We start from the raw sequence: 57,191 nt of genomic DNA, 5'->3' as shown, positions 1-57,191 counted from the left end.
ACCTGCATCCGTAGCTTCCAGGGCTATGTCCCCTGCATCTACTCCTGGCAGTTTTATCTGAATCTTGTATTGCTCCCGCTCTTGAACTGTGTCTACCTCATATTCGTTCATCATAGCAGTTACGTTGTCTAACTATCGATATATCGCTTTCCCGCTACATTTGATATTTATGCCATGGATGCATTGCGTCTATTGATGCTTAAAGCACTAGATGAGATCGCACATAGAGTCTGGAGAGCGGTTAATAATCTCCCAGAAGAGTTCGATCGTGGAAAAACTCTTTACATGGGTGCGGACGGGTCTCCAACATCCGCAATAGATAAAACTGCAGAAGATGCAATACTTAATGCTGTAGACGACCTAGATCTGAAAGTCAATATTTTGAGTGAAGAAGCTGGCTATATCGACAGAGGATACTCAGAAACTCTGGTTGTAGATCCTGTCGATGGAACCCATAATGCTACACTCGGTCTTCCTTTTTACACAGTATCCCTGGCAGTAGGAAAAAACTCACTGCAGGGCATCACTCAGGCTGTTGTTAAAAATCTGGTAACAGGCGATGTGTACACCGCAGAAAAAGGAGAAGGATCTAGACTAAACAACAAACCAATTCACGTCAAAGAATTCAACACTACGTTTCCTTCACTGTTATGCTATGTAGGACACCATGTACCGCAGGACACTTTTGACAAAGTCGTTAAATGTGCACCGATAAGATCACTTGGATGTGCATCTGTGGAAATGTGCATGGTAGCAAACGGATATTTCGATGCTCATTACTACAACACAAATCAGTACTCGAAGAATATCCGCGTAGTAGACATTGCGGCGAGCGCTCTCATATTGAGGGAAGCTGGCGGAGAAATCGTAGATTTAAATGATAAAATACTGGACATGCCGTTTGATCTTGATATGAGGAGCGGTTTTATAGCATACAATGATGAAAAAGTAAAGGAGATATTACTTTGAAATTAGGACTTACTGCTAATTCTGAGATACCCGATGCGATCAGAGTGGGACGCCGGGTTTACAATTTGCTGAAAGATGAGGATGTCGTTCTGGAGTCAGGTATTGCAAAACTGTTTGGAAAAGAAGGCAAGCCGATAGAAGACATGGACATCGATGTTTTGATCACAGTTGGTGGAGACGGCACTATTCTCCGTTCTCTACAGAGAACTGAGTCCCCTATTTTCGGAATAAACGCCGGAGTGCTGGGATTTCTTACTGAAATACCAGAAAATGAGATTGAATACGGCCTGAAACGTCTTCTTGAAGGCAACTACATGATTGACGAGCGTGCTAAACTCAAGGCCGAAGTAAACGGGGAAAGAATGTATGATGCCATGAATGAAGCTGTGGTCCATACTGCAAATGTTGCCAAGATACGGCATTTCAATGTGTATGTCGATGATGTGCTGGCAATGGATGTCAGAGCTGACGGAATCATTGTTGCAACTCCCACCGGATCCACCTGCTATGCGATGGCTGTCGGGTGTCCAATCGTTGACCCGCGGGTGAATGCAATAACAATTGCCCCGATGGCACCGTTCAAATTTGCTGCCAGACCGATAATCGTGCCTCTTGACAGTCATGTAAGAGTTGAAGTGTACAAACCAAAACCATGTGTGTGCGTAATTGACGGCCAGCAGGAAAAAGATATGGAAGGCGATGAACTCACGATGTTTTCCAGAGCCGAGTCGACAGCTAAGTTCGTATCGTTTGGAAGTACATTCTACGGCCGCATGCACGAAAAGATTATGTGTTTTCCATGAACAGGAAACGAATCTGGGCGATAGATGTTGGACTAATTGAATCATTTAACGAGTCCGCTAAAGCATCTTCGCCCAACGAATTCGCATCAGCCATGAGAGAGGAAAACGGAGTTCTGACGGAGCTGGTATTTCTGCCAGGCAGCATAGGAAGCTTTACTTCAGCTACAGTACCTCTGCATATGCTGCCCATTGATTTCAGCCTGGCCGGCACGGTGCACTCGCATCCGGGATATTCAAACAGACCATCTGACGAAGATCTTCATCTTTTTGGCAGCTTCGGAAAGGTCCATATCATAACCTGCATGCCTTACGACATTACAAGCTGGAGATCGTACGATAAAGACGGAAATGAAATAAAACTGGAGATCGTTGATATATAAATCACAAAATACGGCTCCCGGGAGCAATCCTGCCGGAGACAAATGCTCCTGGCCCGATAATCGTATTTTCAAATATGATTGATCCAGCATTTATCATTGAATTTATGCCAGTGCTTACCGAATCTCCAATCACTGCACCCATTTTACGGCGTTGCGAGTCTACACATGAGTCTTCAAAATGAAGCTTGACGTTTTTCCCGTCAAATCTAAGATTGGCGATTTTTGTTCCAGATCCCAGGTTGCAGTTTTCACCGATTATGCTGTCTCCGACATAGTTATGATGAGGAATGTGTGTGCCAGCCATTATTATCGAGTTTTTCACCTCTACTGCAGCACCTATTCGGACATCCTGCGCTAAACAGGTATACGGCCTCAGATAGCAGTTTGGCCCGATATCGCAGCCAGATGAAATATAAATTGGACCTTCGAGGTATGAACCTGAACGCACCAGCGCTCCTTTTTCAATTACAACATCTCCTTTGATGACTGCCCCTGGTTCGACTATGCCCTCGATGCATGGTGCCATCGAAGACATCAGCAGACTGTTGGCATCCAGAAGATCCTGCGGTGTTCCTATGTCTACCCACACATCAGACAGATGTACAACATGGACCTGCTTTTCTTCACCAGCCCTCATGATTGTGTCTGTAATTTCAAACTCCCCTCTGCAGGACAGCGGGGTCTGATGAAGAAACTCAAAGATATCGGGGGTAAAAACAAACAGTCCAGAATTAATGAAATTTGAAAGGGGTTCATCTGATTTTTCTTTAATGTCTAACAAAATACCGTCTTTTTCTGAAACTGAACCGAATGATGACGCGTCTGGAACTTCTATGATGCCCATGACATCGTGTTTGGTATCATTATACCGGCTGATCAATCTCGACAGATTTTCTTTCGATGCCAATACGTCCCCGTTGATACAGACAAACGGCTCGCTCATATAATCTTCAGAGCAGAGAACCGCACTTGCTGTTCCCTTCAGATCCTTCTGTTCGATGTAGGTAAGATTAACCCCCAGATCAGAGCCGTTGCCGTAGAAGTCTCTTATTTTCATGGACTTCCAGCCGGTTAAAATGCAGACATCTGTGATTTCATTTTCTTTGAGGGCGCTGATCGTATGAGATAAGAAAGGTTTTCCGCCAACGAAAAGAAGAGGTTTGGGAGTGTTTGATGTTAACGGCTTTAGTCTGTTTCCAAGCCCTGCGGCCAGTATTAGCGCTTTCAAGATGTGCACCTCGCTACAATCTTGTCTGCAGCTTTTTTAAGACGCTTCATTTCATCTTCATCCCTTGACTCCGCCACAACCCTGAGTTTCGGCTCAGTTCCCGACAGTCTGATAATGAACCATCCGTCAGAAAATTCAGCTCTGTAGCCGTCAATGGTTATCAGCCTCTCGCAATCCAGCGATTCCATTTCTTCCTTAAGTCTGCTGGAGACACTGTTTCTGAGTGATGTTTTAAAATACGAAGAACTTCGGGATACTGGATAAACTGGCAGCTCTGCAAGATATTCGGAAAGGTTTCTTTCGGAAGCTATCTGAGAGAGAAGAGCACCGGCGAATATGCCGTCTGGACAATAGAATTCTTTAGGAAATATATACGTTCCTGAAGGCTCTCCTCCAAATTCGATGCCGTCCTTCTTAAGAATCTCTGAGATATAGACATCTCCCACCCTGCACCGGGTAACATTTCTCACAAGATCATCGATCACCATGGATGCGTCTACCGGCACCGCAATGGAATTTACTCCAAGCCAAGATGCAAATAAGATTACCAACCGGTCTCCGCTGATGAAGCTGCCATGCTCATCCAAAGCAACCATCCGGTCCCCGTCACCGTCATGTGCTATTCCCAGATCGGCATTATTTCTAATAACTAAATTTCTAAGATCCTGCAGCTGATCCTCGGTTGGCTCAGAAGATCTGCCTGGAAAATAACCATCTGGCTGTGAATTTATGGAAACTACGCTGCATCCCAGAGTTCTTAAAGCCAGAGGACTGACTACTGAAGTAGCACCGCATCCGCAGTCTACCACAACATCAGCCGAAGAACCGCCCAGCGACCTGCAGATGCATTCAATATGCTTATCCACCGCTCCTTCCCAGGTATGAAATTTTCCCACTTTGTTCCAGGGTTTTGTTTTCCATTCGGATGAGATTTTCTGTTCTATGTCATCCATCTGATCTGTGTCGAAAGCCGAACCGTCGGCATTCCACAGCTTGATCCCATTGTACTCAGGGGGGTTGTGGGATGCTGTGATCATCACTCCACACTGAAATTCTTCGGATGCTTTGGCCAAAGTCGGAGTGGGTATCATTCCGGCATCGTACGAATCTGCACCGGCTGAAGTCTCTCCAGCAACGAGTGAATGCAGAAACATAATCCCACTGGTTCTGGGATCCCGCCCGTGAATGATCTCCCCATAAGAACTTCCCACTGAATTTCCAATCTTAACCGCTAAATCAGGAGTAAAGCTGGTTCCCACTACTCCCCTGATCCCCGATGATCCAAACAGCGACATGACTTGGAAAATAGTGGAATCAAGGGGGATTAATAATTTATGAGTGATCTGCCACAAAGATTTGGCAAGAAATAATTAATTTCAATACACAGATTATATATAGAGATATAGATAAACAATACTGAAGTTCAGCATCTGGCTATTTAATATTTAAAAAAATTCTCAAAAGGTTAAGCAAATTTTTATACAAGTCAAAGCTGAAAATATGATGAAGATATTAATAATTGAAATCCCATGATACCCAAAATAGTAGGTGTTAAGACCTGCTGGCCTAGTCAGATTTATCAGCAAATATTATATACTTTGCAACTATATTACCAACTGGCATACAGCCAGGAATGGAGGGATAAATTTGGTGATGGAGCAGATCAGTGTTTCAAAAGCTAAAGAAATTGCAAAAAAGAAAGGTCTCAAACCGGGCAGGGTTAAGGGGACTGATGGCATTCAATTTACAAAGGGATCCAACGACCGCTTAGACATCATCCAGTGGGATGATTTTGAAAAGACCCTCAACGCAAGAGGATTGGCTATTTTCGAGAGCGGCGGATGGATGAAAATAATGAAGAAGGCCTAAAAAGGCCACATCTTCATCCGTTAATTTTTTAGACTTTTTAATGAAAATATTTTTGAATAGTGCACATATCATCAACCATGGATATTTCTCCGGACCACCCGCGGTATAAGTCTCTGGTAATCAGAGAAAAGATGTCTAAACTTTCCGATCAGGGAATCGTAGCAAGAACCGGTCTGATTGCTCATGGCAGAGGAGAAGCTTTTGATTATTTGATCGGTGAAAAAACCACACCGGCAGCTAAACATGCTGAAGAAGCAATTGCTGCATACCTTTTGGAAGCGCAAAATCCAGTGATCACAATCAATGGAAATGCAGCGGCATTGTGTGCTGAAGAACTCTTGAAACTGGCATCTGAAGTTGGTGCCAAGGTGGAAGTTAATATATTTCACTGGAGCTCAGAGAGGTTGGAAAAATTGGTTTCATATCTGGAAACATTCGGAAATTTTGAGATTTTAGGAAGAAATCAGAATGCGGTCCTGGAGAACATAGCCTCAGACAGAGCTAGATGCTGCAGAGAAGGAATATATTCGGCAGATGTCGTCCTCATTCCCCTGGAAGACGGCGACCGTGCAAAGGCTCTGAAGATTGCAGGAAAAACAGTCCTTGCAATAGACCTTAATCCGCTTTCCCGCACATCAGTAGAGTCGGATGCAACAGCAGTTGATGAAATAACCCGCGCAGTGCCTAATATAAGACAGGCGGTTAAAGACCTGAAAGATGATCAAAAAAGAAGAAGAGAGATCATCTCTGCATTCGATAACAGATCTAATCTGAATGAGTCTGTAAACTGCATAAAAGATAATTTGACTCAACAGCAGATTTTCTAACCATCAGAATCTATTTAAACCATCTTACCCAATTCAAACTAGGATTCAATGAATGAACTGTTAGAAAAGGGAGTCAGAAGACTAGAGTGGGCAAAGGATCACATGCCCGTTCTGGCTGATATCAGAAAGCGCATGGTGGATGAACAGGCGTTGAAGGGGCTGAAAATCGGCATGGCTCTGCATGTCGAGGCTAAAACAGGAATGCTGGCCCTGACACTTGCAGAAGCAGGAGCTGAAATTAGACTTGCCAGCTGCAATCCTTTGTCCACAGACGATTCGGTATCAGTTGCTCTCAGAGATCATTTCAACTTAGAAACTTACGCTAAAAAAGGAGAGGACAACGAAGAATATTACAAGAATCTTAATGCTGTTCTTGACTTGAAGCCAGACTTCGTCATAGATGACGGAGCAGATCTGATAACAATGCTTCACACATCCAGAAGGGATGTCCTGAAAAATGTCAAAGGCGGAAATGAAGAAACTACAACGGGAGTTGTCCGTCTCAGATCAATGGCCAATGCAGGGAAGTTGGAATTCCCTGTGATTTCTGTTAATGATGCTCATATGAAGTTCATGTTCGACAACCGTTACGGAACTGGACAATCTACATTTGACGGTTTTATGAATGCTACCAATCTGCTGGTTGCCGGAAAGAGACTTGTGGTGGCTGGTTATGGGTGGTGCGGCAGAGGCATTGCTATGCGTGCCAAAGGTCTTGGCGCCAATGTTACAGTTACCGAAATTGATCCCATACGGGCAATAGAAGCAAGAATGGATGGATTTGAAGTAAAGCCGATGATTGAAGCTGTTAAGACTGCAGATATAATTATCACAGCCACAGGCAACAAAGACATCATCCGCGAGGAACACTTCAAAGTCATGAAGGATGGCTGCGTAATGGGAAATTCAGGCCACTTTGACAATGAAATAAGAAAAGACGTGTTGTCAAAGATTAGTGGTCAACCTGTCAAAGTCAGGGAATTTGTCGATCAGTATAACTTCTCAGATGGAAAGAAAGTTTATCTGATTGCTGACGGTCGTTTGATGAATTTGTCTGCCGGACAAGGTCACCCGGTTGAGATTATGGATATGAGTTTCTCAATTCAGGCATTATCAATAGAGCATCTTGTCAAAAATTATGCATCCATGGAAGCTGGAGTGCATAACGTACCAACAGATATAGACCGGTCAGTAGCAGAAATTAAACTTAAGACGCTGGGAATTCAGATAGACAGCCTCACCAATGAACAGAAAACATATCTTGAAGGCTGGCAGGAGGGCACATGAGCCCTTTCCTGTGTGTTTACGGACACATTTGTCTCGATCAGATCGTTTCGCTTGAAAAACTTCCAGAGCCGAATACCTCCATAAACATAACAGAGATCAAAAGATATTTCGGAGGCACCGGATCCAATCTGGCAGCGATATCATCCTCATTGGGAGTGCCGACTGCACTCTGTGCATATGTCGGATCTGATTTTCCAAGAGAATTCAGATCGTTTTTGGAATCAAAGAAAATAGATATGAGCGATGTTGAAGTGATGGACGACTACGAAAGTCCTACTGTCATGGTAGTCTCTGACAAAAAACAGAACCAGATCGCTTATGTCTACCAAGGTCCGATGAAGGATATGGAAAGGTTTCCGGTGAAGTTAAACTCTGCAAAAAATTCAGAAATGATACATTTTGGAACTGGAAGCCCTGTGTATTATCTTAAAGCAATGCACGCTTTAGACGGCAGCAAAAGAATCGCCTTAGATCCAGCTCAGGAAATTCATAATGTCTGGAATGCAGAGAAATTCAACGAAGCACTGCCGTATGCCGGCACTTTTTTCTGCAATGAGAATGAACTGAAGACTGCTCTCAGATATACGGAACTTAAAACAGCAGAAGATCTGCTGGACATTGTGGATATGATCGTAAACACCAGAGGTTCTGAAGGCACTGTCATCTATACGAAGAAAGAAACTATCCGCATACCTGCTGTAAAAACCAAGGTGATTGATCCCACTGGAGCCGGAGATGCATTCAGAGGAGGCTTCTACGCCGGAATTTACAGAAAGAAGAGCCTGGAAGAATCGGCCGCGTGCGGAAATGCAGCTGCTTCATTTATTCTTCAGTCCAATGGCGCAGTATCAAATATACCTTCATGGGACGCAGTGGAGAAAAAATCTGCTGAGATACTAGATTTGATGAAAAGATAATCGAATATTGAGAAGATTAGATATATCCAAATGTATAGAGCATTAAAAACTTTAAGTATAGTACATACTGTATAGGGAAACGAAGGGTGAAAAATTGGCAGTGGGATTTGTACTGATCAGCACGGCTCCATCTAAGGAACATGAAGTGTATGATGAACTCCTGAAAGTAGAGGAAGCTACAGAGCTTTATCCTCTCTTTGGGGAATATGACCTACTGACAAAGATTGAAGCTCCGGATTTCAACCTCCTAGGACAGGTTGTGGTTGATAGAATAAGGCCTATTCCGGGAGTGATCGACACTAAGACTCTTACATGTATCAACTTCTGAAATTGTGGTGATCATAATGGATGCGATTGGATTTCTCACTGTAATGCTTTTGACGTTAGGACTCTTCCTTATTCTAGCAGGCATATTCACAGCCTACTTTGGAAGCGGCAAAAGCAGGATTATTGGAATAGTATTGTTAGTTGTTGGTATCCTCATTGGTTTAATCTGGGGAGGAATGGATTATCTCTATCCAGACATATTGAACATCAACATGGTGGATATCATATGGGTGGCATTCATTAACATCATTGCTGCTGTGATTGGTGCCCTGATTGCTATAGGAGTGTTCCTTTTAGCAATAATGAAATCCTAAGAGATTTCAAACCACTTCCCACAATCTTTTTAATTTGCAAGGGGTTGTGCCAATCATGCCCCGCGTTCTTATTATATTAGGAAGCAAGAGCGACTTGCCGGTTGCAGAAAAGGCAACTAAAATTTTGAAATCGTTTGATATTGAATATGATGTTGCAGTAGCATCAGCGCACCGTACACCAGAACGTGTTGCAGATCTGGCAAAAAACAGCGGTGCTGAAGTGTTTATCGCGGTTGCAGGGCTGTCAGCTGCACTGCCAGGAGTAGTTGCTGCGGCAACTTTGAAACCGGTCATAGGCGTACCGGTCAGCGGAAAATTAAATTTAGATTCAATTTTATCTATCGTTCAGATGCCTGGAGGAATACCTGTAGCCTGCGTGGGACTTGACAGGGGAGATAATGCCGCCCTTCTGGCTGCTGAAATCTTAGCTGTAAAGGATGATGAGATTCAGGCAAAACTTGCAGAACACCGCAGCAAAATGGCAGAAGATGTGGCAAAAGATTCTGAAGAGGTATCAAGAAATGTTCAATGCTGATGCATTTATAAATGAAACAATTGAAAGTCTGAAACAGGAAATTCAAGGAAATGCGATCATTGCATGCTCCGGCGGTGTGGATAGTACTGTAGCCGCAGTTCTTGTATCCCGCGCAATAGGAGATCGTCTCCTTACAATCTATGTGAACAATGGATTCATGCGTAAAGGAGAAGATGAAGAAGTCCAAAAAATGCTCACAGATCTTAATGTCAATTTTCAGATTATCGATGCAAGCGAAGAGTTCTATAAGGCACTCCAAGGAGTATTAGATCCAGAGAAGAAGAGAAAGATAATCGGTGAAAAATTCATAAGAATTTTTGAACGAAGTGCTAAAGAGTTCAATGCAGAATATTTAGTCCAAGGTACAATCGCGCCAGACTGGATAGAAAGCGGGGACGGCGTGAGAGATACCATAAAAAGTCATCACAATGTGGGCGGACTACCACAAGATATGAAGTTGAAAATTGTAGAACCAATGTATGACTTATACAAAGATGAAGTTCGTGAAGTTGCCAGAGCATTAAATATAAAAGTGTCTGAAAGACAGCCGTTTCCTGGACCGGCGCTTGCAATCAGAGTGATAGGCGAAGCAAATCGTGAAAATGCTGCAATCGTCAGAGATGCCTGCGCCATAGTAGAAGAAGAGTTGGAAAAAGCATCTCTTGAAGGAAAAATGGTCAGACCCTGGCAGTACTTTGCTGTTCTCCTCCCATGCCAATCAGTGGGAGTTCAGGGCGATAATAGAGCATATGGAAAAACAATTGCTATCCGTGCGGTTGAATCCATAGATGGAATGAGCGCTGCATACTCCCGAATACCGTATGAGGTTCTAGACAAGATCTCAATGCGCATTACGAGAGAAATGAAGCAGAATATCAATCGCGTAGTTTATGATATTACCAATAAGCCTCCAGCAACTATTGAATGGGAATGAAAAGAGGGTAAACATGAAGCAAGACATGATTCTGATCTTAGATCTAGGCAGTGAAAATAATACAACAATCGCAAGAGAAATTCGCTCACTCGGAGTGTATAGTGAAATTCATCCACATGATATTACTGAACAACAGCTTGCCGCATTATCAAATGTTAAAGGCATCATTTTGAACGGGGGACCGAATAGAGTTGTTGACGGCATAGAAATTAAAGCTTCAGAAGCAGTCTTCAAAAGCAATCTTCCCATACTCAGCATAGACTATGAAGGAAGCCCCCAGTGGCCTGCTGAGGCATCTGAATACAGAAAGATGCTTTCAGATTTTATATTTGAACAATGCAAAGCTTCAGCAAACTGGAACATGGAAAATTTCATTTCCGATCAGGTTGAGCTTATCAAACGACAGGTTGGGAACAAGAAGGTGCTGCTGGCACTGTCGGGCGGGGTGGATTCTTCGGTTGTAGCTGCCCTGCTGATTAAAGCAGTTGGAAATCAGCTGACTTGCATTCATGTCAATCATGGATTGTTACGCAAGGGAGAACCGGAACAGGTTGTAGAAGTCTTCCAAAAACAGATGAAAGCTAATCTTGTATACATAGACGCATCTGAAAGATTTCTGAGCAAATTAGAAGGAGTGTCTGATCCAGAAAAGAAACGCAAAATCATTGGTGCAGAATTCATCAGAGTTTTTGAAGAAGAAGCCAGAAAGCTTAATGGAATTGAGTTTTTAGCACAGGGAACGATTTATCCAGATATAATTGAAAGCGGCACCAAAACCTCAAAAGCCGTAAAAGCACATCATAATGTCGGCGGCTTACCAGATGATCTCAAGTTTGAACTGGTAGAACCGCTGAAAATGTTATTCAAAGACGAAGTTCGTGCATGCGGTGTAGAGCTTGGCCTCCCAGACAGTATGGTGTATCGCCAGCCGTTTCCAGGTCCGGGTCTTGGAGTGCGCTGCCTTGGTGCAATAACTAAAGACCGTCTTGAAGCAGTAAGAGAGTCTGATGCGATTCTGCGTGAAGAATTTTCAAAGGCAGGCTTAGAAGGAAAAGTATGGCAGTATTTCACAGTCGTACCGAACTTTAAGTCAGTAGGTGTACGCAATAATTCCCGCAGTTTTGAATACCCGGTAATAATCCGTGCTGTCAATACTATAGATGCCATGACAGCAACTGTAGAACCATTAGAATTTGCACTGTTACAGAAAATTACTGCAAGAATTGTAAATGAAGTTTCGGGTGTCAACAGAGTGTTGTATGACCTAACTCCTAAACCAGTTGCAACGATTGAGTGGGAATGATTAAACTAATGCGTCATACATATATGGCGCATTTTACAATTTTATTTTTGATGCTGTAAAACGAGCGACTAAAACAACAGCTCATCATGCACTTGGATTTGCCAAGCAGAAATGAGCCTTGTGCCCACAGACCAATACAGTTTGTAAGTCAATTGACCAAATCACCGTTTTATTTCAGTTTTGGTTTTATCTAGATGATGCATACAACGAACATTGTAGAACGTTACTCGGATTAATTAAATACACAAAAATGATTATGATTTTTATGCGTGTCTACGTAGTGGACAATGGTGGTCAGTGGACTCACCGCGAATGGCGTGTATTAAAGTATCTTGGTATAGAGACAAAAATAATTCCAAACAACACTCCACCCAAAGATTTAGACGTAGACGCTTTAGTGTTGTCTGGTGGATCTCCTCATGTTTCTGTGGAATCAGATAAGATGGGATTAAATTCAGAGTATATTGATTCTTTGAATATCCCCATACTGGGAATATGTGCAGGATTTCAATTTATGTGCAATCACTTAGGAGCCGATCTGCGCCCAGCAGAAATTCCAGAATTCGGACAAGCTACATTAGTAATTGATAAAGATAACGAGTTGTTTTTTAATCTCCCGAGATCGTTTACAGTGTGGGAAAGTCACAATGATGAAGTAACTAATATCCCAAAAGAAATAGACATACTTGCACACACCGAAAACTGTGCCGTAGAGGCGATTAAGGTAAAAGACAAACCTTTGTATGGAGTTCAATTTCACCCAGAAGTTGAAAATACAGAGCACGGATCGGATATTTTCAAAAATTTCATTTCGATTGTTGAAGCATGGCATAGTTAAGTGCGGATTAGCACTTACATATCTTTCTAAATAATTTTTATTTTACATTCAATTTAGATTATATAAGAATTGTTTCATCCATCTCACAGATGGGAGGTATAATCCATCAGATAAACATCAAGGAAATGGTTTTATATTTAAGCCGTGAGTAAACTCTCGGATTATGCATCCAACAAGGTGAAAACAATGAAAGCCGCACTATTAAAATCCCCAAATGAACTTTGCATAAGCGAGGTCACAAAACCACAATGTCCAGACGGTGGTATATTAGTCAAAATGGATGCATGTGCGATATGTCCGACAGACGTTAAAATGCTCAGAAAAGGTCAGAGAGATCTTGTGTATCCAAGAATTCTTGGCCATGAAGTAGCAGGTACAATTACAGAAGATAAAAGCGGAAAATATTCTGTTGGAGACCGAGTACAAGTATGGCCCGGCATAGCTTGCGGAGAGTGTGTTGCCTGCTCAAAAGGCATGGACAATATGTGCAAAAATCAAGGAATAATCGGATTTAATTTCGATGGAGGTTTTGCAGAATATCTTGCAGTGCCTGAAGGAAATGTAATCAGAAATGGAGTTAATGTCATCCCGGACAATGTTTCATCAGAAGAAGCAGCTCTGACAGAACCTTTGGCATGCTGCATTCATGCACAAGAACGCTGCTCATTGAAAGCCGGAGAGAGCGTACTGATATTCGGAGCGGGCACCATGGGACAGCTGTGTTCAGAGTCTTCAATAGGAAAAGGATGCCAGTCCATAGTTGTAGAACCATCTCCAGAAAGAAAAAACATCAATGCAACTGCAGTTTTTGATCCAGATGCTGATCTGTATAACAATGTCATGGAGGTCACATCAGGAAGAGGAGCAGACGTGATCATGCTGACTACTCCCAAGGCAGCTATCGATTCAAATCTTCTCAGCATGGCGGCTCAAGGTGGCAGAATTTGTATTTTTTCTGGATTAAATTCTAAAGAACCGGAAAGAACATTGGATATGAATCTGATACATTATCATGAACTTTCAATAGTAGGAGCATATGGGTGCACAAGCAGCAGCGACACACATGCTCTTGAAATGATATCTTCTGAGTTAATTGACGTAAAGAAATTTATTCAAAAAAGAGTAAGTCTGGATGATTTAAACAAAGGAATAGATGCTGTTGAAAATAGCAGAGTTTTGAAATGTGTGGTCAATGAGTTTTGAGGTGCTTATATGGATGACAAGTTGAGAGCCTTTGGCAAAAATATAGATTTACTAATCAATAAAAATAATTTAAGCAGAGAAGAATCCAGAGAAATGTTCAGACAGATCCTTATGAATGAACAACCGGATCTTCAGCAGGGAGCTTTCTTAGCAGCCATAACAGCCAAAGGTGCTACACCACAGGAAATTGCAGGGGGCTGGGAAGTCATCTTTGATCTGGATACAGTAAAAGTTTCTCCAAAAATAAGTGTTCCTGTTGTAGAAAACTGCGGGACTGGAATGGACAGTTTTAAAACTTTTAATATCTCAACAGCCGCATCAATAATTGCAGCTGCTGACGGCGTCCCGATGGCAAAACATGGGGCACGGGCAATCACCTCGAAATGTGGAACAATAGATCTGCTTGAATCAATAGGCATTGATGTTGAATGCGATGCCAGCATTGTAAAAAAATCAATAGAAGATGCAAATATCGGGATGTTTAACGGAATGTCGTCCAAAGTCCATCCATGCGCCCTCGGAAGAATATTAAGTCAAATTCGTTTTGGAACTATTTTGAACATCGCAGCGTCACTAGCTAATCCAGCATCTCCAACGATTGGAGTCAGAGGAGTTTACAATGAAAAGATGATAATGCCAACATTAGAAACAATGAAAGAGATTGGATTCAAAAAGGCAATGGTGTTTCATGGGAAGAACAGTAATGGCAAATGCGGAATGGATGAGATATCAACATCTGGTCTTACATTTGTTGCAGAGATGAAATCAGACGGCACCATCACAGAATATACAATTGATCCGAGTTCCCTGGATATTAGATGCGATAATGAAAATGATATCCTTGCAAGTGAAAGATCTAATGAATCGATAAGATTCTTACGATTGTTGGAAGGAAAGGAAAGCAGAGACAGAGAAGACATTGTGTGTTTAAACGCGGCTGCAATACTATATGTCAGCGATCGTGTGAAAGATATAGAATCTGGTTTTGAACGCGCAAAATCTATAGTTGCCTCGGGGAGGGCAGCATCAAAAATTAAAGAATGGGTCTCCATTCAGAATTCTGAACCAGACCTGGGACTGGAAAAATTAGATGCTTTGCTGTGTCATTGTTAAAAAGACAAAATGTGCGTAAGTATCAGAAAGCATACTTACGTACTTCATCTTCTCCCAATTCCCACCAATTGTTTCTTCCAACGTGATCATCCTGCTCTTCATCAGAAGAAATAATAGTCGTGTGAGTCTGAGATTCACCTTCATACTCAACAACAGGAATTTTTGAGCTTTTCTCTAATTTAACAATAAAGTCTCTGAAAAATTCCAAGTCAGACATTTCTACATCCGATGGAAATCTGACATAAAAAACATGAACTTCTCTGATGGTGTCAAAATAATAACGAATGTTTGCTTTAGATAGCAATTCCCTGAATTTAGGAGCGTCTTTTTTTCTAGAAGAGAGTTCAGACATTCTAGATATCCAAACATCTCCTGCAGCGATAATAGGAGTTTCAACACCCAAGACTTTCCACATATTCAGTAGAAGCAGATAGACGTAAATAAAACCCTCTGATCAATCCAGACAGATTCCAATTAGTTTAGCATAATCAAAATCATCGTCCAGAAGCAGATCTTTTACTCCAGAAACATCAGTGCGGTTAAGTATCAAACCATTGAATACTCCGGCACATTCAACATTTCCAATACACACGGCTCCAACAACTACATTGTCCTGCAGAACGACTTTGCGGTAAGTTCCTTTTTCTTCATCCTTGCAGACTAAGACTTCAAGACCATCTTCATCTCTGCTGCGGCATAGACCCATGCTGATCGCGGCAACACCGAAGAATTCTGCAGAGTTCATTCCTATGCCGCCCTGGTATGCTACGTGTGCACCAGCCATATTCATTCCCGCGATCCTGCCCTGCTCCAGAGCATTGGGCCAGATTGCGTGAACTACTTTTCCTCCGCGTATCAAATCCAAAGCCTCAGCAGCATCTCCGGCAGCGTAGACATCGTCATCAGAAGTTTTCATAAATTCATCGACTAGGATACCGTAGTCTACATCGATTCCGCAGGTCTTTGCCAGAATTGTATTTGGACGGACCCCCTTTGCCAGAATTACCAGGTCAGCAGGGATTATTTCTCCCCCTTCAAACTCAACACCGGTAACGTGGCCGTCCCCAAGGATTTCTTTAACAGGGCTGTCAGTCAAAACGTGTATGCCGTTGGATTCCACTGCATTGCGGATAAGTTCTGCACCATAGCGATCCATAGTTTGAGACAGCAGCTGGGAAGAAGCTATGGCTATTGTAACATCCATGCCCCTTTCGTTCAGAGCATCGGCAGCTTTCATACCAACGAGTCCGCCGCCTAGAATTACAGCTTTTCCTCCTTCGGCTACATCATTAAGAATAGCTTCGGAATCAGCGATCGTACGAAGGAAATAGACACCATCTAGTGAATTTCCGGCAACATCATAAGGTGCCGGAGCTGCTCCAGTTGCCAGCAGAAGTTTTTCATAGTGAAGCTCCTCGCCGTTGTCCAGTTTGACAGTTTTTGAAGATCTTACTATTTTCTTAGCTCTGCGGCCCAGGTAAGGAGTTGCATTCCACTCATCATAGAAATTCTCCTTTCTGAAGTACATCTTCTTTTCATCAATGTGTCCAGAGATGTAATGAGTGACCATACATCTAGAATAAGCATGGATGTCTTCGTAAGAGATTACTGCAATGGAACCGGTTGCATCTACTTTCCTGATACCTTCAACGCAACCTATTCCTGCTGCACTGTTTCCAATTATGATATAGTCATAAGAGTTTATCATTTGGATTCCTCTATTTTCATAGCATCAAATTTACATACAGCTACACAGGCAGGAATTTCGTCATCAAGGCAGGTATCGCATTTTACAACCACTTTTCTCTCCACATCCCGGAATACAGCTCCGTATGGGCAGGTCATAACACACATCCAGCAGCCGACACATCTGTCATCTTCATGAATTACAATTCCATCTTTAGTTTTGATAAGTGCGCCTGACATGCAGGCTTCAGCACATTTTGGAAACTCACACTGATGACAGCGCATAGGATAGGGACTTCCTTTCTTTCCATTTTCAGACTTGGTGAATAAGACTTTTACACGTGAGACCGGTTTGGAATCTCCTGTTGTCGTTGCACTATGTGCATTAGAGCAGGCCTTTTCACACTGCCTGCATCCTTTACATTTCGCTAGGTCAACAAGTATTTGTCTCATCCGAAGTCCCTCGTATTAGGGTGTTCACAAAGTACCGCATATATAAATTTGATTTAGATTTGAGTGTGTATCTTAATGTTCACTAGAGTATATGTGTCTCATGTTACGAATTTCGTATAATTTAAGGCCTGTGTGCATCATAAAATGAAGGATACGATGCGACATATGCGTACATCGTCAATTGTTTAAGTTATTGTAAACTACGACTGAGTTATGATAATACTTTAAGTACATGCCACGGCGTTAGCGGGAAACATGGCGACTGCAAGCCTTGTACCGCACTCACATTGTAAATTGTGTGAAGAACCAATTACAGAAGGTGAGGAGTACTGCTCTGAAAAATGCAAGACTGAATATGAGTCTAAGGAAAAAAAATCAAATCTCAAGGAAAACCTGTTCATCGTGGTGGCTGCAATAGTTGTAATTGCAATCGGTGTAATATTCTACTTCTAAAATTCACGTGAAAACGCAAGATTAAACTTTAAAAAATAAAAAGAAGAGGAGATTACTCCTCTGGTTTTCTTTGCCATGAAGAAAGATAGTCCTGAGAAGCTTGGACGTTTTTCAGCCTTCTGGCATTCCTCTTTTTGTACATTTTTGCTATTGGCGCCGGTGCCCACCAGTTCCATTTGCCAAGCAGAGACATTATAGCTGGAACAAGATAGATACGAACAAACATAGCATCCAGGAGAATTGCGAACATCAGAGCGAATCCAAATTCTTTGAGAAGGTATCCGCTTGACAGCATCATGCTTCCGAAGGCTGCTGCCATGATGAATCCGCACGCTGTGATGATTCCTCCAGTCTTCTCAACCGAGTAAACAATCGCATCATCATTGGATTTTCCTTTTGCAATTTCCTCACGTATCCTTGTGGTAAGCAGAATATCATAGTCCATTCCCAGTCCAAGACAGACTACAAGAAGAACCATCGGAACAATCCATAAGATGTCCTGTCCTAATCCATATTGGAACAGCAGCACCATTACTGCCAGAGTCCATGAGATGCTTAGAAGAATTGTAATGATGGATCTAAGCGGACTGACTACCGCGCCCAGAACGAACAGAAGTACGAGATAGATAGCAATTACAACTACAATCTCAACTGTGTTCATATCGTTTTGAACAAGCTGTGAAATATCATACATCAGAGCTGTTGAGCCGCCGACATATATTGCATTTACAGCAGACCATCCTTCTTCCTCTGGATCTATGTTCCTCATATTATTGAGTGAATCCATAGATACTGCATCGTATGGATCATTCTGGAAGACGACTGTGAGCAGAAGAGATTTGCCGTCATCGCTTAAAATTGAGTTTATTGTTCCATTCTCTAACTGCTGCTGAAGATCCGTAACCGAAGCTACACCATCCATTTCCCCGATCATGCTCGCTAGCTCTGACGCTTGATTGAATTCGTCAAGGTTCGGAGTATTATCTGGCAGAAGGAACTCGTCATTAAATGAAATGGCTATCTGCGTAGGCTGGATTACACCAGAACCAAAGCCTTCTCCTAATACAGCAAGACCCTCGGTACTTTCAGTATCAGCCATGGCACCAACGAAGTCATAGCTCTGCTCCATTTCTACAACTAAATAGATAGCTGGTACAGAAATCAGGATCATAGCAACGACTAACACTTTTGCATGTTTGATGGCAAACTTGGCACTCCTTGTGAAATAGCCAACTTTGTCTTTAGTTTTCATAGACTTCTTTTTGAAAGTCTCGGGATCTGTCGGTTTACCGAACTTAGCCGGCCAGAAGAGTTTGTCTCCCAACAGCATGAGTAATGAAGGAATTAGAGTTAAAGCGACAAGTAATGCGATCAGTACTCCCAGAGCTAAAGCAATACCCATTGATTGAAGCATCGAGAAGTTTGCAATCGCCAGGGCACCGAAACCAATGACCACTGTTGCACCAGAGGTGGCAATTGATTCGCCGGCCCACATGACGGATTCTCTTACGCTGCTCTCCTTATCCCTTCCGGCTTTACGCTCTTCCCTGTAACGTGATAGAATAAAGATACAGTAATCACACCCGGCTCCCATCATACCTGTGAGCATGAGAGTCTCAACAGAGTAGTGAATCTGCATCACGAAGCTCAGCAGGTATACCAACGAGAATGAAATTCCTAAGGCGATACCGACTGAGAGCGGCGGCATTACGGCACCCAGCAGGGAACGGAAGAAGAGACCAATCAGAACTAAAACAAGAACGATCGTAACTGGCTCGATAATTTTCAGATCACTCATTGTGCTTTCTTCAAGGTCTGATCCAAGAGGATCTGATCCAGTAATCCAGTGCTGCACGGATGTTCCCTCTGCTGCACCATTTACAATAGTTCTGAGTTCTGAAAGCTGCTCGTCCGTTGCAGACCCGCTCTCGCCGTATGCAAGAGTCATCATGGTGATTTTTCCATTCTCAGAGATCAATAATGATAAAGAATCTCCAAGCGCAGGGAACAAAGCTTCAATGTTGCTCAGCCCGCCCATTTCTTCTATAACGGCCTTGTTGAGTTCAAGTACTGCAGACTGACTTGGAGAAACTCCCAGTTGTCCAGCCTGTTTAATTACTCCAACCATCTGCATATGCTGCGGCTGAGTTAGGTCAGGGGGGAGAACTCCGGTTTGGATTAAATTACCCAGTACAGACTCTGCAATTTGATCTTCGGTCAAAACTGGATATTGAGCCTGAACACTCTGGTATGCCGCATTCATCATGATTAAAAATTCTTGAAGAGGCGTGTATACAGAAGTTACAGTCACATCAGAGCCGTATTTTTCATACAGCTGACTTTGTATCGAATAAATCAAATTCAAAGATTCTTCATCAGTAATGCTTTCGGGTGACTCCAGAACAATGATGGTTCCGGGAACCGCATCAGCACTTCCAAAATTCTCACTTATATAATCCTGAGCAGACATTGATTCAACATCTGGAGGAGCCATTTGAGTCTCGTCATATACCAAGACCTGACTCAATTTAGGAACAAATGGCACTGCAATGAGTAATGCAATGATCCATATTGCAATGATCCACTTATAATGTTTAGTTATGCAACTAGCCAGCTTTTCTATCATTTAATTTCCTCCGAACACGGGCTACGCGTGTTATTCATATGCGGTGAATTAAGTTGCACCGACATCAGCGTAAGTTAAGCATCTCCTCAAAATCTTCCAATGAGAGTTATATCACAATACTCCTGTCCAAAGGAAGTATGATGATGGAGAGATTGAATAATTCCCACAAGCAATGTATAGTATTTATACCCAATTTTTTAGAATAATGAGATTTAATAATCTTGAATAGCATCCAGAACCTTAACCAGATCTACAGTTTCAGTGACATCGTGAACTCTCACAATGTCTGCACAGCCATAGACTGCAGCTACAACGGCTAAACTTCCGCCGAGCCGTTCAGAAGGCGGTTTTTTAGTCAGCTCCCCGATGAAGTTTTTACGTGAAGCTCCGATCAGGAGCGGCAAACCGATAGATTTCAGCTCACTGCATCTTCTAATGATTTCAAGATTATGGCTCGAGAGTTTTCCAAACCCGATGCCAGGATCAAAAATTAACTGGCTTTTCTTAACTCCAAATTCTTCTGCAGCGAAAATTCTCTGTTCTGCCCAGACGAGCATGTCTGAAATGACATCAGAGTATGTATCTGAGCAGACATTTTTCTGCATGACGTCTGGATCCCACAGAGAATGCATCAGTACTGCTTTCGCACCAGATGAAGCGATCAGTTCCATCATATCATTGCTGAATCCGCTGACATCGTTGATTATTGAGGCGCCTGCTTCCAAAGCTGCCTCTGCCACCTCTGCTTTTCTCGTATCAACAGATATTGGGACATCATAAGAATCAGCTATCTGCTTTAGAATCGGGATTACCCTTTTCAGCTCTTCATCCACGGAAACTGGCAGTGAACCCGGACGGGTAGATTCTCCGCCGATGTCGATAATGTCTGCACCCTCATCCAGCATCCTTTCGGCGTGAACCTGGGCACGCTTAAAATCCAGATGCCTGCCTCCATCCGAGAATGAGTCTGGAGTTACATTTAAAATTCCCATTACAAGAGGCTTTTTCGAAGAAGAACTCAAAAAAATATTGCTTTTCAAATGTGCATCTCCGGATGATAAGTAAGGTTTAGTCAGTGCATTTGGTGAATGCACTGATTGTTGCATAGAGATTATAGAAGTGAGTCTATAAGCTCTACGAGATCGATGATTTCAACGTCTGCTTTGATCTGTTCCTTTCCCACATTCAGATTATTCACGCAGAACGGACAGGATGTGATTAAAACGTCAGCAAAGCTGGCCTCCTTAACACGGCCTGCAGAAATCTGAGATGAGAGCTCTGGATATGCTGATCTTACACCGCCTCCGCCTCCGCAGCAGCGGGAAGTTGCAGAGTTTCTCGACATTTCTTTGAAATCTACGCCGGGAATCTTTGAAATCACATTTCTTGGTGATTTGTAAACGCCTGCGTGACGTCCCAGGTGGCATGGATCGTGGTAGGTAACTTTCTTATCAAATGAAGAAAGCTTGAGATCCTTGGAGTCTAAGTATTCTGAAATGTGAAGAACCTTGAATGGAACTTCTACATATTTTGGATACTCTTCTTTGAACATACGGTAGCATCCAGCACATGAGAATACAACGGTCTCGACTCCCTGGGCGGTAATGGCATCGATGTTCTTTTTCATCTGCGCTATAACATCATCTTCATGCCACCCTACGCGCTGCATCACACTTCCACAGCACACTTCATTTACCAGAGTGAAATCCTCACCCAGCTTTGAAAGGATAGATATTGTGGCTTTTGCGGTAGAAGTGTTTCTGTAAGCTGATGTACATCCCACAAAATATCCCAGTTTAGCATGTTTAGGAACCTGTCCGAGAATCTCTGGTACAGACTTTTGACTGCCAAACGGATTTCCAAACATCCTGATGTTGTCAATTGCTTTCTTGTGCTGGGGGAGCACATTTCCTGCTGCAACGAGATCCCTGCGGGCGCTTTCCACTACATCTACCACTCTTACCTTGGAGGGACAGCGTCTTTCGCAGTCCTTGCAGGTTGTGCACTGATAGAGTGCTTCGATGACTGATTTATCAGCTGGAATTTCATTCTGCATCAAACCATAAGAGAGGACCATTCTTCCCCTTGCTACTCCTCTGTCCCAGCCAGTGTTTTCAAATGCCGGGCATACGCTTTTGCAGAATCCGCACATTGTGCAGGTCATCATTTCAGTTTTCAGGTTTTTTAGATTAGTACATTCTATGTAATCTGCCATAATTATTCCACCCTTGGAACAGTGATGCTTCCGTCCATGCTGATAAGAATCTTAGCATCATTCTTCAAACTTAAAGCAGTGTCAATTGCATCCTGAATCTTGTAGAATGGCCTAATATTTGCTTTCTTCAAAAGCTCGTGGTCAAGTTCAGTAACCGCCCACATATTAGCCCACACAGCAATTTCTGCCATCTTTGCTGCTTTATGGTATCCTAATTTATACTCTTTCGCCAGATTTTCAAGCACTTCTTTGGGATCGCTTGAAAGCGAAAGCTGCTGCAGGAATGTCGGGTGTCCCACGCCTTCCCTGCATTTTGAAACCATTATAATAATTCCTTCATCTTTTAGAGCCCACTTGCCATTGTCCAAAGCTTTCTGGGACTGATATAAATCTACATCCATTGGATAAGGTGCGACTGAGACGACAATATCGGCTTTCTCTTTTATTTTGACTGAAAATACCTCATTTGCATGTGCTACGGCTGCTGCAAATGATTTATGGAGATCTCCTGCCTCCACTTTATAGATATTCTGATGCCTGTCCAATACAATCTGGATTGCAAATATCTGCTTTCCTTTGACAACCTCAAGAGCATCCATCATATCCTCATGGACCGGATTTCCATCAAGCACCAGCGCCTGAGCCTCGCGCTTCATTGCCAGTTTGTGATTCTGCTCGATTGTTTTGTATGAAGCTACGCCGGGAAGGAAGCTTTTTCTGCCTCCCGTATATCCTGCAAAATAATGCGGTTCGACAGAGGTGATGATCACAAGTCTGTCAGCATTGACTGCCATTTCATTGACTTCCATCTCTGTGCCGTTTTTTGACTTTCCCAGATTGATGCAGTTGTCATTTTTAGAATCGTGAGAATAAATCTTGTCCTTCAGCGGCTGATAATGTTTTCCAAATATGAAGTCATATTCTTCATCTGTAGGGGCGCGGTGGGAGCCAGTTGCTATCAGGTATCTAGCCGATGAAAGATCCATGCGCTCATCCAAAGCATCCAATACTTTTCTGGTCGGTGTTGGACGGGTTCCGTCATTAACAATGAATACTACGTCTTTACCGCCTTTGAGGAACTCTTCAAGAGTCGGACCTCCAGCAGGATTGTCCAACGCTCGGCGGATCTCATCGGATTCGTTTCCGACTGTTACATCATTAGGATATATTACACCTGCAAAGTTTTCATCTGGGATTACTAAGTCCTGTGCTTCGTCCTTCCCATAAGGAATAGTCAATTTCATCAAGATCGAGGGACAATTAAGCTCTCAATATTTAACGGTTAGATACTAATCATCCAAATTAGCATTTTTTCGTACAAAAGTACTGCCTAAAAATCGATTATCGTATTTATCTAAAAATGAAATTACGAAAAATTAGGTAATAGACAAAATAGCAAGCAGACTGCAGACTTGTTCCAAAGGTAACTATTAAACTAATAATGTGTAGTGTGTAACTCATGGCTACCCTGGGCACTGTCGGAGAAAAAGCACTTGTAAATGAGATTGTTAAAAACTCACACAGCAGAGTGGCTCTGGGTCCTGGGGATGATGCAGCTGCCATCAAAATCGGAGACAAATGCATAGTAGTTTCGTCTGACATCATGTCTAAAAAAACTCATGCGTCTGAAGGAATGAGCTATTATGATATCGGCTGGTTCGCAGCGGCAGTTAATTACAGCGATGTGGCTGCCATGGGTGCTGCTCCAATCGGCATACTCGTATCACTGTTCATGGAAAGGGATCTGGAAGTTTCATGTTTCAGAGAAATGATGAGAGGAGTACGGGAATGCTCAGACGCAATAGGCGCAGAGATTCTGGGCGGAGACACCAAAGAAGGTGCAGGCATTGTGATTTCCGGAACAGCTCTGGGAATAGTTGATGAAAAAAAGATGCTGAAAAGAGGCGGGGCAAAGCCAGGAGATCTCATAGGAGTTACCGGGCCGATCGGAACTGCAGCCGCTGGTTTCTTTGCTGTCCAGTCAAATATTGACGCTCCCGGAATTAAAAAAAGTCTGTTCACACCGTTTCCAAGAACCAAAGAAGGATGTGTTCTTTCAGATTCCGGCTATGTGACTGCCTGCATGGATGTGACCGACGGACTGGCATACTCAATCAATGAGATATCCAGACACAGCGGAAATGTATATTTTGAAATTGACTGGGAAAAAATCCCCATCACAGAAGAAACCAAAGATGTCATCCGAAGAACCAATTCAGACGAGCTGGAAACTGTGCTATACTTCGGAGGAGAGTACGAACTTGTATTCACATTTGATCCTCTGGGAGAAGAGTATCTGCGCAAAGCCCTTGGAGGTAATTTTTACATCATAGGTGAAGCAAAGGGGAATGATAATGTCATGATGAAAAGTGGAAAACCAGTTAAATTAGAATACAGGGGTTGGGAACATTTTAAAAGCTGATTACCAGGTAGGAAAATACTGGGAAAAGATCGGAGGAAAGATACACTGCGAACTCTGCCCTCATAGCTGCATGATACCCAGAGGCAAATCTGGACGATGTAAAGTGAGATCCAATAAACATAGTGTTCTGGAAACACCCTATGGAAACCTTTCCTCAGCCCATGTAGATCCTGTTGAAAAGAAGCCTTTGTTTCATTTTCATCCCTCCACATACGTGTATTCCATCGGCGGCTGGGGCTGCAATCTGAGCTGCAAAAACTGCCAGAATTATCAGATTTCGCAGGTATGGGTCGTAAATTCAGCAGTTACCTCGCCAGAGGAGATCTGTAAAAGGGCGTTATCTAAGAAATGCGGCGGAATTGCCTTCACATACAATGAGCCGACGACCTGGTATGAGTTTATGGAAGATACTGCTGCAGAAGCCAGAAAGAACGGATTATACACCGTATGCGTGACCAACGGTTACATTCAGAAAGAACCGATGAGCGAACTTCTTGAGTATATCGATGCTTTCAATATTGATGTAAAATCATTTTCAGATCAGTTTTATCAAAAATACTGCGGCGGAACACTGAAGCCGGTCCTGGAAAGTGTGGAACTGGCAGCAGAGCATAAAAATCATATCGAACTGACATACCTTGTTATACCCGGGATAAATGACAGCCATGAGGAATTGGAAGCTTTTTCAAACTGGGTAAGAAGCATAAACGAACGGATACCAGTGCATTTCAATGCATTCCATCCATGCTTTGAATTGCGTCATCTTGACAGTACGCCGATAAGTACTCTTCTAAATGCCAGGCAGATAGGGTATGATCAGGGTCTCAAATATGTGTATTTAGGAAACGTCAACTACCCCAGTGCTGGAGATACTGTTTGTCCAAGGTGCGGACGGGTTGCTGTGAGAAGAGTGTCAACCCGCGCACAGAAAACAGACGGCATCTGCAGATTCTGCAACGAAGAACTTAACATGGTGGTAAATCCTAAAGATAACACATCAGTACGGTTTTGGGAATATGAGTAAAGGTGGATAAATATGGAAGTGAGTACAGCTATTGCAAACAGAAGAAGCGTCAGAAAATACAAGCCGGAACAGATTTCCAAAGCGGATATGTCTAAGATTCTGGAAGCTGCCCGTCTGTCGCCGTCTGCAAGAAACGATCAGGCAAGAAAGTTGATTGTGATAACAGATAAAAAGATAAAATTAGAAATGGTCGCCGCCTGCAAAAACCAAAGCTTCGTAAAAGAATGCGGAGCAGTTTTGATTGCAGTTCATAATCCCGAGAAAAGATGGAGTGCGGAAGACTGCGTGATTATGCTTGATCACATAACGCTGCAGGCAGAAGAGCTGGGAATGGGCACCTGCTGGATAGGCGCTTTTGAAGAAGATAAGGTCAAGGAAGTCGCCAAAATACCTGCAGATATGCGCGTTGCACTGTGTATGACGATTGGCTATCCGGATGAATCGCCTGCTGCAAGACCAAGAAAAGATCTGGATGAAATTGTGTGCTGGGAAAAGTATCAGTAGGTGCGCTGATGCTCGAATCTCCCGATGTTGTTTCATTGGTGTATGAAGCAACATCCCAAATCCCAAAAGGAATGGTTTCAACATATGGGGATATTGCCAAAGCGCTTGGGGATGTTCGGGCTTCAAGAGCTGTCGGAGAAATTTTGTCTAAAAACCCGACTCCAATAGTTGTACCATGCCACAGGGTTGTATATTCAGACGGAAAGGTCGGATGGTACAGCGGAAAAGGCAAAAATTCAGACAAGAAAATCACCCTTCTTGAATCAGAAGGAGTTGAGATCAAAAACGGAAGCATAGAGAACTTTTCTTCCGTGAGATTTGCAGAATTTAATATTCCAAATGTGCTGAAGCAGCTTCGGGATGAGCAGGAAGAGATACGTGAACACGTTGTAGAAGAAGACGATTTTGGAGTTCTCCGGCATGTTGTCGGTTTAGATGTATCATACATTGGTGAAAGATCGTTTGGCGTAGCTGCAGTCTACAGCTTGGAAAACAATGAGCTGGTAGAGATTAAGAAGGTTGAGTGCTCCGTAAGATTTCCATATATTCCTACATACCTATCTTACCGGGAAGCTCCAGTACTTTCAAAGCTGATTGATGTAAAAGATGCAATATATCTGGTAGATGGACATGGTCTGCTGCATCCCCGGGCGGGAATAGCTTCGCATCTGGGAGTGCTTTGCAATGTCCCAACAATCGGTGCCGCTAAATCATTATTATACGGCCATGTGGAATCACCAGAATCAAACAGATCAGAGATCACGATTGACGGAAAGATATCCGGAATTGCATTAAAGGAAGGGCGCTCAGCAACATATGTTTCAGTCGGCCACCGTGTATCTCTAAATACAGCAACTGAATTGTGCATTCGCTTCTTATGTCACGGGATTCCACTCCCTCTTAGAACAGCGCATAATGAAGCAACACTCGCAAGGAAAAGAGCTACATGAACATATTAGTGTATGGGGCAGGGGCGATAGGGAGCGCCATAGGTGAGAAGTTAAGCGGGCAGCATGATGTTACATTAGTATCCAGGAAACCCCATGCAGATGCCATCTCTTCAAACGGCCTGCTTGTATGCAGCAGTAAAGGAAAAGAGAGAGTGTTCCTAAAATGTGTAACTTCCATAGACGGCATGGAACCTCCAGATGTTATAATCGTTACAACAAAAGCTTACGACTCCAAACATGCCGGCGATGATATCTCCAGAATAATTGATGATAATACAATCATAGCTTCCATTCAAAACGGTCTGGGAAACTACGAACATATTTCCCGCAGATTCGGCAGGAAAGGAGTTGTGGGAACAACAACCATGGGAGTTACAATGACCAGACCGGGCGAGATTGTTCTGGCGGGTGAGGGGGTCACTTCATTCGGACCATATGACGATGCCGCAGAAAAAATCACAGACATTTTCATAAAAAGCGGATTTGAAGCAAGAACTTCAAGCCGCATATTCTCAGACATATGGATGAAAGCCATAGCCAATGCGTCAATCAACCCCATTACAGTGATATCTGGAAAAACAAACGGCTGCATTCTGTATGAACCATATATGTCACTGGCAAAAGAGGCATGTTACGAAGCTGCTGCAGTTGCAGAAGCAGAAGGTGTCATGCTTGATGATCCTTGGAAAGCCGTGAGGGATATTGCAGAAAAGACATCATCTAACAAGTCAAGTATGCTTCAGGATATTGAAAAAGGCAGAAAGACTGAAATAAATCAGATAACCGGCGAAATTGTAAGAAGAGCAGGCGGCATAGGCATACCGGTTCCTATAAACAGCGCATTGTTAGAGCTTATCAGATCTATGGAAAAAAAGGACAAGCGCTTATAAGGCTTTTACAACTTTTAATTACGAATTATCTTAATGGCAATCCATCATCAGTAATAGTTATATAATCATTTTCGGTTATCATCAAAAGTTGCAATGGAAATCGTAGAGGGTTGCGCGAGGGATAAAATGATAGACTATCTAGATGAGAGGATTATAGAGATACTGAAAAAAGATTCCAGAAGACCATTTGTGGATATCGCCAACCAGCTTAAGGTTTCTGAAGGTACGATTCGCAGCAGAGTAAGACGACTTGTAGATGAAGACATCATTCAGTCATTTACAATAAAAACAAGCAGTAAAAATGTGAAAGCGATTATAGAGATTAACATTAATGTAAATGTTAACACCTCCGATGTAGCAACTAAAATTGCAAAATTCGATGGAGTTTCTGAAGTTTATGAGGTTACTGGTGAAGAAGATATAGTAGCCATCATCGATGTTACATCCTCTCCTCAGCTCAATGAGATAATTGAGAGAATTAGAAGATTTGACAATGTTCAATCAACAAGAACCAGACTGATTCTCAATGAGCATTTCGGAGGCATCTGAAATGTTTTCTGGATGTTCAACGGCCATAATTACACCGATGAAATCAAACGGAGATATCGATGAAGAAGGTTTGAAAGAGCTGATAAGATTTCAGGAAGAAAACGGGGTAGACACGATAGTCCCCTGCGGATCAACCGGAGAATCTGCAACATTAAGTTATAAAGAACATTTAAAAGTAATAGACATAACAGTTAATTCGGTAACAAAAGCTAAAGTGATGGCCGGAGCAGGATCAAATTCGACCTCTGAAGCTCTGGAGCTGAGCAAAGCTGCACAGGACATTGGGGCAGATTCTGTTCTTTCCATATGTCCATATTATAATAAACCGACTTCTAAAGGAATCCGTCTTCATTTTGAAGCCATCGCTTCATCAGTAGATATTCCTATTATCATATACAACATACCATCAAGAACCGGAACAAATATCACTGCAGATTTAATGCTGGAACTGGCAAAAATTCCAGGAATTGCAGGTGTAAAAGAAGCTTCCGGCAATCTAAATCAGATTGGAAAAATAGCTGCATTTGCACCAAAAGATTTCTCAGTGTTGTCTGGAGACGATGCTCTGACTCTGCCTGCAATGGCTGTAGGTGCAAAAGGTGCCGTATCAGTTTCGTCCAACATAGTTCCAGACAAAGTGTCTGCCATGATCAAATCTATGCTGAGTGGAGATTCTGAAAAAGCCAATCAGATAAACAGAGAACTGATGCCGCTGTACGATGTTTTATTTTTAGAAACAAATCCTATCCCGATTAAAACCGCCATGAGGCTGGCCGGATACCCATCTGGACCTCTCAGATTACCGCTGTGCGACATGGAGAGAAAAAATGAAGACCGGCTTAGATCCGTGCTGTCTATGCAAGGCTTATTGTGAGGTTTTTTTATGATTTCTGTGGTGGTAGGCGGCGCTACTGGAAAGCTTGGAAGTTTAGTCTGCAGACTAGTCTCTGAACAGGAAGACATGAAACTTTCCGGAGCAATTGTTTCAGAAGGAAGCGCAAATATCGGTAGAGAAATTTTACCTGGAGTAAGATGCATCGGGGCTGACAGACTAAGTGAAGCTGTAAAAGATGCTGATGTGTATGTAGATCTTACATCTCCATCAGCAATAGTCAAGACTCTTCCGGCTGCCCGCAGGAAAGGTCTGAATTATGTGATAGGCACAACTGGCATACCTAAAGAAGTTATGGAAACGTTTGAAAAGAATATTGCTGCAGACGGCAGCGGAGCCGTTGTTACCCCTAATTTTTCAGTTGGTGTAAATGTATTCTTCAAAACATGCGAATCATTAGCTGCTGCTTTGAAAGACTACGATATCGAAATAATTGAAACTCATCACAATCAGAAAAAAGATGCTCCGTCTGGAACGGCTAAAAAGGCTGCTGAACTTATCGCAGCCAACAGCTGCAAAACTGAGTATTTATACGGCAGAGAAGGCGAAGTCGGGGCGCGAGGCAACGAAATCTGTATACACTCTGTCAGAGCCGGGGATGTCGTTGGAGAACATACCGTAATCTTTGCAGGCAACAAAGAACGTATAGAACTCACGCATCGTGCACACTCAAGAGAAGCTTTTGCAGAAGGCGCTGTTGCCGCCATAAGATGGATAGCTAACAAAAACAGTGGTAAAATTCATACAATGTACGAGGTCTTGGGACTATGATAAAGTCAATGAAATTCGGCGGTACCAGCGTTGGCAGTATCGATGCGCTGGAAAGAATGATATCTATTATATTAAAAGAAGAAGCAAACAAAGCCGTCGTTGTATCTGCAATGTCAGGTGTAACCAATTCATTGCTTGACTGCCTTGCAGGCAAGAGTGAGATAGATGAAATTGCAAACATCCTGCTTGAACGATATTCCACAACAGCTAAAGCTGCAATAACGGATCCAATTTACAAAACGTATTACAGCAAACTTGAAGACGCAATAGGCAGGCTGTCTGAGCATCTTGAAACATACAAAGACAGTCCCTGTGAACCGCTTCATGACACTATTGTATCCTGGGGAGAACGCTTGTCTTCCTTAACAGTAGCTCACATTTTACAAAGCAGAGGCAGAGACGGTGTCTCCATAACATCTGAAGAAGCCGGCATAGTAGCTTATGGCACATACGGAAATGGATCTGCAGATCTTGAATTAACTCATAAAAATTTAAAAAAGAATGTACTGCCGCTTCTAAACGATGGTGCAATTCCAGTATTAACCGGATTTTACGGGATTGGCCCTGAAGGAAAACCAATGACGTTCGGCAGAGGCGGATCGGATTATTCCAGTTCAGTAGTGGCATGCGCACTTGAAGCAGACTGCTGTGAGATCTGGACGGATGTCAATGGTTTTATGACCGCAGATCCGAGAGTTGTTAAAGATGCATTCACCATTCACGAAATGGATTACAGTGAAGCGGCTGAACTTGCATATTTCGGCGCCAAAGTGCTGCATCCACGAACAGTGGAACCAGTCAGGAAAAGAGGAATACCGCTGGCTGTTAAAAATACATTCAACCCTGAATCGAAAGGAACTATAATAAGAAAAATTAAAAATGGAAGCAGCGGAATTCTCAGATCCGTAGCATCAAAAGCTGATTTATCCATTGTAAAGATTTACTCTTCTGAATTAGTGTACCAGCCAGACTTAGTCTCAAGACTGGTGGCGAGTGTGTCGGGAGCTGCAGGCAACACATATGCAGTGTCTACTTCCCTGTCAACAATCGCATTTTTGATACCATCAAATACAATTGATGAGGTAATAAACAGAATCTCTACAATGCACGAAAGCCAGGTTGAAAAATACACTGTCAAAAGCAACGTAGCTTTGATCTGCTGCGTAGGTGATAATATGATCAATATGCCAGGTGTCGCAGCAAAAGTATTTGCGAATATGGCTACGATCGGTGCAAATATAGAAATGATATCTGAAGGCGCTTCTGATGTAGCGCTCAACTTTGTAATACCTGACGATAAAGCACTGGATGCCGTCAGGAACATTCATAAAGAATTCATAGGTGGACCAAATGAGAAATTTTGAATGCGTTGATAACGAGTTAGTAATCGGCGGCGTAAAAGCCACAGAGATTGTGAAGAGATACGGCTCACCTGTTTATGTTACAGACGAAAATGCTGTAAGAAACAATTATCACAGGATTTATCAGGCATTTTCAAAAAGGATGCCTACCAGAATAAATTACGCTTGTAAATCAAATACAAACCTGGCAGTACTGAGAATTCTTGAACAGGAAGGTAGCTGCATTGATGCAGTGTCGATAGGCGAGATAGAAGCCTGTCTCAGAAGCGGATTCAGCCCTGACAGAATATTGTACACCGGCGTTAACGTATCAAATGCAGAGCTTAAAGCAGTGGTTTCAAAAGGCGTTCCAATAAACATTGATTCATTTTCTGAGCTGGAGAGGCTTTCAAAGATAACTACCAACCATACCATTTCATTCAGAGTAAATCCGGAAGTCGGATCTGGACATCATGACAAGGTAATAACAGGAAAAAGATCGACTAAATTTGGAATTCCAAAGCATCAGATAATAGATGCATACAAAAGAGCGGTAGAATTAGGATTCAAACCATCAGGAATTCATGCACATATTGGATCCGGCGGACAGAAAGTCGAACCATTCATCGAGCTTATAGATGAATTAATCAAAATAGTTCAGGAGCTGGAAACTATCGGCATTGATCTTAGATTCATAGACATCGGCGGAGGAATCGGAATCCCATACCGTCTGGATGAAGTGGAGATGGATTTAGACAAAATGGCTGAAGAGATTACATCCAGAATTAAATCCAAAACAAAAGTAAAAGAAATAATCATTGAACCTGGAAGATACATCATTGCCGACAGTACAATACTCCTCGCTACAGTAGTAGATATAAAAGAAACTCCCGACAAGATGTATGCGGGAATAGATGCCGGCTTTAATACTCTGATCAGGCCTGCAATGTATGATTCATATCACCATGTGGCAGTAGCAAATAAATTTGGAGATAAAGCCGAAGAAACATACAGTCTCGGAGGACCGATCTGCGAGACCGGAGATGTCATGGCAAAGGACAGGGAACTTCCAAAGGTCGAAGAAGGAGATATTATCGCTGTGTATGATGCTGGAGCTTACGGATTCACAATGGCATCTAATTACAATATGCGGCCTCTTCCGAGAGAAGTCCTTGTCAAAGACGGCGAAGTCACACTGATTAGAGAAAGCGAAACGATTGAAGAACTGTTTAGACATCAACGCATACCTTCGAGGTTGATGCTTTGAAATTCTGGAAATATCATGGACTGGGCAATGATTTCGTTCTGTTTGAGGATTTTAAATCTGAAATACCAGCTGATCCCGAATTTGTCAGATACATATGCGACCGCCATTTTGGAATCGGCGGTGACGGCATACTATACATCAGGAAAGATGTTGAAGCCGATGCATACATGAAAATTATGAACTCTGATGGAAGCGAAGCAGAAATGTGCGGCAACGGCATCAGATGTTTTGCAAAACATCTGTATGACTTTGGAATCGTAAAATCAGAGAAAATGAGAATTAATACATTAGGCGGAATTAAATATATTGATGTCAAAGCAGAGAATGGGATAGTAAAAGAAGTATCGGTGAATATGGGCGCACCATATCTGGAAGTTAAAGACATACCAATGAATGGAAACGGCCGTTTTATTAACAAAAAAATAACCGCAGCCGGCATGGAAATAACCGGAACTGCAGTAGGCATGGGCAACCCCCATTTCGTAACATTTCAAGATCTGAATGATGAGAATATTCTGAAGTTAGGTCCTGTTTTAGAGAAACACGAAATGTTTCCAAGAAAAACAAATGTCGAATTTGTAACTGCAAAGGAAGACTACCTGGATGTGAAAGTCTATGAGAGGGGTGCGGCCTGGACGAATGCCTGCGGAACCGGAGCGTGCGCTACAGCAGTGGCTGCTACACTCGTAGGTATATGCCCCACAGGAAAGGATATTGCAATCCATCTGCCTGGAGGAACTCTCAGCATTAACGTTAAGAATGATTACTCTTCTGTCCAGATGACTGGTCCGGCAGAAATGGTATTTGAAGGAGAAATCAACTGGTGATTACATGTATGAATTTGCAGATCGTCTGAAAAATATTCCTCCATATCTATTTGCAGAGATAGAGGAAAAGGTCAGTAAGAAAAAAGCCGAAGGTATAGACATAATTGATTTTGGAATAGGAGACCCAGATCTGCCGACTCCAAAACTTATCACAGATGAAATAAAAAAACAGCTGGATGATCCTCAGAATCACCAGTACTCAACATCAGCCGGAGAAAGGGAAACCCGCGTTGCTGTTGCAGATTGGTATAAGACCAGATTCGGAGTAGATGTAGATCCCGACAAAGAAGTTGTAATTCTGTTGGGAAGCAAAGAAGGACTTGCAAACTTTGCAAGGGCTTTTGCAAACCCTGGAGATAAAGTGCTGTGTCCTGACCCGGCATACCCAGTCTACAGTCTGGGAGCTGCAATGTTGTGCGATGCCCAGCCTGAATATGTAAAAACATATGCAGAAGACGGTTTCCTGCCAAAGCTGGATTCTCTTCCTCAAGATGCAAAGATGCTGTATGTAAATTTCCCTAATAACCCAACAGGCGCAACAGCCCCTGAATCATACCTCAAAGATCTCCTGAAATGGGGAGCGGATACAAACACCATCGTCTGTTATGATAATGCATATTCTGAAATGACATATGATGATTACATTGCCCCCTCGATACTGGAGTTTGGAAAAGATGCCATAGAGTTTGGTTCGTTTTCTAAAACATTCAACATGACGGGATACCGCATAGGTTACGCCGTAGGAAATGAACGTTTGATTGCAGGACTGAAAAAAGTCAAATCCCAGACTGATTCGGGAGCTCCAAAATTCCTGCAGAAAGCTGCAGTTACAGCCCTTAAGACATATACAAGCAGCAAGAGACCTTCGATCGTTCAAGACTGCGTTGATATTTACTGTGAACGCAGAAATATCTTTGTAGATGGCCTTAACGAGCTCGGTATTAAAGCAAAGAAACCAAAGGGAACGTTCTATCTATTCGTTGATGTCCAGTCAGATTCATTAGAATTTGCTGAAAAAATGCTCAATGCCGGCATAGTGGTGACTCCTGGAACAGGCTACGGAGAAGCTGGACAGGGCTTCGTAAGAATAGCTCTGACTCAGTCTAAAGATAGAATAAGCGAAGCATTGGAAAGGATGAGAAAAATTCTTTAAACGAAAATATACCGGTGTGTTCAATTCAAGAATGCACCGCATATTTTTCATTTTTATATGAGTAGTTTTTTTAGACATCGATTAAATTAGGAATAAGATCATTTTTGACAGTTTTGACAATAGACGCTGCTGCGTCCTCCAATAACTCTGCGGTGAAGAATTTCTCCGCATACTGGACATAGCTTATTATCCTGCCCGTATACGTTGAGGAATGAAGAATTATTGTACCCGCGGCCCTGTTTTTTAAGATACTCCTCAGGCGTAATTTCATTTTTTTCCATATAGTACTTCAAGGTTCTTGGAATCTCTGCGGCCAGTCTTTCCAATTCACAGCTGTTTAATGTGTTGGCCTTCCTCATAGGATCAATATTTGCGCGGAACAATATCTCATCACTGTAAATATTACCGATTCCTGCAATTAGACTTTGATCCAGCAGGCATTCCTTGATTGTCTTTTTTCGATTAGAAAGAATACTCTGCAGATAGTCTGCTGTCAAAACTGCATCAAACGGCTCGATACCGAGTTTATTGATGCCAGAAACGTTGTCTTCTTCTCCTTTTTTAATCATCCAGAATCGGCCGAAACGGCGTGTGTCAATAAACCGAAGTTGCGTATTGTTTTCTAATTCAAAAATAACATGCGTGTGGTCTGCAATATTGTCTTCTGCAGGAGTAACTAACAAGCAGCCGGTCATCCGCAGATGGAGTATCAATTGATCGCCACTTGCAAAACAAATAATGATGAATTTACCCCTGCGCTTCATGCCGGAAATCTTCTGTCCTGTGAGCCTAGTACAAAACTCTTCAACAGCAGGATATGCGATTACTTGAGGTTTGTTTATAGTAATTCTTGATACCGTCAGATCAATGATCTGCGGTTTCAATACGTTTACCACAGTCTCAACTTCAGGCAATTCAGGCATGATCAATACATCCTGGCTTTTCTTTTGCTGATTGCTTTATTTGACTGTGATAAAAGTAATTCACTACCACCGGAGGTGAATTGAATGGTCTTGTCATCGTATCATCATCTACAACGTAATCGAGACCGATTGATCTTGTATAGTCTCTCAGATCCTTGTCAAGATTTTTCCAGTAGCCGTTGTCTTTCTGTCGATATATCTTATGATACAGAGGTGCCAGTTCTGGATATTTATTCTCAATGTAGTCAAGAATGTATGCTTTGTAATCCCCACGGAGATTTAAATTTTCAAGCCATATCAGATTACAGTAGTTCTTTGCCCGTTCAATGATCGCTTTAACATCGGTAATTTCAGGAAATATGGGAGATATGAAACAGGTTGTGCGTACACCAGCATCATGAAACTTCTTCATTGCTGTGAGTCTGCGGTCAATGCTGACTGCACAATCCATATCACGGCGGAATTTTTCATCCAATGTATTTATTGACCACGAGACCCTGCTGTCTGGAAAGGATTTGATAAGATCCAGATCACGCAGGATTAAATCAGATTTAGTGGCAATGGAGATCTTTGCACCGCTGTCTTTGAGCTGCTGAAGCAGAGTACGCGTACGTTCATATGTAGCTTCCTGAGGAAGATATGGATCGGTGACAGACCCAATGAATAACTCTTTTCCAGAATATTTTTGTGGATTTTTAATATCTGGCCAGTATTTTACATCTAAAAAAGTTCCCCAGGGTTCAGGATGCCCTGTAAATCGTTTCATGAATGAAGCATAGCAGTATTTACAGGCGTGTGAACAGCCGATGTACGGATTGACGGAATAATCTCCTACTGGAAGATTGGACTTTGTAAATATGCTGCTGACCTGTTTTTCATTAATCTGAATGTTAGAACTCATGATTCCTCTGATCTTTAAAAACTCTGGACTTACTGAAAGTATACAGAAACTGGTGATTTCAGCAAAATCACAGATAAAAGATTCTCAGAAGAGAATCTTTATTTTTTTCTCAAAGCCTCTACAGCCGGCAAAGGTTTTCCAAGGATGAATGTTTCCAATGCTCCCCCAGCTGTGCTGACATATGAAAACCGTTCTGACATGCCGAATCTTTCTGCAGCTCCGACAGTATGTCCTCCTCCAAGCAGTGTATATGCATCGGAATGAGCCATCGCGGTCATGAGGTCACGGGTGCCTGCTGTAAACTGCTCCTTTTCAATCAGTCCAGCGGGTCCAGACATGAATACGGTTTTCGCTGGGTCAATGACTTTTGTGAATTTCTCGATAGAACCTTTTCCAATATCATATATTGGAGCATTTATCGGTAAATCTCCCACAAGCATATTTTTACGCTTTCCATCTTCTTCCACAGCGACATCAAACGGCAGAAGAATGTGTTCTCCGCGCTCCCTCAAAAGCTTCTTTGCAGCATCTAATGTCTCGGGAGTGAGCTCAGCTTCCAGAGCTTTTCTTGAAGGCTCTCCTACATCCACTCCTCTTGCCACAAGAAATGCTGAGGCGGTGAGTCCCACGAGAATTATGATATCTGCAGCTTTGCTGGTCAAAGCACGATCCATGACCTTGATTGAGTCTGAAAACTTGGACCCGCCTAGAATAAAAACAGAAGGATGATTGGTATCACTGAAAACAGATGACAGTGCAGTAAGCTCCTTTTCCATCAATCTGCCTACAGCAGAAGGCAAAACACAAGGAGGCCCTACCAATGAACACTGGGAACGGTGAGCGGTAGCAAATGCATCGTTTACATAATAGTCAAACAGCGGTGCCAGTGTTTTCACAAGTTCACTGTTTGCATGTTCTTCTGCACTCTTTTTTTCCAGTTCATAGGGAAGTTCACGGATATTTTTGAGCATGATGACGTTTCCCGGCGTGAGATTTTTTATTTCCGAAATGGCAACATCCCCGAGAATATCATCTACATACCTCACTTGTTTAGACAAGTACTTTGAAAGACATTCGGCGTGCTGCTGAAGGTCGATAAAATCCCAGTCTCCAGGTCTCCCCTGATGCGCGATGATGACAACTTTTGCCCCGTCATCCAGCAGCTCTCTGACAGTAGGAACGATGTGCCGGATGCGGTTGTCATCCGTCAGTTTCAGTGTTTCCTTGTCCAAAGGGCAGTTAATATCTACTCTCAATAGAACAGTCTTATCTTCAAAGTGAAAATCATCCAGAGTGTTGAATTGTTTCATAGTAGTCATCCGCGTAATACTATCCCCCTATTGCAAATAGTAAATAATATATGTTTGTCCAGTTGATCGCAATATGGATTAGCCGGATATATAATATGGGTGACGATGATGCCCGATTTCTGCCTTCACAGGCTTGATCCGCTCCGGGAGAGCCACTGCGGACTGTTGGATGATGACGGCACATACAAAATGACGAAAGAAACGGGCATGCCGATATTTTGCACTAAGGAAGTCCTCAGAAAATGCCCGTACAGAAACGGAGAGATCAGAACTCTTGAATTCTGCCCATACTGTAAAAAAAGACATTATGCTGGATCAGGAGAACAGAAGCTGTGTAAAGAGAAGCATAATGTGAATGAAGCTTTTACTGAACTTAGAAAAGAATTTTCACAGCCCCCTAAGTATTATCCAGATGGAACACGCAAACCAATATATTCAGACTGGACGGAGGATTGGATCCGTGTATATCTCTGGCGTAATATCAGACAGAGAATTCTCAGAAGAGACAAATATACCTGCCAGGACTGCGGAGCAGAATTTGGCAAAAGCAGCCGTAAAGTATATGATCCCTCGTTGAGGCACGGCAAGGGCGGATACAAGAAGGAATCGCTGGAAGTTCATCATATCATACCAAGATCGCTGGGCGGTTCTGATCATCCGGGGAATCTAAAAACACTGTGTCCAGACTGCCACAAAAAATATGGAGAGCTTCACCGGACACGCTGTAAACATATCTGCTATGAAGATGAAGATTTTATAGACCCGTGGGAGTAAGATCACACTGACTAAATCTGTTGATCGAGTCATCAAAAGATTAATAATATGAGAGGGGTATGCGAAAAAGTAGAATTTACGCCTTGGAGCGAAATCTAGATGTTTAGCGACACAATGTGGATAGCATTCGCTGTTATCGTAGTTGTCCTCTTAGCATTGGATCTTGGGGTATTTAACCGCAAGAGTCATGTTATTGGGGTAAAGGAAGCGCTTATAATGAGCGCATTCTGGATCGGAATTGCCCTCGCATTTAATGCCGTTATTTTTTGGCAGATGGGATCCCAAAGTGGTCTGGAATATACTGCCGCGTATGTAATGGAGAAAGCACTTAGCGTTGATAATTTATTCGTATTCATAATAATATTTGCATTCTTTGGAATTACTCCAGAATATCAGCACAAGATATTATTCTATGGAATTATCGGTGCTTTAGTATTCAGAGCAATATTCATCTTTGCCGGAGTGACTCTTGTTGAAAAGTTTGACTGGTTACTCTATATTTTCGGAATATTCCTCCTGATAACTGCTGTTAAGTTAGCAGTCCAGAAGGATCAGAAAGTAGACCCAGATAAGAATATTGTAGTCAGGGGATTTAAGAAGATAATGCCTGTAAGCACTGACTCCCAGGGTGGGAAATTCTTTGTGAGAAATGCAGGCGTCCTCGCAGCCACTCCATTGTTTCTGGCACTGCTTGTAATTGAAACTACAGATATCGTATTCGCCGTGGACTCAATCCCAGCTGTTATGGGAATTACAACCGATATGTTTGTTGTATACACATCAAACGTGTTTGCAATTCTCGGTCTCAGATCTCTGTACTTTGCACTTGCAGGAATAATGTCTGCGATGTACTACCTCAAATACGGACTTGCAGTAATCCTAGGATTTGTTGGAATTAAGATGCTCCTGCCGATCTGGGGATATCATGTAGATGTTCTTGTTTCACTGGGAGTCATTCTCGTTGTACTGCTGGTTGCAATAATTGCCTCGGTGATAAGGAACAGACATCTTAAGAAAACAAAAACAGCAGCGTAATAAAAAAATGGTTTCTATCACTAGAAACCACTTCATATTTTTATACAAAATGCAGTTTTAAACAGAATCTGACTTGTGCTGAGTTAAACCTGTGATGTTTGAAAGCTCAAGTTTATCTAACACAGTTGGAAGTAATATGTAAAAATAAAGAAAGGGAGATTAGTCTCCCGAAAATACTTAATTTCTTTCGAAAAGGGCGCGGATCTCTTTTCCGACTTTTTCAATCTGTTTGTCAGCATCTTTTGATTCCATTTCCTTCATGCCGGCAAGATCCACTTTCCATTCTTGAGACCACTCTTCAGCAAACTTTCCAGACTGAATATCGTCTAAGATTTTCTTCATTGCTTTTTTAGAGTCTTCGTTTATGACGGCGTCTCTGCGGCTCAATCCACCGTATTCAGCAGTGTTTGAAACAGATTCCCACATATGCATGATTCCGCCGGCCTGGATGAGATCAACGATCAGTTTCAGCTCATGAAGAACCTCAAAATAAGCAATCTCCGGCTTGTAACCAGCATTTACCAGAGTTTCAAAACCTGCTTCGATGAGGGCTGTAACTCCACCGCAGAGAACTGACTGCTCTCCAAAGAGATCAGATGTTGCTTCCTCCCTGAAGTCTGTTTCTAGAACACCAGCTTTTGTGGAACCGATGCCTTTTGACAGTGCAAGAGCCAGAGATTTTGCGTTCCCGGAAGCATCCTGATGGACTGCGATTAATGAAGGTACGCCGAATCCTTCAAGATAAGTCTGACGGACCATTTTACCTGGTGACTTTGGAGCCACCATGATTACATCACAGTTTTGAGGAGGCTTGATGAAATTAAAGGTTATGGCAAACCCATGAGCAAATTCAAGGGCTGCTCCATCTTTCAGATTTGGAGCAATCTGTTCTGAATAAACGGCTGACTGAACTTCATCAGGAATAAGAATCATGACGATGTCTGCGCCTTTTACAGCTTCCGGGACTTCTGCTACTTTAAGACCGTCGGATTCTGCGATTTTCCAGGATTTTCCATTCTTTCTTAAACCGACTACAACATCCATACCAGAATCATGAAGACACATTGCCTGTGCTCTTCCCTGGTTACCGTAGCCGATAACTGCGATCTTTTTACCGTTCAATACGCCTAAATCAGCGTCTGAGTCGTGATATATTTTTGATACCATATTATCACCGATTAGTTTTCACATTCTTTATATTTGCAGATGTATTCTTCAGCGAGTTTCTGGATTCCAGAGGCATTGTCATTACCCTTGGAAATGAGAGACCCAGAGGTATTGTTTGGAGAGCACTTCCAGAAGCAGTCGGAGTCATCATGGAGGTGTTCTGCCAGCTCGACATCCTGCGGACCCATGAGAGCATGCAGAAGGCGGCCGTTCATTTTACCAATATCTGCCTCAATGATTATCTTAGTTTTATCACCTTCGTGGATCATGAACATCTTTTCAGACTCAATTCCACGTCTTCCCAGCTCAATTATGACTCGTTGAATAAGGCCTGGGGACCTTTCACCAGTAATCATGATCGGTTCCATGTGCATCTTCCCCGCATGATTGTGGCCCGGACCATCGCCTGGAGGTACCATAGGCAGAACGTCTTCCTCGGGATCGAGTCTAATGTCAATTAGGTAAGGCACATCAGAAGAATATCCTGCCCGTAATACGTCTTTGATTTCAGAATGATCGAGAATCCTGAGGTTATGCTTGGTTATCGGCATAATGATTGAAAAAGAATCAGCTTCTTGAAACTCCTGATTCCCTAAAGCCGTTGTTGGAACCTGTCCCGTCAGAACCATCATTAGTGATGAGTCTACATATGCAGTGGCGACTCCTGTGACAAGATTCGTTGCGCCTGGCCCGGATATAGAAGTGCATACTCCGACTTTTCCTGTAGCATGTGCAAATCCGTCAGCCATGTGTGCTGCACACTGTTCATGGCGCACTAAAACGTACCGTATGTTGGAATCTATCAAGTCATCGTAAAGCTGCAGACTTTGACCTCCGGGGTATCCAAACATTACTTCAACCCCCTCTTTCTTCCAACAGCGTAAAAACGGCTTTAGAACCTTTCAACTAACCACCTTCTAAAAATGCATAAGGCCACCAGAAACTAGGTGCCTTCAGCTAGTCAAGACCACAGAACCCAATGCAATAAAAACTGAGGTATCTGCTCCAGAGACTAACATTGCAGCCAGCGTATGGCATCTGAATATAAAATATTATGGTAGAGGACTTAAAAAATAAAACGGGAAGTCACGTGTGGCATCACAAAAATCAATATAAAGTAAAGACACTAACCTTATCTCATAGATTGATATCGCTTGCCGATCGCGCAGCGTCAAAAAGGTGAAAAATCGATGACGGTCAGAGTTGGAATAAACGGTTACGGAACAATTGGAAAAAGAGTTGCATGTGCTGTGAAAGCTCAGGATGACATGGAAATCGTAGGAGTTACAAAAACTCGTCCGTCATATGAAGCAAGACTTGCAGAGATGGAAAAATTTCCGCTGTATACCGCAAGTGAAGATCAGATATCGTCATTTGAAAAAGAAGGCATTGCAACTAAAGGATCTCTCAAGGATCTCCTGAAAGAAGCAGATATAATTGTAGACTGTACGCCAGGCGGAGTAGGAGAACATTACCGCAAGATGTATGAGGAAGCAGGAGTCAAAGCAATCTTTCAAGGAGGAGAAGATCACGGCCTTGCAGGAATTTCTTTCAACGCATATGCAAATTATTCTGAAGCTTGGGGAGCAGATTTTGCCCGCGTGGTTTCCTGCAATACCACTGGACTTGTAAGAACTCTCTTCCCCATTGATCATGCATATGGAATTGAATCTGTAGCAGCCACCATTGTAAGAAGAGGTGCGGATCCGGCAGACATCAAAGGCTCGGCGCTCAATGCAATCGAACCCTCCTTGAAACTGCCGACACATCATGGGCCAGATGTACAGACGATCATGCCATGGCTGAATATCACAACCATGGTTGTGAAAGTACCGACCACACTGATGCATGTACATTGCATAACAATAAATCTCAAAAAGCAGGCAAAAGAACAGGACATACTTGGAGTATGGGACAGCGCACCAAGAGTCAGATTCGTAAACGGAAAATATGGAATCAAAAATACTGCTCAGATTATGGAATATGCTAAAGACCTGGACAGGAGAAGAGGAGACTTTATGGAAATTGCAGTATGGCAGGACGGCATAAAAGTCAGAGGCAATACTCTATTCTACTATCAGGCTGTGCATCAGGAAAGCGATGTGGTACCGGAGAATATCGACTGCATACGCTCAATGATGAGATTAGAATCTGATGGAATGAAATCTATCCAAAAAACAAATTCCAGCTTAGGAATTTCAAAATAAATATATTTCAGCTGAGCCAGATTTCTGGCTCAGCATTTTATACTGCCTGCGTTTCAGCATATAGTTTGAAGCAATTGAGCATCAGATCGACCTTTTTAACCAATCTAGCAATTGATTCGTGTTACCAACAAGTTAAATATTTGAGAACTGCTTAAAACACGCATGCCAGCAGGATGCCGTATAGAAATTTCATACATCGACCCAGAAACATATTCCTCAATTGTGAACCACGAACTGAGGAAAGAGATACTGCGTACACTCTATGCGATGGCACTGGATAAGCCACCGACCAAACAGGAGCTTGCTGATAAGCTGGGCATGGGCTATCATCAAGTATCATATCAGCTGGGGCAGCAGCTTTCAGAATTCTGGAGCGTTGTGGACGAAAAGAAGGTCAGAGGAACCAGGATGGAATATATTGCTCCGTCTTCACCAAGTTCTGTATACATCACCTTAGGAAAAGACGGTGAACTTTTTGTTGTAGATCCTTTGGCTAACATTTTCGGACAACTGTCTAAAGTAGGAACAAGATGTGACGGATGTTCTGAAAAAGAATACCTAAAATGTTTAAAACACGTAGAAGAAGGATGTTTCTGCGGAAATGAGCTTACAAAAGAAGAAGTGGCATTCTTAAACAAAAACGGCAGAAAGAAGCCATTCAGGCCTATGGATCTGGCATTAGTCTGTGCACTAAAAGGAATTACTTCCGGACGTAAGTGTGTAATATCCATTCCCTGTGACAGCTGCCCATTCATGAGAAGAGCGATCGTCATAGACGGTCTGTGAGATGGTGAGATTATGAGTGAAAAAATACGTACCCGGTTCATAGTTATTGGCGGCTATTTAGGAGCAGGCAAAACCACACTAACAGTTAATCTAGCAAGACTCTTAAAGGATAAATACGGAAAAAGTACCGCAATCATCACAAATGATCAGGGACATGCCTTAGTAGATACAGAATACGTGCAGGACGCTGGCTTTGATGTAAAAGAAATAGTAGGCGGCTGTTTCTGTTCAACATTTCCTGAATTCGTTAAAAATGCCAGATCAATTGTGCAGATTAAACGCCCTGATTATATAATCGCAGAACCGATTGGAACCTCAACGAATATTCTGTCATCTGTGATTGAACCTCTGAAAATGCAGTATCCAGAGGAATTCGAAGTAGCTCCCTTCATGGTAGTGGTCGATGGTATAAGGGCAGCAGATATCGAATCAACTAAAAAACTAATACCGGCTCATCAGGTAAAAGAAGCTGAAATAGTCTTGATGTCAAAAATGGATTTAATTAATAAAGAAGAAGAAACAGCAGCTGAAGAAGAAATTAAGAAGCTTGCACCAGAGGCATCGATCATCAAATATTCCTCAAAGACTATGAAAGGAATTGATGAAATAGCACAGGTAATAATGTCTTCGTCAGTAAGCACTAAAAATCAAAAAGGAGAAAACACAGTTAAGTTTTCATTTGAGAAATCAGCTATGTCCTGGTATTCTTCCATAAATCAGATGAAGCCTCTGGATAAGATAGACATGTATGATCTATCGATGTCCATCATGAGATCAATAACCAATGAATATACGCCAGATGAAATAGCACATGTAAAAATCGTGATTGCATCTCCATCAGCCGGAGTGAAAATGTCTCTGGTGTGTGATTCAGTGCAGACAGACAGCATTCATGGATCCAGATATGTATCGGAGGATGCAAAATTGATTGTAAATGCCCGTGTGACTTCTGATCCTGACAAACTGGGAAATGTCATACGCTCTGCTGTAGAATCTGTAAAAAACACATACCCAATGGAAATAACTGATTCCAGCGAATCATGCTATTCCCCAAAGCCAGAAACACCAACATTCATAACATTATGATCGCAAAGCGATCACCTCCTTTTTCTTTACAAATGTAATTCTATTGTTGTTGGACAAATGGAAGGTATTATCTGCCCCGGGTTACGTCATTAATTCCGGAGAGAAACTGGATGGTTGCCGTTGATGACATGAACCGTCGGATATTGAATCTTTTAAAGGCTGATGGTAAGTTAACATATAGAGAAATAGCCGCCAAACTCAGACGCTCCCCGTCTACTGTCAGAGACAGAATAAGGCGGATGGAAGATTACAATGTAATTCTCGGTTATGCTGCGATAGTCGACAGAGAAATTACAGGCATGAAAGCAGACGCTATTGTATTGGCAGATGTAGAAGACGGAGTGTCTGTAAGAGACTTAAGAAAACTGAATGGTGTGGATGGAGTGGCAGAGGTTTCGGCTGTCAGCGGTGACAGAAGAGTTATAATCCGCCTCAGGGCTCACGATTCGGAAACTCTTGACACGATAATATCAAACAAGCTGATCCCTGCCGGACTAAAAGATGTGGAAGTCCGCATCATCATGGAAGAGATCATGCGGTTTCCTGGAACGAGTTAGATTTGAGTCGGATCGAAGTGGCCGAGGAACGGGCGGGAAGAAGAGGGCACCACTTTAACGAAGCCACTTTCTGAAGATAACTGTCCGAAATATGATTCGTATTCATCTATCAGTTCATTAATTAATTTTAAATCATCATCATTTACAGTCTCCAGCTTTGCACCCACTCCGATCTGATGATCCTCCACTTTTCCCCGGATGAATATTCGCCCTCCGTGAATTCCAGAACCAATGCTCAATCCAACTGGAGATAACTGTTTAGGAATATTTTCACCTAAAACCAGTATTACTCCTCCTGCCATATATTCGCCCAGATAATCTCCAGTTCTTCCACCGATTACGATTTGAGGACTCATCTGAGCGAATTCTTTCATATGTATACCAACCCTGGTTCCTGTACTGCCTTTGACGAATATTTTTCCACCTCTCATTGAGAGTCCGGTAACATCCCAGGCATTACCATGAACGATTATTTTCCCAGAGGACATGGTATTTCCAGTCATATCCTGAGCGTTTCCAAATACCTCAATGAGAGGGCCGTCCATGAACGCACCCAGATTATTACCTGGGGTGCCATCTATGGAAATACTGACTTTTTCATTCATTGCTGCAGCAATATATCGTTGACCCATAATGCCAGTAAGAGAGATGGATTTGACTCCGTCTGACACTGCTCTACGTATTTTATTATTTACTATTTTATAATCAACTGGGCGTCCGTATCTATCTCTTTCTGCAGTATCAATTATGGTCTTAGGTTCAACTAATATTGAATTGACCGAGTTATCTGAAACTGATATCATCCCCAACCCTCACCTGCATGTTTTATACCCATAACATCTGCAATCCTCGGGTTAGAACCGATATATCTGAGTCTATCCCTGTTTCCCACAAGAGATTCGACAGAATCGATTCCCATAGCCCCAAGAATCTCTTTCAGTTCTTCATTCCACGCACTGAGCAGTCTGACTACTCTTTCAGCACCCTGTTCTGGATCCAGCCTTGAAACCAGATCTGGCCTCTGCGTTGCTATACCCCATGAGCAGTTTCCCAAGTGACAAGATTGGCAAACTCTACAGCCCATGGCAATTAATGCTGCGGTACATACTCCAACAACATCTGCTCCGAGCGCAATTGTTTTTACCATGTCCGCAGAACTTCTTATGCTTCCACCAGCGCAGAGAGTTACTCTGTTCCTGAGCCCTTCATCAGTAAGACGTTTGTCAACGACTGCCACAGCTATCTCAATAGGTATCCCCGCATAGTCTCTTATGATTCTGGGAGTTGAACCTGTACCGCCTCTAAAACCATCGAGAGTTATGAAATCAGCACCGGCCCTGACAGCACCAGATGCAATTGCCGCCACATTATGTACTGCTGCAATTTTCACTCCAACGGGATGTTCATAATTGACCGCTTCTTTTAATGTAGCAATCAACTGCTCAAGATCTTCAATTGAATATATGTCATGATGCGGATATGGAGAAAGAGCATCTGTTCCAAGAGGAATCATTCTTGTTTCAGAGATGATATTTGAAACTTTTTCACCTGGAAGATGACCGCCATGGCCGGGTTTTGCTCCTTGTCCAATTTTAATTTCCACGGAAGCTACATTTTTCAAGAAATCTGGATTCACTCCAAAACGGCCTGATGCCACTTCACTGTTAAGGTGCTGAGAAAACCCTCTGAAATCTTTGTGAATGCCTCCCTCACCTGTTCCTGCAAGTATGTTCAGCCTACTAGCAGCCATGAATAGCGCTTTCTGAGCGTTATAACTTACAGCCCCCAGAGACACGTGTCCGAGCATAATGGGCATATCCATCATTACTCCGCAGCCAAGTTTGCTTACGATATTGCCCTCTGGAGACAAACGTAAACGCCCAGTACGGTTTCCGACATATGTCTTCGTTTCAATGGTTTCTCTAAGTGGATCTACAGCAGGGTTTGTAACCTGAGCTGCATCCAGCAGCAGATCATCAAATATGCTGTTGTATGAAAGATCTGTTCCGCAAGATGACAACAGAACCCCGCCGGAATTCGCCTGAGAAAGAATAGCTCGCCTGTGGCGCTCTGTGTAATTCCCATGAGGTGCTAGAGTATCTGGAATGTGACGGATTTCAATTGCATCCATAGGACACATTTCAACACAACGTTGACATGCTACGCAGCCGTGTTTTGCATGTATTGCACCGTCACTGAATTCAAGAACATCATATGAGCATTCTTTTATGCATTTTTTACAAATAATGCATGATTTAGATATCAAAGGCTGGAACCTATCTGGTATTTTCCAAACAGTATTATTCATTAGATATCCCCTCAAAATGTCTTTCTGTACCATACCTGATGATTCCTTCACCAACTCGTGCAATCATAGGATTTCCAGGATTTGTTACCCATGTGCGAACGTTTTCGTCAACGTTTCTTATAGCACATTCCTCTGAAGCAGCATACACCAATCCATCAGATTCATTGTGACCAATAATCAATGGACGCAGTTTTTTACGATCTGCCATTGCCAGCATAGTTACCTCTGGACATGTTTTTCCAACTAGGATAGAAAATGGACCGTTCAGAAATGCTTCCTTATAGGTTATCCGAAGCTGCTGTGCAATTTGTTTATCATGGTCGCTCATTAGCGCCATATCATCATAATAAGCAGGTGCCATGGCAAAAGCTGCAACCTGCAGAGGAAGACCGTGTTTTCTAACCAGAATATCCCATATGTATGTAATTACTTCAGAGTCAGTGAGAAGCGTGCACTTGTAACCATTCATCTCTACAAATTTACGGTTAACTCCATATGATGTGATTTCACCATTATGACATACAGACCAGTCCAGGAGGCATATGGGATGTGTACCTGCCCACCAGCCTGGAGTATTTGTAGGAAAACGTGAATGAGAACACCACATCTGAGCCTCATACCTGGAGAGATCATAATATTCTGCAATCTGGTAAGAGAATCCATTACCTTTGAAAACAGCCATATTTTTTCCACTTGAGATACAAAATGCTCCGGGAATTGAAGAATTAATCTTCATCACCAGATCCACAATACATTGATCAGGATCTGCAGATTTCGGAGTTATATTCGGAATGAAGAAATATCTCCAAACTATAGGATGAGGCATCCGCACATCTGAGTGTTCAATGGTGTAGACACGTTCATCTTTGGTAATTTCGCCGTGACTCTTCAGATATTCTTCTACGGCAGACATCGATTCTTCATCATCAAAGAAGAACTGCAAGCAGTAATCATCCTTATGATCTGGAAAAATCCCATAAGCAACATAACCAGACCCGAGTCCGTTTTCTCTTTCGCTCATGATGGATAGCATTTTGGCTATTTTATCTCCCCGTATTTTTCCACCATGTACATCTATGCACCCGGCGATCCCGCATCCACCCATTATAGAAGTCAGACCGGGAGGCCTGGCTGCCCCGTATGATGGCAATTCTGGGAAATCATAGATTTCTTCATCAGATCCGTCAATGTAATTCATTGACCCTTCTAATTTTCCAACCATTTCGGCCATTCCGTCCACGCTAACATGTAGCACTAAAGACACGAACAGCTTCGACTTAATAACAGTTTTGGTCAAAAACACATAAAAATGTTAAATTTCTAGAGATTCGTACAAATTATAGGCACATAATTCACCTAATATCTACAAATCATGTATTTTCTAACAATTTGTCTAATAGTTCTAAAAAGATCATAAGGATTGGTGTGTCCCATCAAGGACCATGAGAATATTTTTAGGTCAAAAAGTGAATATGATCCCAATGACATTTTCCGCGCTAGCCTTGATACCTCGGCTACCACCATTAGACAAGATTAAACAGATAAGAGCCAGACTTAATATTTCTCAGCGCGAACTTGCAGACAGTTCCGGTGTATCACAGTCTTTGATAGCTAAAATAGAACACGGGGACGTAGATCCATCGTATGAAAAGGTTCGATCCATCTTTAATGCATTTGAAGAAATAACAAAGAGCAGGTTACTCAACAGAGACGAATTGGATATACAATTCACAGTCGGAGATCTTGCATCAAGAGAGTTGACTTGTGTAAGTCCAGAAACTTCATTGGTGGAAACTATTGAAAAGATGCTTAAAGGGCACTACGCACAGCTTCCAGTAATGAAAAAAGGACAAGTTGTCGGCGGAGTAAGCGAAGAACAGATAAAAGACTATATTCTCGGAAAATGCAGAGACAATATTGATTCAAAAGAGATTATTTCTGTAAAGATAAGCGAAATTATGGGGCCACCATACATAGTGCTGGATGAAAACACGCCCATAGAGATAGCGGCCATTCATCTTCATCATGAAGATGCCGTTCTTATCAGAAGGAATGGAGTCATATCGGGTATTTTAACAAGTTCAAACTACCTCGGACTGGGACTTCAATGAAAAAGAACGAACTGGAGCGGATACTTCAGCAGATTCCGCCGCATTCCTCACCCAAAGCTGAGCTGGAACAGTACAGCACTCCGGCAAATATCGCGGCAGATATGCTGTTTATCGCATACTCCAACGGAGATATATTTGAGAAAAAGGTACTGGATCTTGGATGCGGCACGGGGATTCTTTCCATAGGATCATACATTCTCGGAGGAAATGTAACAGGCGTGGAGGTTGATCCTGCGGCTTATGCCGAAGCTGTGACAAATGCAGAGAAAGCAGGTGCAGAAATCAATCTGATAAACTCTGACATAAAAAATATAGAAATCGCTGCAGACACTGTGATAATGAACCCTCCGTTTGGATCTCAAAAAAAGAATGCTGACAGACCCTTCCTAGAGACCGCATGCCGATCCGCAAATAAGATCTACAGCCTTCATAATTCTTCAACAATTAAATTCCTTGAAAAGATGGTAGAATCGCTTGGAGGAGAGGTATTCTTACAGAAAGAATATATCTTATCGATACCTCACATGTTTCAGTTCCATAACAAGATGAAGAAAAATACTAATGTAGTTCTGATTGGTATTGACATGAATAAAATGTAAAATAATAGTTAACGGTGATAAAATATGAGTAAATTTGTTTTACCTGGTGATGAAGTCGCAGTTGTTGAAGAGTACATACCCGCAGAAGGTACATATGAGCACGAAGGGATTATCCGTGCCAGTGTAGCAGGTAAGCTTTCTCTCAATGATAACGATATGACTGCCACCGTAAAGCCAGTAAATGAACCTAATATTCTGAAGCCTGGAGATAATGTATTCTGCAGGATAACTGATGTAAGGGCAAGCATGGCAGTGTGTGAAATCATTGCATCGGACGGCAATGACAGGGATATCACCGGAGACAAGTCCGCTACAATTCATGTATCTAAGCTGTCATCTGAATACGTTCAGGATGTGGGAAATGAATACCGCCCAGGGGACGTAATCAGAGCTAAAGTACTGCAAGTAAAACCTTCTGTGCAGCTCTCCACACAAGAACCGCACTATGGCGCAATTAAAGCCCTCTGCAGGAAATGCAGGAAGCCGATGGAAGCAGACGGCAAGGTCTTGAAATGCAAAGCCTGTGAAAGGACAGAGACCCGCACCATAGCCGATGATTATGGCTGCGTAGAGTTTTAAGGCGGTTTAATTTTTGAAGACTGTCTGTCTCCTTTCCGGAGGAATCGATTCACCAGTAGCCGCGTACATGGCAGGGAAAAACGGCTGTGAAGTAGTGCTACTGCATATGGACAACAGACCATATTCTGATGATTCAAACTATGAAAAGGCATTTGATCTCAAAAAAAGACTGGAAGAAGAGCTCGGCGGGAGCATTCCGTTATATGTGGCTCCGCATGGAATCAGCCAGGAGTCCATCAAGAACAAATGTAAAGGAAATCTTCAATGTGTGATGTGTAAGCGGATCATGCTCAGAGTAGCCAAGAGTCTGGCTCAGAAAACAGGTGCTGATTTTATCTCAACTGGCGAGTCTCTCGGACAGGTTGCATCTCAGACATTGCAGAACATAGCGGCAGAAGAGTACAAATTGGAATTTCCAGTAGTGAGGCCCCTGATCGGCCTGGATAAGCTGGAGATAGAAAGCATCGCAAAAACGATCGGTACATATGAGATTTCAATAAGAAAAGGAGTACCATGTACTATAGTTCCATTCAGACCAGCTACTATGACTTCTGTTGATTTAATAATAGAACAGGAGAATCTGCTGGATATTGCAGATGTTGTAGAAAAATCAGCAGATTCGATCAAGTTGTATGAATGAAACAGACTGCGGTTAGATCCGCAGTCGTATCATGATTTTAAAAAGCAGGGCAGGTACGGTATCTCATTTCGTCAAGCATATCCGGTGTCACACATGATATGTATCTGGCTTGTACCCTTGAGATATACAGTATGTGATTTCCGACCTTTATCTGCAAATCAGTTGTTTTAGGGGCTTTGATAGTTATTGGAACTACAACAGGACCAGAGCATGACGTTGAAACTCTATAATCTTGATCATTTTTTAAGATGAAATCAATTACTTCTTGATCCACTTCGATCTGACTCATAATTTTAAAAAAACAAAATACATATTTAGTCATTGCGAGCGAATTTCAGTATAAATCACTGATTAAACATCGAATAGTTTTTGAAAGTAAACAGTATTCATCATTATTATGAAATACGTATTGGACAGTTCTGCTTTATTCTCTATGCAAGACCTTCCAAACGGAGTATTGTATACAGTTCCAGGAGTCATATCCGAATTAAAGAAATATAAGGATCCCAGACTGAAGTATTGGGATGAGTTCATAGAGGTCAAAGAGCCTTCGCAGGAATTCATTGACACCATAGAAAAAGCTTCAGCATCATCAGGGGATGACCTCCGCCTGTCTCCAGTTGACAAAAGCGTATTGGCACTGGCTATCGAAACAGAGAGTACCGTTCTTACAGATGACTATTCAATTCAGAATCTGGCTAAAATTCTAAAAATTTCGTTTCGAGGGGTAGGAATGAAAGAAATTGATGAAGTCATAAACTGGACATATAAATGCACAGGATGCCGTAAAGAATGGGATAAAAATTATCCAGACTGTCCGATTTGCGGCAGCCCTCTGAAATCAGTGCGCTCAAGGAAAAGGTGAACGGCATCTGAGGATTTTTCCCATTCTTCTTGCACCAAGGACTTTCATGGAAAACTCCAGTCTCATTGGGCCTTTGAAAAAGAATTGAGCCAGATGATTTACTTTAACTGCGGTGTGAAGGGGTTTATAAACTTGTTTTCTCCACTCTTCTTCATACTTTGAAAGAGGTACTCCAGAAGATACGTGTTCTGCAGCTACAATTCCAGCGATTCTCCCGCAGACCATTGCTATTGGGATTCCGCCGCCATTGACTGCAATGACATGCCCTGCAGCATCTCCTACGATCATGGCATTATCAGTATATGTTTTTGAGACTGGACCCTGAGACGGTACGTATTTTCCAATCGGGCGCCCTGTGACATTGAGATTCTGCTGAGAAATAAATGTCTGAAAGTAATCTGTTACTTTTTTATCAGAATGCCTGGGATCTGCACCTACTCCAACATTTGCTCCTTCCTTTTTTGGAAGGATCCACGCATAAGCTCCTGGAGCCAGACTTCCAAAGAACATGTGCATGACGGGTTCAAATTCTCCAACCGCCTGTGAAGTCACGGCAGGATACATATTCTTATTTTTAGGTAGAGAATGAGCACTTGCCACTCTAGATACTGGACCGTCTGCACCAATGATCACTTTTGAGGTGAATGTTCCATTGTTTGTTACAACTTCTGTACCGTTTACAGACATGGCATGGGTAGAAGTCATTATCTCAGCGCCTTCTTTTCTGGCCCTTTCTGCAAGGTACTTGTCAAAAAAACGCCTGTCTGTCGTGTATCCTTTGAATGGAATATCCCAGTACTTATCAGTCTGGAAATGAATTTTAAACAGATCCATTTCCCTCAGAATATACTCTGCAGGAATGTCAAAGATTGTATCCAGATCATCTGCAAAAGGAAGTATTGCTCTCATTTCTTCCAAATCAGGCATAAACTCCCCGCACGCAACAGGTTCGCCGATGTTCTCTTTTCTATCGATAAGAAGAACTTTAGCTCCGCCTGCAGCCGCATATTGAGCAGCCCCGCTGCCTGCTGGACCTGCACCTACAACAATCACATCATAATCTGTAGCCATGCCTTATGATCTCCTTGTCATAATGGTATCAGCAAGAGAGATTAAAGAGTCCTTGTAGACTGAAGAAGCGATGTTTTCTATTGATTCCAGAGCCTTATTATAAAAGTCCTGGGCATGGTTACGTGCAACATCTAACGCCCCTGAGTCTTTAACAAGCCTCACTGCTTCTTTGATTTCTTCATCAGAAGGTGATTTTTCCTTAAAGATCTTGGAAATGAACTCGTTTCCCAGATTCATGGCGATCATGACTGGCAGATTCGGACGTCCGTCTTTGATATCCATTCCAACGGGCTTTCCCATGTCTGCCTCGTTGCCGGTGATATCTAAGATATCATCGATGATCTGAAAAGCGTATCCCATGTTTCTGCCATACTCGCCTAAGGAGTTTATCTCTTCTGGAGATCCCCCTCCGATATAGGCACCGAGTCTTGCACTGGCTTCTATTGCACCAGCAGTTTTACCCCCGATAATATTCAAGTAAGTTTCCAATGGTGTTGAGATGTCATGTTCTTCATCAATCTGAAGGAATTCACTCTCTGCCATATTTGAACAAGCACTTGCTACAAATCCGATAATCTCTTCGGATTCCATATATCCACCGAGTTTGAAACCTTGAACAAAAAGAAAGTCACCAGTTATTATAGCGCGTTCGAGCCCGTATTTTTTATAGATGGCTGTTTTCCCGCGCCTCATTTCCGCTTTATCATTGATGTCGTCATGAACCAATGTTGCGGAGTGAATTAATTCTAAAGCTACGGCCAATTTTATTATTCTGTCTTTGTCTTCTCCCCCAACACAATGGAAGGCCAATAAAGAAACACCAGGGCGTATTCTTTTTCCTCCAACAGAGACAGCTTCCATAGCAATTTCATTTAGAAGGGGATGCCTAGACTTGACATTCCGTAACATTTCTGACTCAACCGTACGGATGTCATCAATGATTGGCTTCTCCCATTCAGTCGACATTGCTCGCTTTAATAACAATTGAGTACATAACGCTATCTAAAGGGATGCTGGATTTAAGTGCAACTTCGTCCCGTTTGAGGCATTTTTTACGAAGGAAATTCACGAAACATATATTGACCGGAAGCGGGACTAAGACGTAATCATGGATTACATTGAGGCATTAAACAATTTGACTGCAGCAGATGCTATGGACATTTCGCCCACTGTTTTGAACTATGAAGGCAGTCTAGAAGATGCTCTCGAACTCATAGCGAATGAAAACCGTCCGGATGTTGCCGTTGGGACTGAGAGCACTATTGCCGGATTTGTTCATGCTCAGGATATAACAGGCATACTGGCCCGTGAAGAAAGCATTAACATTCCACTGAGGACATTTATTGATTCGTGCAGTCTGTCTGGAAGCAAGCCCTGTATTCAGGTAAGACCAGAAGAGTCACTGATGAATGTAATGAAAGTAATGGACAGCTGGGGTAAAGATAACATTCTGGTAGTTGGAGAAAATGAAGAACCCCTGGGCGTTATTTCAGCCACAGGGGCAATAAAATGTTTATGGAAAATGGTTTCAGAGCCTCTGCTTACCAAGGCTGGCCCAGCGGAAGCTGAGTGAAGAAGCTTGCTGCCTGTGCACAGTAGTCTACTACGACATCAGGCCAGAGACCGATCACAACAGTGGCAATCACACAAACTGCAATCGCGACAGCCATTGTAACTGGCAGACGGATTTTGTCGTGAGAAGCTGGCTTGTCTACATACATGTATTTGACTACACGTGCATAGTAGTACAGAGACAGAGCACTGTTCAAGATACCTGCGATCGCAAGCCAGACTAACCATCCCTGATCCATTATTGTAGATGCTTCAATTGCTCCAGAGAACAGATAGACTTTACTCCAGAAACCTGAGAGCGGTGGAATACCTGCAAGAGCAAACATGAAGATCATCATCGCAAATGCAACCAAAGGTGCGCGTGTGGACAATCCCTTGTAGTCTGTGATTTTCTCTCCGATACCTGCCTTGTAGATTAATGCACCCACAACAATGAAAGCACCGGCCTTCATGAACGCGTGTGTAATCACGTGGAATATACCGCTTTCAACTGAGAACTGGGTTGCCACTGCAATTGCAATGATGATGTAACCTGCCTGTGCGATTGAAGAGTATGCAAGCATTCTCTTCATGCTGGTCTGTGCCAATGCAAGCAAGTTTCCAACAGTCATTGTCAGGATTGCGAGTATTCCAACTACTACTTCCCAGTCTGCTTTCAGTGCAATTAATGCAACTAACAGCATTTTGAAGAGCAGTACGAATCCCATGCTCTTTGATCCGGCAGCTAAGAGTGCGGATGTCGGAGTTGGAGCTCCTTCATACACATCTGGTGCCCACATATGGAACGGAACCAATGCGATCTTGAAGCCGAAACCAGCAATCATCAGACCGATACCCAGCAGAGCCAGGGAACTTGATCCGTTGAGAGCAAAGTACTCGTTCATCAGTTCGAAGTTTGTTGTTCCAGAGAGACCATAAAGCAGTGATATACCGTATAATGCAAGGGCGGTTGAGAAACCACCGATGATTACGTATTTTACACCAGCTTCTGTGCTCAGCTTATCTTTCTTGCGGAATGCCACTAAGGCATATGATGCGATTGAAGTTGTTTCGAGACCTACAAACATCATGATGATGTCGCTTGCAGAAGCTACCATCATCATACCTGCTGTAGCCAGCAGAGTTAATGAGAAGAACTCTGCCAGGTGTAGGTCTTTTTCAATGTATCTGGAAGCCAGTAAGCATACTAACGCAGATACTGAAAGGAACACCAGTGAGAACACTGCTGCAAAGACATCAAATGTTATCATTGGCGTTCCGTTGAATACAATCGGATCTGGATATCCATCCATTATGTTGTATACCACAATCGCTGCGCTGATCAAGATTCCCACTAAGGAAACTCCTGCAAGGCCCTTGCTAGATTTCACCAGACGGTGAATTGCTGGCAGGACCACAGCAAAGAGGATTATCACTAGCATTGGGTAAAATGCAGCGTACGAATTCTCTAAGTCAAAGTTAAGATCCATTTCAAATCACCCCTGGTATACTCAGAAACGGAAGAGTCGGTGTGATTACATCCATCAGTGCTGAAGGCCATACTCCCAGCAGTACTATGAGCAGAAGGAGAACCACTATTGGAGCTACTTCGAACCAATGAGCATCGCGAATGTTGTCGGTGCGGATCTTGGTGGTAAGTTCTCCGAAGATTGTTCTCTGCATTGCCCACAGGTAGTAAGCAGCAGTTAAGGCCACGGTCATGAGTGGTATGATTATCCAGTACCAGTAGTTTGTTCCTAACCAATCAAAGGTTGCTGTAAACACGGAGAATTCAGCTACGAATCCGGCAAGTCCAGGAAGACCCAGAGAGGCCATAAAGCTGAACATCATG

General features: G+C 42.6%; 62 protein-coding genes and 2 pseudogenes (2 of these 64 running past the window's edge). 41 read left to right on the top strand and 23 right to left on the bottom strand.

Annotated features, from left to right (window positions below):
- Positions 1-114 carry the 5' end (the start) of an Hsp20/alpha crystallin family protein gene (locus H729_RS01300; RefSeq protein ID WP_020448198.1) on the bottom strand. The gene continues 195 nt to the left of window position 1, outside the view, so 114 of the gene's 309 nt are visible here — the first part of the coding sequence; the start codon lies at positions 112-114; its stop codon lies beyond the left edge, outside the window.
- A gap of 81 nt (positions 115-195) precedes the next feature.
- Between H729_RS01300 and H729_RS01295 the strand changes: the two genes are divergently transcribed.
- Genes H729_RS01295 through H729_RS01285 form a run of 3 tightly spaced genes read left to right on the top strand, consistent with a single transcriptional unit; the run spans position 196 to position 2,152 of the window.
- Entirely contained in the window at positions 196-969 is a 774-nt protein-coding gene (locus H729_RS01295) for an inositol monophosphatase family protein (protein ID WP_187289322.1), read from the top strand.
- The gene (locus tag H729_RS01290; protein WP_020448196.1) at positions 966-1,772 is read left to right on the top strand and encodes an NAD(+)/NADH kinase; all 807 of its coding nucleotides are present in this window, start codon (positions 966-968) and stop codon (positions 1,770-1,772) included. Before H729_RS01295 ends, H729_RS01290 begins: the two co-directional genes overlap by 4 nt.
- Positions 1,769-2,152 carry a Mov34/MPN/PAD-1 family protein gene (locus H729_RS01285; RefSeq protein ID WP_020448195.1) on the top strand — a complete coding sequence of 128 codons (384 nt, stop codon included), beginning with the start codon at positions 1,769-1,771 and terminating at the stop codon, positions 2,150-2,152. Before H729_RS01290 ends, H729_RS01285 begins: the two co-directional genes overlap by 4 nt.
- A gap of 1 nt (position 2,153) precedes the next feature.
- Here H729_RS01285 and glmU read toward each other — a convergent pair whose 3' ends face one another.
- Both glmU and glmM read right to left on the bottom strand, forming a co-directional pair.
- Complete coding sequence (gene glmU, locus H729_RS01280) at positions 2,154-3,389, bottom strand: bifunctional sugar-1-phosphate nucleotidylyltransferase/acetyltransferase (protein WP_236608644.1); 1,236 nt, start codon at positions 3,387-3,389, stop codon at positions 2,154-2,156.
- Positions 3,377-4,675, bottom strand: a complete 1,299-nt coding sequence (glmM, locus tag H729_RS01275) for a phosphoglucosamine mutase (RefSeq protein WP_048133783.1) — start codon at positions 4,673-4,675, stop codon at positions 3,377-3,379. The genes glmU and glmM overlap by 13 nt, the downstream gene beginning before the upstream one ends.
- Positions 4,676-5,033: 358 nt before the next feature.
- On the opposite strand from glmM, the gene H729_RS01270 reads away from it, so the two are divergent.
- The 13 genes and pseudogenes from H729_RS01270 (at position 5,034) to trpD (ending at position 14,847) form a co-directional block, all read left to right on the top strand.
- Positions 5,034-5,249, top strand: coding sequence for a hypothetical protein (locus H729_RS01270; protein ID WP_020448192.1), 216 nt, complete (start codon positions 5,034-5,036; stop codon positions 5,247-5,249).
- Between the two features lie 77 nt (positions 5,250-5,326).
- On the top strand, positions 5,327-6,076 hold the full coding sequence (locus tag H729_RS01265; RefSeq protein WP_020448191.1) for a phosphopantothenate/pantothenate synthetase: 750 nt from the start codon (positions 5,327-5,329) through the stop codon (positions 6,074-6,076).
- Positions 6,077-6,124: 48 nt separating this feature from the next.
- Complete coding sequence (locus H729_RS01260; RefSeq protein ID WP_020448190.1) at positions 6,125-7,363, top strand: adenosylhomocysteinase; 1,239 nt, start codon at positions 6,125-6,127, stop codon at positions 7,361-7,363.
- The gene (locus H729_RS01255) at positions 7,360-8,280 is read left to right on the top strand and encodes a carbohydrate kinase family protein (RefSeq protein ID WP_020448189.1); all 921 of its coding nucleotides are present in this window, start codon (positions 7,360-7,362) and stop codon (positions 8,278-8,280) included. The genes H729_RS01260 and H729_RS01255 overlap by 4 nt, the downstream gene beginning before the upstream one ends.
- A gap of 94 nt (positions 8,281-8,374) precedes the next feature.
- Positions 8,375-8,608 (top strand): Lrp/AsnC ligand binding domain-containing protein, encoded by a 234-nt coding sequence (locus H729_RS01250; RefSeq protein ID WP_020448188.1) that lies wholly within the window; start codon positions 8,375-8,377, stop codon positions 8,606-8,608.
- Between the two features lie 16 nt (positions 8,609-8,624).
- Positions 8,625-8,921, top strand: a complete 297-nt coding sequence (locus H729_RS01245; RefSeq protein WP_020448187.1) for a hypothetical protein — start codon at positions 8,625-8,627, stop codon at positions 8,919-8,921.
- Between the two features lie 55 nt (positions 8,922-8,976).
- Positions 8,977-9,456, top strand: coding sequence for a 5-(carboxyamino)imidazole ribonucleotide mutase (gene purE / locus H729_RS01240; protein ID WP_020448186.1), 480 nt, complete (start codon positions 8,977-8,979; stop codon positions 9,454-9,456).
- Complete coding sequence (guaA, locus tag H729_RS01235; RefSeq protein ID WP_020448185.1) at positions 9,443-10,390, top strand: glutamine-hydrolyzing GMP synthase; 948 nt, start codon at positions 9,443-9,445, stop codon at positions 10,388-10,390. The genes purE and guaA (H729_RS01235) overlap by 14 nt, the downstream gene beginning before the upstream one ends.
- Before the next feature lie 13 nt (positions 10,391-10,403).
- Positions 10,404-10,602: pseudogene (locus H729_RS10320) on the top strand (glutamine amidotransferase-related protein); the annotation flags it as partial.
- Positions 10,603-10,703: 101 nt separating this feature from the next.
- A pseudogene (gene guaA, locus H729_RS01230) lies at positions 10,704-11,693 on the top strand (glutamine-hydrolyzing GMP synthase); the annotation flags it as partial.
- A gap of 265 nt (positions 11,694-11,958) precedes the next feature.
- The gene (locus H729_RS01225; RefSeq protein WP_020448183.1) at positions 11,959-12,531 is read left to right on the top strand and encodes a GMP synthase subunit A; all 573 of its coding nucleotides are present in this window, start codon (positions 11,959-11,961) and stop codon (positions 12,529-12,531) included.
- A gap of 186 nt (positions 12,532-12,717) precedes the next feature.
- The gene (locus tag H729_RS01220; protein WP_020448182.1) at positions 12,718-13,734 is read left to right on the top strand and encodes an alcohol dehydrogenase catalytic domain-containing protein; all 1,017 of its coding nucleotides are present in this window, start codon (positions 12,718-12,720) and stop codon (positions 13,732-13,734) included.
- A gap of 9 nt (positions 13,735-13,743) precedes the next feature.
- Positions 13,744-14,847, top strand: coding sequence for an anthranilate phosphoribosyltransferase (gene trpD, locus H729_RS01215; RefSeq protein WP_020448181.1), 1,104 nt, complete (start codon positions 13,744-13,746; stop codon positions 14,845-14,847).
- 22 nt (positions 14,848-14,869) lie between these two features.
- Here the strand turns inward: trpD and H729_RS01210 are convergent, their stop codons facing one another.
- From H729_RS01210 to H729_RS01200, 3 genes are read right to left on the bottom strand one after another with little or no spacing between them, the layout of a single operon-like run.
- The gene (locus H729_RS01210; RefSeq protein WP_020448180.1) at positions 14,870-15,262 is read right to left on the bottom strand and encodes a hypothetical protein; all 393 of its coding nucleotides are present in this window, start codon (positions 15,260-15,262) and stop codon (positions 14,870-14,872) included.
- Between the two features lie 39 nt (positions 15,263-15,301).
- Positions 15,302-16,555, bottom strand: a complete 1,254-nt coding sequence (locus H729_RS01205; RefSeq protein ID WP_020448179.1) for an NAD(P)/FAD-dependent oxidoreductase — start codon at positions 16,553-16,555, stop codon at positions 15,302-15,304.
- Complete coding sequence (locus H729_RS01200) at positions 16,552-16,986, bottom strand: 4Fe-4S dicluster domain-containing protein (RefSeq protein ID WP_020448178.1); 435 nt, start codon at positions 16,984-16,986, stop codon at positions 16,552-16,554. The genes H729_RS01205 and H729_RS01200 overlap by 4 nt, the downstream gene beginning before the upstream one ends.
- A 255-nt stretch (positions 16,987-17,241) precedes the next feature.
- Between H729_RS01200 and H729_RS01195 the strand changes: the two genes are divergently transcribed.
- A complete protein-coding gene (locus H729_RS01195) occupies positions 17,242-17,439 on the top strand; it encodes a DUF2116 family Zn-ribbon domain-containing protein (protein WP_020448177.1) in 198 nt (65 codons plus the stop codon).
- A 52-nt stretch (positions 17,440-17,491) separates the two neighbouring features.
- On the opposite strand, the gene H729_RS01190 is transcribed toward H729_RS01195, so the two are convergent.
- From H729_RS01190 to H729_RS01175, 4 genes are all read right to left on the bottom strand, one after another.
- Positions 17,492-20,065, bottom strand: coding sequence for an MMPL family transporter (locus H729_RS01190; RefSeq protein ID WP_020448176.1), 2,574 nt, complete (start codon positions 20,063-20,065; stop codon positions 17,492-17,494).
- 212 nt (positions 20,066-20,277) lie between these two features.
- A complete protein-coding gene (gene folP / locus H729_RS01185; RefSeq protein ID WP_020448175.1) occupies positions 20,278-21,105 on the bottom strand; it encodes a dihydropteroate synthase in 828 nt (275 codons plus the stop codon).
- Between the two features lie 71 nt (positions 21,106-21,176).
- Complete coding sequence (locus H729_RS01180) at positions 21,177-22,280, bottom strand: (Fe-S)-binding protein (protein WP_020448174.1); 1,104 nt, start codon at positions 22,278-22,280, stop codon at positions 21,177-21,179.
- 2 nt (positions 22,281-22,282) lie between these two features.
- The gene (locus H729_RS01175) at positions 22,283-23,524 is read right to left on the bottom strand and encodes a nickel-dependent lactate racemase family protein (protein WP_020448173.1); all 1,242 of its coding nucleotides are present in this window, start codon (positions 23,522-23,524) and stop codon (positions 22,283-22,285) included.
- Positions 23,525-23,739: 215 nt separating this feature from the next.
- Between H729_RS01175 and thiL the strand changes: the two genes are divergently transcribed.
- The 12 genes from thiL (at position 23,740) to H729_RS01115 (ending at position 34,869) form a co-directional block, all read left to right on the top strand.
- Positions 23,740-24,702 carry a thiamine-phosphate kinase gene (thiL, locus tag H729_RS01170; protein WP_020448172.1) on the top strand — a complete coding sequence of 321 codons (963 nt, stop codon included), beginning with the start codon at positions 23,740-23,742 and terminating at the stop codon, positions 24,700-24,702.
- Positions 24,689-25,726, top strand: a complete 1,038-nt coding sequence (gene amrS, locus H729_RS01165; protein WP_048133781.1) for an AmmeMemoRadiSam system radical SAM enzyme — start codon at positions 24,689-24,691, stop codon at positions 25,724-25,726. The genes thiL and amrS overlap by 14 nt, the downstream gene beginning before the upstream one ends.
- Before the next feature lie 12 nt (positions 25,727-25,738).
- Positions 25,739-26,230: a nitroreductase family protein gene (locus H729_RS01160; RefSeq protein ID WP_020448170.1), complete on the top strand. Its 492-nt coding sequence runs from the start codon at positions 25,739-25,741 to the stop codon at positions 26,228-26,230.
- Positions 26,209-27,180 carry an endonuclease V gene (locus H729_RS01155; RefSeq protein WP_020448169.1) on the top strand — a complete coding sequence of 324 codons (972 nt, stop codon included), beginning with the start codon at positions 26,209-26,211 and terminating at the stop codon, positions 27,178-27,180. Before H729_RS01160 ends, H729_RS01155 begins: the two co-directional genes overlap by 22 nt.
- Positions 27,177-28,070 carry a ketopantoate reductase family protein gene (locus H729_RS01150; RefSeq protein WP_020448168.1) on the top strand — a complete coding sequence of 298 codons (894 nt, stop codon included), beginning with the start codon at positions 27,177-27,179 and terminating at the stop codon, positions 28,068-28,070. The genes H729_RS01155 and H729_RS01150 overlap by 4 nt, the downstream gene beginning before the upstream one ends.
- Before the next feature lie 93 nt (positions 28,071-28,163).
- Positions 28,164-28,619 carry an Lrp/AsnC family transcriptional regulator gene (locus H729_RS01145; protein ID WP_020448167.1) on the top strand — a complete coding sequence of 152 codons (456 nt, stop codon included), beginning with the start codon at positions 28,164-28,166 and terminating at the stop codon, positions 28,617-28,619.
- Positions 28,597-29,493: a 4-hydroxy-tetrahydrodipicolinate synthase gene (gene dapA, locus H729_RS01140; protein WP_236608643.1), complete on the top strand. Its 897-nt coding sequence runs from the start codon at positions 28,597-28,599 to the stop codon at positions 29,491-29,493. Before H729_RS01145 ends, dapA begins: the two co-directional genes overlap by 23 nt.
- A 9-nt stretch (positions 29,494-29,502) precedes the next feature.
- Positions 29,503-30,282 (top strand): 4-hydroxy-tetrahydrodipicolinate reductase, encoded by a 780-nt coding sequence (gene dapB, locus H729_RS01135; protein WP_020448165.1) that lies wholly within the window; start codon positions 29,503-29,505, stop codon positions 30,280-30,282.
- On the top strand, positions 30,279-31,646 hold the full coding sequence (locus H729_RS01130) for an aspartate kinase (protein ID WP_020448164.1): 1,368 nt from the start codon (positions 30,279-30,281) through the stop codon (positions 31,644-31,646). Before dapB ends, H729_RS01130 begins: the two co-directional genes overlap by 4 nt.
- The gene (gene lysA, locus H729_RS01125; RefSeq protein ID WP_020448163.1) at positions 31,633-32,889 is read left to right on the top strand and encodes a diaminopimelate decarboxylase; all 1,257 of its coding nucleotides are present in this window, start codon (positions 31,633-31,635) and stop codon (positions 32,887-32,889) included. The genes H729_RS01130 and lysA overlap by 14 nt, the downstream gene beginning before the upstream one ends.
- Positions 32,886-33,716, top strand: a complete 831-nt coding sequence (gene dapF, locus H729_RS01120; RefSeq protein WP_020448162.1) for a diaminopimelate epimerase — start codon at positions 32,886-32,888, stop codon at positions 33,714-33,716. The genes lysA and dapF overlap by 4 nt, the downstream gene beginning before the upstream one ends.
- A gap of 4 nt (positions 33,717-33,720) precedes the next feature.
- Positions 33,721-34,869 (top strand): aminotransferase class I/II-fold pyridoxal phosphate-dependent enzyme, encoded by a 1,149-nt coding sequence (locus H729_RS01115; RefSeq protein ID WP_020448161.1) that lies wholly within the window; start codon positions 33,721-33,723, stop codon positions 34,867-34,869.
- A 98-nt stretch (positions 34,870-34,967) separates the two neighbouring features.
- Here the strand turns inward: H729_RS01115 and mutM are convergent, their stop codons facing one another.
- From mutM to H729_RS01100, 3 genes are all read right to left on the bottom strand, one after another.
- A complete protein-coding gene (mutM, locus tag H729_RS01110) occupies positions 34,968-35,792 on the bottom strand; it encodes a bifunctional DNA-formamidopyrimidine glycosylase/DNA-(apurinic or apyrimidinic site) lyase (protein ID WP_020448160.1) in 825 nt (274 codons plus the stop codon).
- Positions 35,785-36,693, bottom strand: coding sequence for a radical SAM mobile pair protein B (locus H729_RS01105; protein ID WP_020448159.1), 909 nt, complete (start codon positions 36,691-36,693; stop codon positions 35,785-35,787). The genes mutM and H729_RS01105 overlap by 8 nt, the downstream gene beginning before the upstream one ends.
- Positions 36,694-36,791: 98 nt before the next feature.
- A complete protein-coding gene (locus H729_RS01100) occupies positions 36,792-38,012 on the bottom strand; it encodes a phosphoglycerate kinase (protein ID WP_236608642.1) in 1,221 nt (406 codons plus the stop codon).
- A gap of 99 nt (positions 38,013-38,111) precedes the next feature.
- Between H729_RS01100 and H729_RS01095 the strand changes: the two genes are divergently transcribed.
- Both H729_RS01095 and H729_RS01090 read left to right on the top strand, forming a co-directional pair.
- Positions 38,112-38,777, top strand: coding sequence for an HNH endonuclease (locus H729_RS01095; RefSeq protein WP_020448157.1), 666 nt, complete (start codon positions 38,112-38,114; stop codon positions 38,775-38,777).
- Between the two features lie 99 nt (positions 38,778-38,876).
- Positions 38,877-39,812, top strand: a complete 936-nt coding sequence (locus H729_RS01090) for a TerC family protein (protein ID WP_020448156.1) — start codon at positions 38,877-38,879, stop codon at positions 39,810-39,812.
- A 177-nt stretch (positions 39,813-39,989) separates the two neighbouring features.
- Here H729_RS01090 and ilvC read toward each other — a convergent pair whose 3' ends face one another.
- Entirely contained in the window at positions 39,990-40,979 is a 990-nt protein-coding gene (ilvC, locus tag H729_RS01085) for a ketol-acid reductoisomerase (protein ID WP_020448155.1), read from the bottom strand.
- A gap of 11 nt (positions 40,980-40,990) precedes the next feature.
- A complete protein-coding gene (locus H729_RS01080) occupies positions 40,991-41,830 on the bottom strand; it encodes a thiamine pyrophosphate-binding protein (RefSeq protein WP_020448154.1) in 840 nt (279 codons plus the stop codon).
- A 339-nt stretch (positions 41,831-42,169) separates the two neighbouring features.
- On the opposite strand from H729_RS01080, the gene H729_RS01075 reads away from it, so the two are divergent.
- The 4 genes from H729_RS01075 to H729_RS01060 all read left to right on the top strand — a co-directional run bounded on the left by H729_RS01075 (position 42,170) and on the right by H729_RS01060 (position 45,615).
- On the top strand, positions 42,170-43,186 hold the full coding sequence (locus H729_RS01075) for a type II glyceraldehyde-3-phosphate dehydrogenase (RefSeq protein ID WP_020448153.1): 1,017 nt from the start codon (positions 42,170-42,172) through the stop codon (positions 43,184-43,186).
- Between the two features lie 162 nt (positions 43,187-43,348).
- Positions 43,349-43,972, top strand: a complete 624-nt coding sequence (locus H729_RS01070) for a hypothetical protein (protein ID WP_020448152.1) — start codon at positions 43,349-43,351, stop codon at positions 43,970-43,972.
- 12 nt (positions 43,973-43,984) lie between these two features.
- Positions 43,985-45,058 carry a GTP-binding protein gene (locus tag H729_RS01065; RefSeq protein ID WP_020448151.1) on the top strand — a complete coding sequence of 358 codons (1,074 nt, stop codon included), beginning with the start codon at positions 43,985-43,987 and terminating at the stop codon, positions 45,056-45,058.
- Positions 45,059-45,168: 110 nt separating this feature from the next.
- Positions 45,169-45,615 carry an Lrp/AsnC family transcriptional regulator gene (locus tag H729_RS01060; RefSeq protein WP_020448150.1) on the top strand — a complete coding sequence of 149 codons (447 nt, stop codon included), beginning with the start codon at positions 45,169-45,171 and terminating at the stop codon, positions 45,613-45,615.
- On the opposite strand, the gene H729_RS01055 is transcribed toward H729_RS01060, so the two are convergent.
- Genes H729_RS01055 through H729_RS01045 form a run of 3 tightly spaced genes read right to left on the bottom strand, consistent with a single transcriptional unit; the run spans position 45,612 to position 49,154 of the window.
- The gene (locus tag H729_RS01055) at positions 45,612-46,418 is read right to left on the bottom strand and encodes a GltB/FmdC/FwdC-like GXGXG domain-containing protein (RefSeq protein ID WP_020448149.1); all 807 of its coding nucleotides are present in this window, start codon (positions 46,416-46,418) and stop codon (positions 45,612-45,614) included. The two genes, H729_RS01060 and H729_RS01055, sit on opposite strands and share 4 nt — an antisense overlap.
- Positions 46,415-47,923: a glutamate synthase-related protein gene (locus H729_RS01050; protein WP_048133778.1), complete on the bottom strand. Its 1,509-nt coding sequence runs from the start codon at positions 47,921-47,923 to the stop codon at positions 46,415-46,417. The genes H729_RS01055 and H729_RS01050 overlap by 4 nt, the downstream gene beginning before the upstream one ends.
- Positions 47,916-49,154: a class II glutamine amidotransferase domain-containing protein gene (locus H729_RS01045; protein WP_020448147.1), complete on the bottom strand. Its 1,239-nt coding sequence runs from the start codon at positions 49,152-49,154 to the stop codon at positions 47,916-47,918. Before H729_RS01045 ends, H729_RS01050 begins: the two co-directional genes overlap by 8 nt.
- A 250-nt stretch (positions 49,155-49,404) precedes the next feature.
- Here H729_RS01045 and H729_RS01040 point away from each other — a divergent pair, with 250 nt between their 5' ends.
- From H729_RS01040 to H729_RS01025, 4 genes are read left to right on the top strand one after another with little or no spacing between them, the layout of a single operon-like run.
- Positions 49,405-50,034 carry a CBS domain-containing protein gene (locus H729_RS01040; protein ID WP_048133776.1) on the top strand — a complete coding sequence of 210 codons (630 nt, stop codon included), beginning with the start codon at positions 49,405-49,407 and terminating at the stop codon, positions 50,032-50,034.
- Complete coding sequence (locus tag H729_RS01035) at positions 50,031-50,633, top strand: METTL5 family protein (protein ID WP_020448145.1); 603 nt, start codon at positions 50,031-50,033, stop codon at positions 50,631-50,633. Before H729_RS01040 ends, H729_RS01035 begins: the two co-directional genes overlap by 4 nt.
- Before the next feature lie 24 nt (positions 50,634-50,657).
- On the top strand, positions 50,658-51,212 hold the full coding sequence (locus H729_RS01030) for an exosome complex RNA-binding protein Csl4 (protein WP_020448144.1): 555 nt from the start codon (positions 50,658-50,660) through the stop codon (positions 51,210-51,212).
- Between the two features lie 13 nt (positions 51,213-51,225).
- Complete coding sequence (locus H729_RS01025) at positions 51,226-51,852, top strand: 7-cyano-7-deazaguanine synthase (RefSeq protein ID WP_020448143.1); 627 nt, start codon at positions 51,226-51,228, stop codon at positions 51,850-51,852.
- 37 nt (positions 51,853-51,889) lie between these two features.
- Here H729_RS01025 and H729_RS01020 read toward each other — a convergent pair whose 3' ends face one another.
- A complete protein-coding gene (locus tag H729_RS01020) occupies positions 51,890-52,141 on the bottom strand; it encodes a hypothetical protein (protein ID WP_020448142.1) in 252 nt (83 codons plus the stop codon).
- 108 nt (positions 52,142-52,249) lie between these two features.
- Between H729_RS01020 and H729_RS01015 the strand changes: the two genes are divergently transcribed.
- The gene (locus H729_RS01015) at positions 52,250-52,717 is read left to right on the top strand and encodes an NOB1 family endonuclease (RefSeq protein ID WP_048133774.1); all 468 of its coding nucleotides are present in this window, start codon (positions 52,250-52,252) and stop codon (positions 52,715-52,717) included.
- Here the strand turns inward: H729_RS01015 and H729_RS01010 are convergent.
- The gene (locus H729_RS01010) at positions 52,703-53,788 is read right to left on the bottom strand and encodes an NAD(P)/FAD-dependent oxidoreductase (RefSeq protein ID WP_020448140.1); all 1,086 of its coding nucleotides are present in this window, start codon (positions 53,786-53,788) and stop codon (positions 52,703-52,705) included. The genes H729_RS01015 and H729_RS01010 overlap by 15 nt on opposite strands.
- A gap of 3 nt (positions 53,789-53,791) precedes the next feature.
- Positions 53,792-54,754, bottom strand: a complete 963-nt coding sequence (locus tag H729_RS01005) for a polyprenyl synthetase family protein (protein ID WP_020448139.1) — start codon at positions 54,752-54,754, stop codon at positions 53,792-53,794.
- Between the two features lie 142 nt (positions 54,755-54,896).
- Between H729_RS01005 and H729_RS01000 the strand changes: the two genes are divergently transcribed.
- Positions 54,897-55,361 carry a CBS domain-containing protein gene (locus H729_RS01000; RefSeq protein ID WP_020448138.1) on the top strand — a complete coding sequence of 155 codons (465 nt, stop codon included), beginning with the start codon at positions 54,897-54,899 and terminating at the stop codon, positions 55,359-55,361.
- Here the strand turns inward: H729_RS01000 and H729_RS00995 are convergent.
- A complete protein-coding gene (locus H729_RS00995) occupies positions 55,330-56,829 on the bottom strand; it encodes an NADH-quinone oxidoreductase subunit N (protein WP_020448137.1) in 1,500 nt (499 codons plus the stop codon). The two genes, H729_RS01000 and H729_RS00995, sit on opposite strands and share 32 nt — an antisense overlap.
- A gap of 1 nt (position 56,830) precedes the next feature.
- Positions 56,831-57,191, bottom strand: the 3' portion of a protein-coding gene (locus H729_RS00990; RefSeq protein WP_020448136.1) for a complex I subunit 4 family protein. 1,205 nt of this gene lie beyond the right edge of the window; the window shows 361 of its 1,566 coding nt (coding positions 1,206-1,566); its start codon lies off the right edge, out of view — the gene reads right to left on this strand; its stop codon occupies positions 56,831-56,833.

This window comes from Candidatus Methanomassiliicoccus intestinalis Issoire-Mx1 (assembly GCF_000404225.1).
Classification (GTDB): Archaea; Thermoplasmatota; Thermoplasmata; order Methanomassiliicoccales; family Methanomassiliicoccaceae; genus Methanomassiliicoccus_A; species Methanomassiliicoccus_A intestinalis.
The sequence above is the reverse complement of the archived record's forward strand: the minus strand, read 5'-3'. Positions and strand labels throughout refer to the sequence as shown.

Bases quoted from the DNA above. Each gene is read 5' to 3' on its own strand.
- H729_RS01295 (WP_187289322.1), top strand. From the start codon at position 196: ATGCTTAAAGCACTAGATGAGATCGCACATAGAGTCTGGAGAGCGGTT.
- H729_RS01285 (WP_020448195.1), top strand. From the start codon at position 1,769: ATGAACAGGAAACGAATCTGGGCGATAGATGTTGGACTAATTGAATCA.
- glmM (WP_048133783.1), bottom strand. From the start codon at position 4,675: ATGTCGCTGTTTGGATCATCGGGGATCAGGGGAGTAGTGGGAACCAGC.
- H729_RS01270 (WP_020448192.1), top strand. From the start codon at position 5,034: ATGGAGCAGATCAGTGTTTCAAAAGCTAAAGAAATTGCAAAAAAGAAA.
- H729_RS01265 (WP_020448191.1), top strand. From the start codon at position 5,327: ATGGATATTTCTCCGGACCACCCGCGGTATAAGTCTCTGGTAATCAGA.
- H729_RS01260 (WP_020448190.1), top strand. From the start codon at position 6,125: ATGAATGAACTGTTAGAAAAGGGAGTCAGAAGACTAGAGTGGGCAAAG.
- H729_RS01255 (WP_020448189.1), top strand. From the start codon at position 7,360: ATGAGCCCTTTCCTGTGTGTTTACGGACACATTTGTCTCGATCAGATC.
- H729_RS01245 (WP_020448187.1), top strand. From the start codon at position 8,625: ATGGATGCGATTGGATTTCTCACTGTAATGCTTTTGACGTTAGGACTC.
- purE (WP_020448186.1), top strand. From the start codon at position 8,977: ATGCCCCGCGTTCTTATTATATTAGGAAGCAAGAGCGACTTGCCGGTT.
- guaA (WP_020448185.1), top strand. From the start codon at position 9,443: ATGTTCAATGCTGATGCATTTATAAATGAAACAATTGAAAGTCTGAAA.
- H729_RS01225 (WP_020448183.1), top strand. From the start codon at position 11,959: ATGCGTGTCTACGTAGTGGACAATGGTGGTCAGTGGACTCACCGCGAA.
- H729_RS01220 (WP_020448182.1), top strand. From the start codon at position 12,718: ATGAAAGCCGCACTATTAAAATCCCCAAATGAACTTTGCATAAGCGAG.
- trpD (WP_020448181.1), top strand. From the start codon at position 13,744: ATGGATGACAAGTTGAGAGCCTTTGGCAAAAATATAGATTTACTAATC.
- H729_RS01210 (WP_020448180.1), bottom strand. From the start codon at position 15,262: ATGTGGAAAGTCTTGGGTGTTGAAACTCCTATTATCGCTGCAGGAGAT.
- H729_RS01205 (WP_020448179.1), bottom strand. From the start codon at position 16,555: ATGATAAACTCTTATGACTATATCATAATTGGAAACAGTGCAGCAGGA.
- H729_RS01200 (WP_020448178.1), bottom strand. From the start codon at position 16,986: ATGAGACAAATACTTGTTGACCTAGCGAAATGTAAAGGATGCAGGCAG.
- H729_RS01195 (WP_020448177.1), top strand. From the start codon at position 17,242: ATGGCGACTGCAAGCCTTGTACCGCACTCACATTGTAAATTGTGTGAA.
- H729_RS01190 (WP_020448176.1), bottom strand. From the start codon at position 20,065: ATGATAGAAAAGCTGGCTAGTTGCATAACTAAACATTATAAGTGGATC.
- H729_RS01180 (WP_020448174.1), bottom strand. From the start codon at position 22,280: ATGGCAGATTACATAGAATGTACTAATCTAAAAAACCTGAAAACTGAA.
- H729_RS01175 (WP_020448173.1), bottom strand. From the start codon at position 23,524: ATGAAATTGACTATTCCTTATGGGAAGGACGAAGCACAGGACTTAGTA.
- thiL (WP_020448172.1), top strand. From the start codon at position 23,740: ATGGCTACCCTGGGCACTGTCGGAGAAAAAGCACTTGTAAATGAGATT.
- H729_RS01160 (WP_020448170.1), top strand. From the start codon at position 25,739: ATGGAAGTGAGTACAGCTATTGCAAACAGAAGAAGCGTCAGAAAATAC.
- H729_RS01150 (WP_020448168.1), top strand. From the start codon at position 27,177: ATGAACATATTAGTGTATGGGGCAGGGGCGATAGGGAGCGCCATAGGT.
- H729_RS01145 (WP_020448167.1), top strand. From the start codon at position 28,164: ATGGAAATCGTAGAGGGTTGCGCGAGGGATAAAATGATAGACTATCTA.
- dapA (WP_236608643.1), top strand. From the start codon at position 28,597: ATGAGCATTTCGGAGGCATCTGAAATGTTTTCTGGATGTTCAACGGCC.
- dapB (WP_020448165.1), top strand. From the start codon at position 29,503: ATGATTTCTGTGGTGGTAGGCGGCGCTACTGGAAAGCTTGGAAGTTTA.
- H729_RS01130 (WP_020448164.1), top strand. From the start codon at position 30,279: ATGATAAAGTCAATGAAATTCGGCGGTACCAGCGTTGGCAGTATCGAT.
- lysA (WP_020448163.1), top strand. From the start codon at position 31,633: ATGAGAAATTTTGAATGCGTTGATAACGAGTTAGTAATCGGCGGCGTA.
- H729_RS01115 (WP_020448161.1), top strand. From the start codon at position 33,721: ATGTATGAATTTGCAGATCGTCTGAAAAATATTCCTCCATATCTATTT.
- mutM (WP_020448160.1), bottom strand. From the start codon at position 35,792: ATGCCTGAATTGCCTGAAGTTGAGACTGTGGTAAACGTATTGAAACCG.
- H729_RS01105 (WP_020448159.1), bottom strand. From the start codon at position 36,693: ATGAGTTCTAACATTCAGATTAATGAAAAACAGGTCAGCAGCATATTT.
- H729_RS01100 (WP_236608642.1), bottom strand. From the start codon at position 38,012: ATGACTACTATGAAACAATTCAACACTCTGGATGATTTTCACTTTGAA.
- H729_RS01095 (WP_020448157.1), top strand. From the start codon at position 38,112: ATGCCCGATTTCTGCCTTCACAGGCTTGATCCGCTCCGGGAGAGCCAC.
- H729_RS01090 (WP_020448156.1), top strand. From the start codon at position 38,877: ATGTTTAGCGACACAATGTGGATAGCATTCGCTGTTATCGTAGTTGTC.
- ilvC (WP_020448155.1), bottom strand. From the start codon at position 40,979: ATGGTATCAAAAATATATCACGACTCAGACGCTGATTTAGGCGTATTG.
- H729_RS01080 (WP_020448154.1), bottom strand. From the start codon at position 41,830: ATGTTTGGATACCCCGGAGGTCAAAGTCTGCAGCTTTACGATGACTTG.
- H729_RS01075 (WP_020448153.1), top strand. From the start codon at position 42,170: ATGACGGTCAGAGTTGGAATAAACGGTTACGGAACAATTGGAAAAAGA.
- H729_RS01070 (WP_020448152.1), top strand. From the start codon at position 43,349: ATGCCAGCAGGATGCCGTATAGAAATTTCATACATCGACCCAGAAACA.
- H729_RS01065 (WP_020448151.1), top strand. From the start codon at position 43,985: ATGAGTGAAAAAATACGTACCCGGTTCATAGTTATTGGCGGCTATTTA.
- H729_RS01060 (WP_020448150.1), top strand. From the start codon at position 45,169: ATGGTTGCCGTTGATGACATGAACCGTCGGATATTGAATCTTTTAAAG.
- H729_RS01055 (WP_020448149.1), bottom strand. From the start codon at position 46,418: ATGATATCAGTTTCAGATAACTCGGTCAATTCAATATTAGTTGAACCT.
- H729_RS01050 (WP_048133778.1), bottom strand. From the start codon at position 47,923: ATGAATAATACTGTTTGGAAAATACCAGATAGGTTCCAGCCTTTGATA.
- H729_RS01045 (WP_020448147.1), bottom strand. From the start codon at position 49,154: ATGGCCGAAATGGTTGGAAAATTAGAAGGGTCAATGAATTACATTGAC.
- H729_RS01040 (WP_048133776.1), top strand. From the start codon at position 49,405: ATGACATTTTCCGCGCTAGCCTTGATACCTCGGCTACCACCATTAGAC.
- H729_RS01035 (WP_020448145.1), top strand. From the start codon at position 50,031: ATGAAAAAGAACGAACTGGAGCGGATACTTCAGCAGATTCCGCCGCAT.
- H729_RS01030 (WP_020448144.1), top strand. From the start codon at position 50,658: ATGAGTAAATTTGTTTTACCTGGTGATGAAGTCGCAGTTGTTGAAGAG.
- H729_RS01020 (WP_020448142.1), bottom strand. From the start codon at position 52,141: ATGAGTCAGATCGAAGTGGATCAAGAAGTAATTGATTTCATCTTAAAA.
- H729_RS01015 (WP_048133774.1), top strand. From the start codon at position 52,250: ATGAAATACGTATTGGACAGTTCTGCTTTATTCTCTATGCAAGACCTT.
- H729_RS01010 (WP_020448140.1), bottom strand. From the start codon at position 53,788: ATGGCTACAGATTATGATGTGATTGTTGTAGGTGCAGGTCCAGCAGGC.
- H729_RS01005 (WP_020448139.1), bottom strand. From the start codon at position 54,754: ATGTCGACTGAATGGGAGAAGCCAATCATTGATGACATCCGTACGGTT.
- H729_RS01000 (WP_020448138.1), top strand. From the start codon at position 54,897: ATGGATTACATTGAGGCATTAAACAATTTGACTGCAGCAGATGCTATG.
- H729_RS00995 (WP_020448137.1), bottom strand. From the start codon at position 56,829: ATGGATCTTAACTTTGACTTAGAGAATTCGTACGCTGCATTTTACCCA.